The sequence below is a fragment of the Salinimicrobium sp. WS361 genome (genome assembly GCF_050750585.1).
Lineage (GTDB): Bacteria > Bacteroidota > Bacteroidia > Flavobacteriales > Flavobacteriaceae > Salinimicrobium.
The window spans coordinates 228726-285308 of the sequence record NZ_JBOJLM010000002.1; the positions used below are offsets into that span (position 1 = coordinate 228726).

A 56583-nucleotide genomic window follows, 5' to 3' on the forward strand; every position below is an offset into this window, starting at 1 on the left:
AATTTTTTACAGGGCTATCGAATTTTCTACCGGGGCGCAGGCAGGTAATGCCATTATTGGTCTCACCGGAAAATATAAGTGGAGCAGCAGTTTTCTTACCTATGGGCAGTGGCTTATTGATGAGTTTTCTTCTACTGATGTTTTTGGAGGCGAGGGCAGTTGGAAAAATAAACACGGCTTTCAGGTAGGGGCAAAATATTTTAATGCATTCAATATTCAGGATCTTCACTTGCAGCTTGAATACAATCAGGTGCGGCCTTATACCTATTCGCACAATACCATCACGCTTAATTATGGCCATGCAAATCAATCTATGGCGCATTTGTGGGGGGCGAATTTCAGGGAATTGGTGGCTATAGCCCGCTACAAAACCGGGAGGTACTATGGTCATGTAAAAGCCATCTATGGGGAACGCGGCTTTGATTTTCTTGAGAATGGCGCTTATTATGGCGGAAATATCTATCGAACCGAGGAAGACCGGCCTTTTGAAACAGGTGTGGAAATAGGGCAGGGCAATACCACCCAATCATTTTTTTCGCAAGCTGAAGTAGGATATATTGTTAATCCGGTGACTAACCTGAAGTTCTTCGGAAGTTTTATTTACCGGAACTTTGATCCTGAAGTAAACACCGTAAATAATTTTAAAAATACCACCTACTGGTTCAATATTGGGTTGCGCACCGATATTTTTAACTGGTATTACGATATGTAGTACCTATAAGATATTGATTATCAATATTTATATTTTCTTCAGTTTTAAATTTAACGCTGTCAGGTTCTTGGTAAAAACCAATTAAGAAGTATCTTTGCGCCAAAATTGCCATTTTTGGAAAACACCCAAGTACATAGTCCGTCCGTATCCCTGGTAAGCGATCTTAAGGAAATTACCAAAATGAGGCTGGCTATAAGCGTAGTATTTTCTTCGGTTGCCGGATATTTCTTAGGAGCAGAATCTATTGATTTTCTTACAGTGATCATGCTGGCTATTGGAGGATACTGCCTGGTTGGAGCGTCAAACGCTTATAACCAGATCCTGGAAAAGGATCTTGATCTTTTAATGAAGAGAACTCGCAACAGGCCTGTTCCTTCGGGGAGAATGTCAATAAACACTGCGTTTGTTATTGCCAGTACCCTTACGGTGCTGGGTCTCATCATACTTTACCTCATTAATCCGCGTACGGCCATGTTTGGGGCAATAAGTATACTTCTGTATGTTAGTGTTTATACGCCTTTAAAAACCAAGACCCCACTTTCTGTTTTTGTAGGAGCTTTTCCTGGTGCTATCCCGTTTATGTTGGGGTGGGTGGCAGCTACGGGAGATTTTGGTATTGAGCCGGGAACCTTGTTCATGATTCAGTTCTTCTGGCAATTTCCGCATTTTTGGGCCCTGGGCTGGTGGTTGTATGACGATTATGCAAAAGGCGGGTTCTTTATGTTACCTACCGGAAAAAGAGATAAAGGAACTGCAGTGCAAATTGTGCTTTATACGCTGTGGACTTTGATCGTTTCCTTGATTCCGGCCACAGGAATGACAGGAGCCCTCTATATTACGCCGCTTTCTGCTGTTCTTGTGTTTCTTATTGGGTTGGGGATGTTATATTATGCAGTGCAGCTCTACAGGAAAAGAGATGAAAAATCGGCAAAGAAACTTATGCTTGCAAGTGTGTCTTACATTACCTTGCTGCAAATAATATATGTATTAGATAAATTAATTCGAGTATGGATTTAACACAGGGAACCAGTCAGCACAAGCAGGGCAGGGCAAAAAAGATGATGCTTTGGTTCGGGATTATAAGTATGGCCATGATGTTTGCCGGTCTTACCAGTGCCTATGTTGTAAGTAAAAACCGGCCCGACTGGCTTGCTGATCTTCAGTTGCCGGCTACTTTTATCTGGAGCACGCTGGTTATATTTTTGAGCAGCGTCACTTTTCACATTGCTGAAAAAGCGGTAAAACAGAACAAACACGGTCTGGCAACCATGGGTCTTGTTGGTACACTGGTGCTTAGCTTAATTTTTATCGGCCTGCAATTCCAGAGCTTTAACGAGCTGCTGGAAACCGGATATTTCTTTACCGGAAGTGCCAGTAGTGTAACCACTTCTTTCCTTTATTTGATTGTTGGGTCGCATTTAGTGCACCTTTTAGGAGGAATAATTGTACTTTTAGTAATAATTTATAACCATTTTAAACAGAAGTACTATGCAGGGCAAACACTTGGCTTAGAACTTGGTGCTACCTTTTGGCACTTTGTTGATGCCCTTTGGATTTACCTGTTTTTATTTTTATATTTCTTTAGATAAATAAAAAACCTATTTTTGCCCATACTTTAAAAATCAAACTCTTTCTATGGAAGCGACTGTTACCAGAACAGGTACCGAAGGAAAAACATGGGGCGGTGGGAATCAACCTTTGAAAGTGAGCTATGGTAAAATGATGATGTGGTTCTTCATCTTATCAGATGCGCTTACTTTTTCCGGTTTTCTTGCCTCTTACGGTTTTGCGAGATACAAATTTTCTAACAGCTGGCCGATTGCCGATGAGGTTTTTAACCACTTTCCGTTTTTGCATGGCGTAGATGCGCCCATGTATTACGTGGCCTTAATGACCTTTATCCTTATCTTTTCTTCTGTAACTATGGTTTTGGCGGTAGATGCCGGCCATAACATGAAAAAAGGTAAGGTAACCATATACATGTTGTTGACCATTATTGGAGGTATCATCTTCCTTGGGTCACAGGCATGGGAGTGGAAGAATTTTATTCAGGGTACCTATGGTGCTATTGAAACCCGGGGTGGTAATGTGCTGCAGGTTATAGATAATGATGGGCATCGCGTTGCACTGGATGAATTTGTGGTTGCTGCACCAAAAGAAAGGATACAACATGAGCGAACAAATGGCCTTTGGTTTACAGATGAGCCAACTTTGGCACGTTTCACAATGGATGATGTGCTTGCAGGATTTGAAGCTAATCCAAACCTTCTTATAAGAACACAGGAGTTAACCGAGACAGGAGAGAAAGTGATCTTAACAAGACAGGCGTCACTGGCAAAACTTGAGAGCGAGGGAATAGGAGTTATTGAGGGAGCAAACCTTCAAAAAAATGAATATGGAAATCCCCTTTTTGGAGACTTCTTCTTTTTCATCACTGGTTTCCACGGTTTTCACGTATTGACCGGGGTTTTGATTAATATCATCATCTTCTTCAATGTGCTTATTGGTACTTATGAGAGAAGAGGGCATTATGAAATGGTAGAAAAAGTTGGATTGTACTGGCACTTTGTAGACCTTGTATGGGTATTTGTATTTACTTTCTTCTATTTGGTATAATCTGGAATAAGAATTAAAATGGCACACGATACTACACACGCACACGAATCGAACTCTAAAAGGATCTGGACGGTATTTATAATCCTTTCGATCATTACTCTTGTAGAAGTTATCTTAGGGATCATCAAACCAGATTTTCTGGTGCATACCTACTTCGTTAGCTTGAAGTTGATCAACTGGATCTTCATTGTTCTTACAATATGGAAGGCTTATTATATTACCTGGGCCTTTATGCATATGGAGGGCGAGACCAAAGGGCTAAGACGCTCTGTGGTCTGGACCGCAGGCTTTCTCATTGTTTACCTCGTTTTTATTCTTCTTACTGAAGGAGATTATGTTCACGAGGTACTGCAGCGGGGGCAGGTGGCCTGGGATTTCTAAAAGTTAAAACATAAAGGAAAGGCGGTTTTAAAACCGCCTTTTTTTATTTTTGTACACATCTTTCCGGAAAGATAATATGAAAAAATTCTTTGTCATTTTTGTGCTTTTTGCACTTCCCCTTGGGGCTTATCTGTTCTTCGCTTCAGGAGTCAATAACTTTGCCCGTCTGCCTGTCCTTACTCAGGAAATTTATCAGCTGGAATCTTTTAGAAGCCTTGAAGGTGGCGAAGAGGAAGTGAGCTTTGATAAAAAGATCACAATTCTTGGTTTTCCCGGGGTCGAACCCATAGATTATATGAATAACGCCTATCACCTGGCTGAAAAAATCTATGATCCTTATGCCGAATTTAATGACTTTCAGTTTGTTTCGGTAGTTCCTGAAGGAAGTGAGGCGCAGGTAGAAGAGCTGAAGCTAAAGATTTCAAAAGTTATAGATCTCAAAAAGTGGAAATTTGTGACAGCTTCTTCCGAAGAGATCAACGCGCTGTTTGATAGCCTTAATACCAACCTCGAGCTTAATGGCGACCTCTCTACGCCAAATGTCTTTATTATTGATAAAGAAGGAAAATTACGCGGTAGGGATAAAGATGATGATGGGAACGAGCTTTTTGGCTACGATACCGGCTCAATTTATGTTCTCAACAATAAAATGACCGACGATGTAAAGGTTATTTTAGCTGAATATCGCCTCGAGCTTAAAAAGTACAATAAAGAGAATACTGAAGATTAATGAAAAATTACTCATACATAGGGCTATTCCTGGTAATCGTTATTTTTGGGATCATTGTAGTACCCGAGATCATTGACAGGGTGAATGAAGAGGAAACAGTTTCTTCAAACAGGTCTGATGGCCGGGAAGAACGGGCTGCTGCCAATGTTGATCTTGATTATATTATGGTGAATGAAGAAAAGAAGAAAGTCCCGCCATTCGAATTCATAGATCAACATGGAGACACCATCACCAATAAAGATTATGAAGGTAAGGTTTATATCGCCGAATTCTTCTTCTCTACCTGCCCAACTATTTGTCCCATTATGAAAGACAATTTGGTAGAAGTACAGGATGTATTTGCTTCCAATGAAGATTTTGGGATTGCTTCTTTTAGTATAGACACCCGCCATGATACGCCCCAGGTTCTCAAAGAATATGCGGTAAATAATAATATAAACCATCCTAACTGGCATTTAATGACAGGAGAGCAGGAAGATATTTATGATCTTGCTAATTCCGGCTTTAATATTTATGCCGGCGAAGATGAAAATGCAGCGGGCGGCTTTGCCCATTCAGGATATTTTGCCCTTGTAGATCGTGAGGGTTATATCAGGTCCCGAAAAGACTCTTTTGGAAACCCCATTATTTATTACAGGGGTTCTGTGCCTCGCAATGCAGTTGTGGAGCCGGGAGAGGAAGAGCCTCAAATTGATATACTTATTGCCGACGCTAAAAGACTTGTTGATGATAAATAGAAGTACAGATAAAGTAATGGTGCCTACCATAGTGGTGGTTTCCATCTTAGTGCCGGTGGCGGTGCTTATCTTGATGTATTTGCCAGAGCGGTATGATGTTTTGGGCGGAAGCTTTAAGAACTTCCCTCTTTTTCACGCTGTTCTTAATTTTTCTACTGCCATCTTTCTTATTGCCGGTTACTATGCAATGAAGGTGAAGGAGTTGATATGGCACAGGAACCTTATGATCTCGGCTTTTTTCCTGTCGGCGGTATTTTTGGTGAGTTACGTCATATCTAAAATAAGTAATGAACCCGTGCCTTATGGTGGGGAAGGGGTACTTAAGTATATTTATTTCTTTATTCTTATCACGCACATCCTGCTTTCGGCAATTATTGTCCCTCTCGTTCTGTTCACAATGTACCGCGGCCTTACAGGAGAGGTAGAGAAGCATCGTAAGATTGCCCGTTACACCTATCCAACATGGTTGTATGTTGCGGTGACGGGAGTGCTGGTGTATTTATTCATGGCTCCTTATTACTAAAGGTATGAAAGCAAGAATTTTTATTACTGCTATTTTTATTCTTTTCCTTTCGGTTGACGTTGAGGCACAGTGTGCTATGTGCCGTGCCGTACTTGAAACCGAACAGGGTCAATCTACTGCTGAAGGGATTAACGACGGGATCGTATATCTTATGATCTTTCCTTACTTATTAATGGCTGGAGTGGCCTATTTCATTTGGAAGTCCAGGAGAAAGAAACGTGTAGAAGAATAATTTCTTTCCTCTTAAAAATGGCATTTTCTTAAATCTTTTTTCAGAAAATGTAACATTTCCTGTTTTTACCAGTCTAATGGGTGCGCCCTTCATAGTAATTTGAATTACACCCGGTATGATTGAAATCAAAGATTTGCACAAATCCTATAAAACAGGAAGCAATTCCCTGCACGTACTTAAGGGGATAAATTTTAGTGTTGCTGAAGGAGAGCTGGTGTCTATTATGGGCTCTTCTGGCTCGGGCAAATCTACCCTGCTCAACATCCTTGGAATGCTTGATGAAGCCGATAGCGGCACTTACACCCTTGATGGGGTTCCTATTAAAAATCTTAATGAAAAAATTGCAGCCCGCTACCGCAATAAATTTCTGGGCTTCATTTTTCAGTCTTTTAACCTTATCAATTATAAAACTGCGTTAGATAATGTGGCCCTGCCTCTATATTACCAGGGCATGAAACGTAAAGAACGAATAGAGAAGGCAATGGCCTATCTCGATAAAGTAGGGCTTACTCCCTGGGCACAACATCTTCCGAATGAATTATCGGGAGGCCAGAAGCAAAGGGTGGCAATAGCCAGGGCTCTTGCAAGTGATCCAAAAGTGTTACTGGCCGATGAACCTACCGGTGCTCTTGATACTAAAACCTCTTATGAAGTTATGGATCTTATTCAGAAGATCAATGAAGAGGGGCGTACTATTCTCATTGTTACCCACGAGCATGATATCGCCGAAATGACAAAACGAATCGTCAACCTTAAAGACGGTTTGATCATAGATGATAAAAAAATAGATCAGATAAAAGCACTGCAACATGTTTGATCTTGAGCGTTGGGAAGAAATCTTTGATACAATTCGCAAGAACAAACTGCGAACCTTTCTCACAGGCCTCTCGGTAGCCTCGGGAATTTTTATCCTCGTTATATTATTAGGTTTGGGAGAGGGAATGAAAAATGGTATTTCTTCTGAATTTGAACGGGATGCATCCAATATTTTGTATATATGGACGGGTACTACCTCTGTGGAGTACAAAGGGCTTAATCCCGGGCGCAATATTCGGCTGAAGAATACAGATTTTCAAACCACGGCTCAGAAATATGAGAATGAACTGGAATTCAAATCCTCTGTGTACAGGATTTGGAATGGGGTGGTGACCTACAAGAAAGAATCGGGTTCTTATAGAGTGGAAGGAGTGCTGCCCGACTACCAGTTTCTTGAGAAGAGCAGTATGACCAAAGGGCGTTACATCAATTATTCAGATCACGACAATTATGAAAAGGTAGTGGTGATTGGAAACAGGGTGAGTAATGACCTTTTTAAAGAGGTAGATCCAATTGGCAGATACCTTGAGATTTCAGGCATAAATTTTAAAGTAATTGGAGTGTTCACAGATCCAGGGGGAGAGCGTGAAGAGAGTCGGGTATATGTGCCGTTGTCTACCGGCCAACGGGTCTTCAACGGACAGAATCATATTAATAATATGGCTTTTACCCTCGAACAAGAGGATAATTTTGAAGCAGCTCTTGCCGCCTCAAATAAATTCACTTCAGAATTAGAACAATTCCTGAAAGAACAACACAGTATAGCTCCCGAAGATAACCGGGCCGTGAATATCAATAATTCACTTGAAAACATGAAACGGTTCTATGACCTCATTAACATGATCAAGTTTTTCTTCTGGGGCGTGGGGATTTGTACCATTATCGCAGGAATTGTGGGGGTAAGCAATATCATGCTCATAATTGTAAAGGAACGCACCCGAGAAATAGGTGTAAGAAAAGCTTTGGGGGCAGAACCACTTTCTATAGTTGGAATGATCTTGCATGAATCTATTTTTGTCACTGCCATTGCAGGGTTGGTAGGGCTTATTGGAAGTTTAGCCTTGCTCGAACTGGTTGGGCCGCTTATAGAGACAAACTTTATATCGAACCCTTCGGTAGATTTTGGAATCGCACTAACCACAGTGGTCATTCTTATAGTTGCCGGAGCATTGGCGGGCTTTTTCCCTGCTTACAGGGCAGCGAAAATCAAACCTATTGTAGCATTAAGAGATGAGTAAGCATGTTTAGTAGAGATAATTGGGATGAAATACTGGAAGCTCTAAGTGCTAACTGGTTTAGAACCGTACTTACCGCTTTTGGGGTGCTGTGGGGAATTTTTATTCTCGTTATACTGCTTGCTGCCGGTAAAGGTCTGGAGAATGGAGTGAAGCAGGGATTTGGTGGAATGGCAACCAATTCTATGTTCATGTGGACCCAGGTAACTTCAAAGCCTTATAAAGGTCTGCCTAAAGGAAGAAGATACAACTTCAAAGTAGATGATGTGGCTGCCATTAAACGGGAAGTGCCAAATATGAGATTTGTTTCCCCGCGTAACCAGCTCGGCGGGTTTGGTGGAGGAAACAACGTGACCAGGGGATTGAACACCGGAGCTTTTAATGTTTACGGGGATTATCCTGAAATTATTCAGCAGGAACCTATGGATATCACTTCGGGCAGGTTCATTAATTATTCCGATATCAATGATAAACGGAAAGTGGCTGTGATAGGAGAGGGAGTGCGTACAACCTTGTATGAGCCAGGAGAGGAAGTGCTGGGGACCTATATCAAGGTAAGTGGGGTGAACTTTATGGTGATTGGTACCTATAAGAAGAAAGGTAATAATGGTAATGCCGAAGAAAATCAAAAACAGATCTACGTTCCTTTTACTGCTTTTTCTCAGGCCTTCAACATGGGGAACAATGTAGGTTGGATGGCCATTACCGCACAAGACGGGTCATCTATTACCAATCTTAAAGGTGACGTGATAGAGGTGATCAAGACCAGGCACTCTATACATCCCGAAGATGAAAGGGCAGTAGGGAATTTTGACCTTTTTGAAGAGTTTAATAAGATCAACGGATTGTTTGTTGCTTTAAAAGGTGTTGCTTATTTCGTCGGAATTCTGGTGCTGCTTTCGGGGATTATTGGGATAAGCAATATCATGCTTATTGTAGTTAAAGAACGAACCAACGAAATTGGTGTAAGGCGGGCGCTGGGTGCAACACCCTGGGCAATAAGAGGGCAAATTCTCATGGAATCCATTTTTCTAACTATTATTTCAGGTATGGCAGGCATTGTATTGGCTACAGGGGTAATAGCACTTGTGAACAAAGCTTTAAGCGGTATGGATACTTCAGAAATGATGTTCCTCAATCCAAGTGTAAACCTTGGCGTGGTGATAACAGCTCTCGCTATATTAATAATTTCAGGTCTACTGGCCGGTTTGATCCCTGCGCAAAACGCTATCAAGATCAAACCCGTAGATGCTTTAAGAACAGAATAGATTAAAAATAAATAGAAACAGAATGAAAAGAATTGTAACGATCCTTATCCTGGTGGTAATCGCAGTAGCATTTACCGGAGCGCTATATTACCTGTATGCCAAAAATCAGGAAGACCCAACAGTTTATGAGACCGAACAGGCTTCAGAAAAAACTATTGTGAAAAAGACAGTGGCTACAGGGAATATTGTGCCAAAAGAAGAAGTTTTGATTAAACCCAATATTTCAGGGATCATTGAAGAAATCTTTATTGAAGCCGGTGATCGTATACAGGCCGGAGATCAAATTGCGAAGATACGTGTGATCCCTAATGTTTCATCTTTACAGAATGCTAAAGATGCAGTGCAAACGGCAAAGATCAACTTTGATAATGAAAAAAGGAATTTTGAGCGTCAGGAATCACTTTTTGAAAAGGGAGTAATTTCGGCTAATGAATTTGATGATGCCCAGGTGGCGTTTAGAAGGGCAGAGCAGAATTATAAATCTGCACAACAAAACTATGAGATTGTGCGTACGGGAACAACAAGCGGTTTGGGAACTGCTGCAAATACCTTGATTCGTTCTACAGTAGAAGGAATGGTGTTAGACGTTCCTGTGAAAGTGGGGAACCAGGTGATTGAAAGTAATAATTTCAATGACGGTACCACTATAGCTATTCTTGCCGATGTGAATAAAATGATCTTTGAAGGAAAGGTTGATGAGAGTGAAGTTGGGAAAATAAAAGAAGATTTGCCGCTTGAAGTAATGGTTGGCGCTATTGAAGATAAAACCTTTAAAGCAGTTCTCGATTACATAGCGCCAAAAGGAGTGGAGGAAAACGGGGCTATTCAGTTTGATATCGAAGGAACTCTTGACAAAGCCGATACTACTTTTATAAGAGCTGGCTTAAGTGCGAATGCTTCCATTATCCTGGCGAAAGCCGAAAATGTGCTGGCTCTAAGGGAAGCGTTGATACAATTTGATCCTAAAACACAAGAGCCTTTTGTTGAAGTAGCTACGGGAGACCAGCAATTTGAGCGCCGGGATGTGGAGTTGGGAGTGAGTGACGGCATCTTTGTAGAAATTAAAGACGGCATTACCGCAAATGACAAAATTAAAGTTTGGAACCAGCTAAAACCGGTTAATCCTACTGCACAAGTGCAATAGATTGTTTGCTGCTGTAACAAAAACGGTTCTTACAAGACTTACATTTTACAACTACAATTATGAAAAGATTTTTATTGACTGCAGTTTTCCTTTCTTCTTCCTTTTTTGGTTTTTCACAACAAAAGGAATGGACACTTCAGGAATGTATAGAATACGCACTTGAGAATAATATAAGCGTTAAACAGTCTCAGCTTGATGTCGATTTGGCCGATATTCAGATTTCTGATGCCTTCGGAAATTTTCTACCTTCCCTTAATGGGTCGGCTTCCAATTCCTGGAATACAGGTCTTACCCAAAACGTAACAACCGGAATTCTTCAGACGCAAACTACCCGGAACTTTTCCGCAGGAGTAACAGCGGGATTGACCTTGTTTGATGGTCTTAGGAATTTTAAGCAGTACCAGTACGCTAAAATGGCAAAACTGGCCAGTGAATATTCCCTGGAGCAAATGAAAGATGATATTGCTTTGTTTGTGGCCAATGCTTACTTACAGGTGCTTTTCAACAAAGAAAATCTTAAGGTGATCCAGTCTCAGCACCAAATTACCCTTGAGCAGCTTGAGAGAGCTGAAGCACTGGTAGAGGCAGGTTCTTTGCCACGGGGAGACTTACTTGAGATAAAAGCAACTTCTGCCAGTGAGGTACAGCGAATGATTGTTGCAGAAAACCAAATAGAGATCTCCTTGATCGCTCTCGCCCAAACCCTGCTTATAAAAGATTACGAGAATTTTAATATCGCCGAAAGAGATTACGATGTCTTTGGAAACGAGATACTGGATGTTCCGGTGTCTGAAGTCATTGAATCTGCCGAAGAAGAGCGTTATGAAGTTAAGGTAGCCGAGATGAACACCGAACTCGCAAAGAAAGAGGTTGAAATAGCTCGTGGCGCCTATTGGCCTACCCTAAACGCCTTTTTTAACTATAACACCCGGGAGTCCGGCGCCGGGAGGTTTGTTTCTGCAGGACTTGACCCTGATGAGCCTTATCGTCAAATAGGTTTTGTAGAGAATACTGAAGAAATTGTTGTGGCTCCAAACATGGTGAGTGAATTAGGAAACCCGCTTCCCTTTTTTGAACAGCTACAGCTAAACGATGGAATCTCTTATGGGGTGCAGCTTAATGTGCCGGTATTTAATGGATTTTCTACACGTAACCAGGTCAAAAGAAGTGAAGTGAACGTGCTAAGAGCCGAGTACCAGATGGAGCAGACAAAGCTTGATCTTGAAGCCAACGTTTACCAGGCCTATACCGATGCCCGTGGTGCTTTAAAAGCTTACGAAGCTGCATTGGTGGCCCGGGAGGCACAGCAGCTGGCTTACGAGTATGCCACAGAGCGCTATAATGTTGGGATGACCAACGCTTTTGACTTTAGTCAGGCAAAATTCAATCTTGAAAATGCCGAAAGCGAAGTAGTAAGGACCAAATACGATTATATTTTTAAATTAAAAGTGCTGGAACTATATTTTGGAGTGCCCATCACAGACCTTAAATTCTAGATAATGAAGAAGAAGACTATTTATATTATTGTTGGAATTGCCGTAGTTGTAATTGTTCTGCTCGTTGTAGGTAAAAAAGCAGGGTGGTTTGGCAAATCGGGAAATTTCAAAGAAGTTGAGGTTACAGAGGTGCAGAGGTTTGATGTTATTGAAAAAGTTTCGGCCACAGGTAAGATCCAGCCCGAGGTTGAGGTCAAACTTTCTTCGGAAGTTTCAGGAGAGATCATTGAACTTCCGGTAATTGAAGGGCAGCAGGTAGAAAAAGGAGATTTGCTGGTGCGGGTGAATCCTGAAATATACCAGTCTAATCTTGAACGGGTACGCGCCGGACTTCAAAATGTAAGATCGAGTCTGTCACAGGCAGAAGCTTCCTTAAAAGAAGCGGAATCTAATTACCAGCGAAATCAAAGTTTGTTTGAGAAAGGAATAATCTCCAAAGCAGAATGGGACAGGATTGTTTCGGCTTATGAAGGTGCGCAGGCCAACAGGCAGGCTGCTTTTTACAGTGTGCGTAGTGCTGAAGCCAGCGTGAACGAGGCTGTTGAAAACCTGGGGCGAACCAATATTTATGCCCCTATGAGCGGAACTATTTCTTCTCTTGATGCTGAGTTGGGGGAAAGAGTTGTAGGTACTCAGCAAATGGCTGGGACCGAAATATTGAGAGTGGCCGATCTTAGCGACATGGAAGTGGAAGTAGATGTGAATGAGAACGACATTGTAAAAGTCTCTATTGGTGACTCTACTATAGTTGAGGTAGATGCATATCTCAAACAGGAATTTAAAGGCGTGGTGACTGAAATTTCAAATTCGGCCAATGCTACAGCAACTGCCGACCAGGTAACGAACTTTAAGGTAAAGGTGCGGATTGTAAAAGAATCCTATGACCACCTGCTTGAAGGAAAACCCGGGAATTTCTCCCCTTTTAGACCCGGAATGACCGCCACGGTAGATATTATAACCAATAGACGTGATGATGTTATTGCAGTGCCAATAAGTGCAGTAGTTGTAAAAGCCGATACCAGTGCAGGCAGCCGCAACAACAGTGAAGAAAAGGCTTTAGAAGAGCTTTTTGAAACAGTGTATGTTAAAGAAGGTGATGAGGCAAAGGTGCGTGTTGTAGAAACAGGGATACAGGATGATTCCAGGATCGAGATCAAAGAAGGTCTTGAAACCGGGGAAATGGTTATTACAGGACCTTATAACACCGTGACCAAAATTCTTAAACCTGGAGATAAGGTAGAAGTGAAGGGAGAAAAAGAATAATTTCTTACCTTTCGGCCGTGATTCTATGTATTGAAACAGCTACCACAAATTGTTCGGTAGCGCTGGAAAATAAAGGGAAATTGCTGGCTTTGAAAGAAGACTACAGCAATAATTATTCGCACGCCGAAAGGTTACACCTTTTTATCGAAGAGATCCTTCGGGAAAATGAGGTAGAAGCGCGCGATCTGGATGCCATTGCCGTAAGTAAAGGTCCGGGTTCCTATACGGGCCTTAGAATTGGAGTTTCGGCCGCTAAAGGGCTCTGCTTTGCCCTGGAGCTGCCGTTGATTTCTATTCCTACACTCAGGTCTCTGGCTTTGCAGGTGAAACAGGAAAAAGACGGCTTCATTATTCCCCTTTTAGACGCCCGAAGAATGGAAGTCTATACCGCCGGATTTACCGCTGATTACCGAAAAGTTTTTGACACTCGTGCCCAAATACTTGCTCCTGATTCTTTTTCGAAGTACCTGGAGAATGCTGCTGTGACTTTTATAGGAAGTGGAGTGGAAAAATTCAGCAAGATTTGTGAACATCCCAATGCCACTTTTATCGAAGGGAAGTTACCATCAGCTTCACAGATGGTTTCACTGGCTTCAGAAAAATTTCAGAAACAAAAGTTTGAAGATGTAGCTTACTTTGAGCCGTACTATCTCAAAGACTTTATGGCTGGATAGGTTCCTTGTTTAACGTTTTTAGTTTGTAGAAAAAATATTTTAAACTACAAACCAAAAACTTCCGGGACATAAGCCTCGACTACAAACTACTCTTTTCTTCTTTACTGTGGTTGAAAAAATGCACATCGCGCTGTGGGAATGGTATGGAGATTCCCGCCGCTTCAAGTCGTGTTTTTGCCTCTTCAATTGTATACCAGTGACGGTCCCAAAAAACGTCATTTTTGGCCCAGAATCTCACCGAAAGATTTACAGCACTGTCGGCAAGCTCGGTCACTACTACTGCCGGGGCAGGATCTTCAAGAATGTCTTCCTGTTCTTTAAGTAAGTCCATGAGAACATCTTTTGCCAGTTTTATGTTGCTGTCGTAGGAGATGCCTATAGTAATAGCGTCCCTTCTTTTATCTTCGGCCGAATAATTAATAATATTTTCATTAGAAAGTTCCCCATTCGGAATAATAGCCAGTTGATTGCCAAAGGTGTTAAGCTTTGTGTAGAACATGGAAATATCTTTTACACTTCCCGAAATGCCGTTGACTTCAATCCAGTCTCCCAACCTGAAGGGCTTTAACAACAGTATCAGAACTCCGCCTGCGAAATTTGAAAGTGATCCCTGCAGTGCAAGACCTATGGCCAAACCTGCGGCTCCTAAAATGGCAATAAATGAGGTGGTTTCTATGCCCAGCATACCTACCACACTTATAATGAGAAGTACCAGCAGTATGCCGTTGGCAAGGTTAAGCAGGAATTTTACAAGTGCAGGATCGTGATTGCTTTTTTGAAAAAATCTTTTAAGATAGCCTATAACTATTTTTATAAGCCACCACCCAATAACGAGCCAGAGTAAGGCACCGAGTAGATCGGGTAAAAAAGCTATGAAATTTTCCAGGTATTCTTTAGATATGCTCTTGAGATTGGTAATTTCTTCCATTTAAAAACTGTTTGCTGCAAAGGTGAAAGAATCAGCTTTTTTAATGCGTTTAGAGAATGTTAAAATACTGTAAAGAAAATCGCTTCAGGTCATCTTAAACAAAGAAGCTGCCTTAAAAGCCTTTTTTGTCTACCTATTGATTTAGGTTCTATGACTTCTGAAAATAATCAGAGGTATAAGATTCTGAAATAACTTCAGAATGACAATTTTAGCTTTTAAGACAGCTTCAGTTAACTAATTAAACCAGCCCTTTCTTAGGCCTCTACTTCAAAAGTGATCTTAACGATCACCCGGTAGTCTGTAATACTATCACCTTTAACATTGGCGTTTTGTTCTTTTACGTAAACAGATTTTATATTCTTTACAGATTTTGATGCAGTTTTAACTGCGTTTTTTACAGCTTCTTCCCAACTCTTTTCAGAGTTTGCCATAATCTCAATTACTTTCATCACCGCCATAATTCTTTTTTTTATTGGTTAATATTTTATTTAAACTGTTGATTATTAATATACAAAAACTTTAGGGGGCTTTTAGTAAGGAATTGTTAAACCTTGCAGCGTTTGGTATTAAGCTAAAGCGAGTAAGGCCTTTATTTAAATTATCCTTATTTTGCAGTAGCTAAACCTGCTTTTCTTAGAATGGAAGATATTTATATCGTAATGCTGGTCGCCTTGTTTGCCCTTGCAGTGACCGATCTGGTTGTTGGAGTGAGTAACGATGCAATTAACTTCTTAAGTTCGGCTATTGGGTCACGGGCTTTCCCCATGAAAACCATTCTTATCGTAGCAAGTGTTGGTGTAGGAGTGGGGGCTATTTTTTCAAGCGGGATAATGGAAGTAGCGCGTAAGGGTATCTTCATGCCCGGGCAGTTCTATTTCGAAGAGATCATGATCATTTTTATGGCGGTAATGATCACCGATGTGCTGCTGCTCGATTTCTTTAATTCCCTTGGGTTACCTACCTCCACAACGGTATCTATAGTGTTCGAACTTTTAGGTGCCGCCGTAAGTGTGGCAGTGATCAAGATCTACAATGGTTCCGGAAATTACGGGGAGATTTTTAGCTACATAAATACATCCAAAGCAACCGAGATTATTATGGGCATCCTTATGGCAGTGGTCATAGCCTTTCTCATAGGGGCTATAGTACAATATTTTTCGCGCCTAATTTTTTCCTTTCAATTCGAAAAGAAAATTAAGTACGCAGGTGCCATTTTTGGAGGGGTATCACTTACTGCAATCCTCTACTTCATTTTACTGAAGGGTTTAAAATCTGTTACCTTTATTTCACAGGATTTTTTGAACTATCTTGATAATAATACGCTGGTTATTCTGGGAGCAGGGCTGGTGATCTTCACTTTGATATCACAGCTTTTAATGAGTTTGTTCAAAACTCATATTTTAAAGTTTATCATCCTTATTGGAACCTTTTCTCTTGCCCTGGCTTTTGCCGGGAATGATCTGGTGAATTTTATTGGGGTACCCATTGCAGCCTGGCAGTCTTTTGAATTGTGGCAGGCAGCGTATGCTGCCTCAGGTACTTTGCCGTCTCAGTTTTTAATGAGTGATTTACAGGGGGAGGTCTCAACCCCTGCTTTTCTGTTGCTCGGGGCAGGAGGTGTGATGGTAATTACTCTATGGTTTTCCCGCAAAGCCCGTAATGTTGTTGAAACAGGAGTTAACCTCTCCCGACAGGGCGAAGTAACCGAAAGATTTGATCCTAATTTTCTTTCCCGCGGAATTGTTCGGTATTCAGTCTTTCTCGGCAATGCGATTGGTGCTATTACCCCAAAAGTAGTAAGTAAAAAAATTGATGAAAAATTTCAGAAACCCGGCGCCTTTACACGTGATTCTGAAGAAACACCGGCATTCGACCTGGTACGTGCTTCGGTAAATCTTGTGGTGGCCAGTATTTTGATCTCCATAGGAACGAGCCTTAAACTGCCACTTTCCACTACCTATGTGACCTTCATGGTAGCTATGGGGACTTCTCTGGCCGACCGGGCCTGGGATAGGGAAAGTGCTGTATATCGTGTAGCCGGAGTAGTAAATGTTGTTGGTGGCTGGTTTGTAACCGCACTTGTAGCTTTCTCGGCTGCCGCTATCTTTGCCGCTATTATTTACTTCGGAGGGATTATAGCCATTACCATTCTTATTATTCTGGCCATTTTCAGTATTGCCCGCAGCTTTGTGCTTCACGCCCGAAAGGAGAAGGAGAAAAAGCGAAAAAAGCCTTTCAGAAGAAATGATATCAGCACCATTAATGATATCGTAGTAGAGAGCTCTAAAAACATTTCCAGTATTGTGTGTGGTGTAAATCAAATGTTCTCAAAGACGGTCAAGAACCTTGGTTACTACGATAAGAGCAAGCTTAAAAAGAATAAAAAGTCTATTAAAAAACTGGAATCTGAAATTGACGAACTCAAACGGAATGTTTTTTATTTCATCAAAAGTATTGAGGAAACTTCCCTTGATTCAAACCGCTTTTATATCCTTATTCTCGATTATCTTCAGGATATCGTGCAGTCTATCGGCTACATCACCAGGAACAGTTACAACCATGTGAATAACAACCACAAGAATCTCAAGTTCAATCAAATTCGGGATCTCAAAAGGGTAGACGATAAGATGCAGGCTTTATTTGACGAGATTGAAGACATTTTTGCACATCGTGATTTTGCGCGCATTGATGTAGTTTTGGCTGGTAAACAGGTTTTGCTAAACGATGTTGGAGAGCTTATCGAGAAACAGATTAAAAGAATCAGGACTACCGAAAGCAGTCCGAGAAATTCTGAACTTTACTTCGGGTTATTGCTTGAAACACGAGACCTCATTACTTCAACAATGAACTTGCTGGAGCTTTACCGCGAATTTAATATTGCTGTGGAAGCGACCATGTTCTCCACCGGTTTTCCACAAAAAGAACAGGACTAAAAAACACCATTTTTGAGTGTCCTTTAGTCCTGTTTATATAATGCAGGAAGTTGTGCTTACTAATTTTCTAATTATCCATTAATGGCTTCCACACGATCTACTCTGCCTTGCAGCATGTCTTTGAGCATTGTCTCAATTCCGTTCTTAAGAGTCATTGTAGAAGAGGGGCAACCGCTACAGGCTCCCTGCAGGATCACTTTTACAAGTTTCTGCTGTTCGTCGTAACTATCAAATAGAATATTGCCACCGTCACTGGCTACCGCCGGCTTGATGTACTCATCCAGAATGGCAACAATTTCTTTTGAAGTATCATCGAGTTCAACCTTTCTTATCGGTGCTTTTCCTTCAGATTTAACTGCAGAAGGTTGCTCGCTGTCCTCAATCAATACTTCTTTTCCCTGTTCCAGGTACTCTCTCATGTATTCCCTGAGTTCCTGTGTGATCTCTTCCCATTCAGCAATATCATATTTCATGATGGAGAGGTAGTTCTCATCAATAAAAACTTCTTTAACGAAAGGAAAGTGGAATAAAGCCTTTGCTAAAGGAGCATTTTTGGCCTCGTCTATGTTTTTGAACTCCACACTCTGAAGCACCAGTTTCTTATTTGAAACAAACTTCATAACCGTAGGGTTAGGCGTACTTTCGGCGTATATAGTGACAGGTACTTTTTTGATTTCCTCTTGTGGAGGGGTTACTGCAGTTCCGCCATTGTTGAGGTAGGTCTCAATTTGTTCCGCGATTTCCTGCTGCACGTCTTTCCAGTGCACAATGTTGTATTTTTCTACAGCCACAAAATTTTGAGCTATGTATACCTTTTTTACGAAAGGAAGATGGAATAGCTGCTGGGCTAGAGGAGAACGCGCGGCCTCTTCAATATTATTGAATTCAAAGCTCTCATGTTTGGTCAAAAATACATTTGCCTCAAACTTGACGATTGTTGGCCTGGTGGTAGGCTGAATATCTATGGTGATGTTTTTCATGTCGAAATTTTTGCAAAATTACAATTTTCTGCCCGTTTTACATCGCTTATTTAGAACGATTCAATGTGCTTTTAAAAATCAAGGTAGTTGACTTTGAAAGAGTTTAAAGGCGCGGGAATAATGTCAGCAAGAATTTCTGGGTCTCCATTGGTGAAAAATTCTGGGATTTGCTGTTGTTCACTAGTCAGCAAGTCAAGACTTTGAAGTACAACGCGGGTTTGTTTGGCAACGGCCATCCCCGAGTCTATGATCTGCACGTGTGGAGGGAGTATTTTTTTTAGGGTGGGTATTAAATAAGGGTAATGGCTACAGCCCAACACCAAATAATCTATGCCGGCTTGTATCATGGGTTCGAGGAGCTCTGTAAGCATATCATGAACCACACGGGCATCTTTTTGTCCCTGTTCTATTTTTTCTACCAGGCCTTTTCCCACTACTTCAACGATCTTGTTATCTTTTGAATAAAGGTCTGATGCCTTGGCAAAAAGATTGCTGGAGAGGGTCCCTTTTGTAGCGAGGATACCAATGCACTTGGCGCGGGTTTGCAAGGCAGCTGGCTTTATTGCGGGTTCAATCCCAATGAACGGAATGCTATATGAGGTCCTTAAATGAGTGATGGCATTCGTGGTAGCCGTGTTACAGGCCACTACAATTATTTTCGCCCCCATTTCGAGCAGCTTTTCGGTATTCTTAATGCTTAGCCTTACAATTTCTTCAGGAGATTTTTCTCCGTAAGGAGCGTTAAAACTGTCGGCTAAATAAATGGTATGTTCCAGGGGGAGCAGGTGATGGATTTCTTTCCAGATGGAGGTGCCACCCACACCCGAATCAAATATACCTATAGGTTTGTCTTTGCTCATTCCTGTAAAAATAAAAACTGCGCATCAATGATGCGCAGTTTTTACAAAATATTTTAGCGGAAATTAAATTCCAAGTTCTTTCTTAACATCAGGCATTAGATCATAACCATCGGCCATAAGAAGTCCTGTTCCGGTAGTAGAGTCTAGTACATAGTCATATCCTTTTGCGCGGGCTACTTTTTGAATTGTAGTACGTGCTTTTTCAAATACAGGCTTAAGAAGCTCTACTTCTTTTTGACGAAGATCCTGCTCAGCAGTTTGACGGTACTCACCAATAGATCTTTGTGTTTGTTGAAGTTCTAAAGCTCTTTTTTGGTTTTCTTCATCTGTCTTTGTTTGAGCTTCAGATTCATATCTTTTCATTGTGCCTTGGGCTTCAGTAACCATCTCTTTAATTTGAGTATCGTAAGTTTTCTGAAGTTTTTCCAATTGGTTCATTGCAGCTTTATATCCTGGCATCTGTTCAATCAATTCTTGTGAAGCGATGTGCGCCACTTTTGATTGTGCGTTTGCAAAAGAAGTTGCTCCAAAGATTAAAGCTACAGCTATTAGAAGGGTCTTGAATTGTTTCATGTTTAAAATTGATTATTTAATTGTTGAATTATTTGTTGTACTATTATTTGTTGTACTATTATTGGCTTACTAGTTGTTCCTGATTTCTTCTCTCGCCTTTGCTACAGAATCTTTCTTCCTTTGACGTTCTTTGAGAATGGCCTCTCTGCGTCTTTCGGCTTCTTCCTTTTTTGCATTGCGAATAGAATCTCTTTCTTGTCGTCTCTTTTCAAGAAGGGCTTCTCTTTCCTGCTTTCTCTCCTGTTGCAATTGCTCTCTTTCTGAAAGCACTGCGTCTTCTTCAACAGTCTTTGCCTCCTCTCTTATCAGTTCTCTTTTCTCCTGTCGCGTTTCCAGCTCTTTCCTGTTAGAGGCCCTGGTAATACTTCTTAGTACCTGGTCACTCACATCAAGCCGATCTGCAGCAAAAAGAGTAACTACATCTGCCGATTTATCAAAGATAAGATCATAATTACGGTTCTTGGCAATTTCCTGTACTGCTACAAAAACCTGGTCCTGTACCGGCTTTACCAGTTGGAGTTTTTGAGTAATAAAATCTCCATTAGGGCCAAATCTCTTTTGTTGATAATCCAGAATTTTTTTCTCTTCAAACTTTATCTCGTCTTCACGGTCTTTGATCAATTCATTGGTCAAAAGTGGCCTTTCATTAGCGAGATCCTGTTTCATCTTGTCAACCCTTTGCAACTCGGTCTCGATCTCCGTCTTCCACTGCTGTACTTTCTTTTCAAGTTGGGCAGAGGCTTCCTGGTATTCGGGAACGTTTTGAAGGATGTATTCCATATCTACATAACCAATTCTCACTGTTTGCTGTGCCTGCACAACAAAACCCGAAACGAGTAAAAAAGTTAGTGTTATAAGAATGGATTTTTTCATAATCAAGGGGTATATAGAAAATACCGTGCCAAATTAAAACTGCTGTCCAATTATAAAGTGGGTCTCCCAACCGTTAGCCTGGGTCTCTCCCGGAAGTGGGTCAAAACCATATCCAAAATCTATTCCTAACAATCCGAAGGCCGGCATGAATATCCTGATCCCTGCACCTGCAGAACGATTGATCTGGAAAGGGTTGTAATCTTTGAAATCATCAAAAGATGCTCCGGCTTCCAGGAAGGTAAGCCCATAAATGGAGGCTGTTGGTTTTAATGTGATTGGGTATCTTAATTCCAGGGAATATTTGTTGTAAATAGTTGCCCCGTCATTATCTGTAGCGCTACTCATTACGCCGCGGTCAACCGGGATGAGAGACTGGTTAGGATATCCTCTAAGTGCAATGGCTTCACGGCCATCCATACTATAGGTGCCCATTCCATCTCCACCAAGGTAGAACCTTTCAAAAGGTGGAATACCACGGTCATTGTTGTAAGCTCCAAGGAAACCGTATTCTGCGTGGGTTCTTAAAACTAATTTTTCATAGATGTTGGTATACCATGTACCGTTGAATTTGATTTTGTAAAATTCTAACCATTTATATTTCTCCTGGTCTATTTTTCCCTGATCTGGTACAGGATCTTCTCCGTCTCTTAATGGTCTTCCCTGCCTGTTTATAAGGACTCCGTTTTCATTTTGAAGCTGATATTCTTTTTGATCTCCAAGATTTGCATAATCAATGTCGTTAAACAAAGAATAAGGAGGAGTAAGCTTGGCTATAATTTCAAATTTTGAGCCTCCCATAGGGAAAATAGGGTTGCTGAAGGTGTTGTCTCTTGTAAGGCCAAGGGTGAGGGAGAAGTTATTGGAATAACCATCTCCAAAAGTAAAGAGCCCTGTGTTGTAGTTGCTCAGGTTGTAGTGTTGAAAAGCAACTGCAGTAGAAAGTACAAAAAAGTCATCGGGTACAGTTAGCCTTCTTGCAAGACCTAAAGTGATCCCTGAAATAGAGAACTTTCTGTCTTTATCGGCTTCACGGTTTCTGTAGTCGTAGAAATACTGTTCAGTGTGCTGCAGGGAAGTAGAAAGCCTTACAGGTTTCTTTCCGCCCCACCATGGTTCAGAGAAAGAAAGGCTGTAGGTTTGATAATATGTACTGGCCTGTGCACGTAGAGAAAGTGTTTGTCCATCTCCCATAGGTAATGGTTTGTAGGCATCTTTATCAAAAAGTCCGCTTAGGGAAAAGTTGTTGAAAGAAAGCCCAAGGGTTCCTACGAAGCCTCCGCCACCATATCCTCCCTGTAGTTCTATCTGGCTGGCTCCTGCTTCCACAACAGAATACTCAAGGTCTACAGTTCCGCTGTTCTGGTCTACCTCTTTAAAATCGGGGGTAAGATTTTCAGCATCAAAGAATCCTAGCTGTCCAAGTTCCCGCACCGTTCTTACAACAGCTTCTTTGCTGTACTTGTGGCCGGGTTTGGTTCGCATCTCTCTATAGATTACGTGATCTTTTGTCTTATCATTTCCAATTACGGTAATTTCATCAAAGTAGGCGACTTTACCTTCTCTTATTCTTATCTCAAAATCTATAGTGTCGTTGTAAACTCTAACTTCTACCGGGTTAATATTCGAGAACAGGTACCCGTTATTTTGATACAGGTTGGTAAGGTCGTTTGCGTCAGGTTTTGTGTTGTCGGCAATCTGCTTTTCAAGAAGAACACCGTTGTATACATCTCCCTTGCTTATTCCAAGCCTTCTTCGCAGTTCCTGATCACTGTAAACTGAATTTCCAACAAATTCGATATCACCAAAATAGTAACGGTTTCCTTCTTCAAGGTTAATGTTTAGTGCCACGTCGTTCTCATCTACATGAACTAAACTATCAGAAACGATTCGCGCATCTCGGTAACCTCTTTCTTTATAGATGCTCAATATTTTCTGCTTGTCGGCTTCATACTCCTCCGGAATAAATTTTGAGCGTTTCCAGAACCTAAGGAATTTTTGCTCCTTCGTTTTCTTCATAGCACGTTTAAGGCGGGCATCAGAAAAAGCTTCATTTCCGGAAATTTCTATGCCTTCAATTTTTACTCTTTCTCCCTTGTCAACATTAACCACCAGGTTTACAGTATTGCGGTTAAGAGTGTCTTCTACGGGAACGGTGTTCATCACTACTTTTGTATTGAGGAAACCTTCCTCTTTAAAAGTATTCTGAATATAGTTTTTGGTGGTAGTCAACAGGTTTTCTGTAACCTTTGTGCCAACATTCAGCTTGTTCTCTTTGATGAACTCTTCCTGTTTCTTTTTCTTGATGCCCTGAATTCTCACATTGGCAAGTGCAGGTACTTCCTGGATTTCAAGTTCAAGATCGGCAACGTTACCGTCTATATTGGTTACATAGATATTAACATCGCTGAAGGATCCAACATCCCATAATTTTTTAAGGACTTTACTAATACGGTCTCCGGGAATAAATATCTTTTCACCTTTTTTGAGTCCGGTATATGCAATAATGGTCTGTTCGTTAAAGGATACATTCCCTGTAACCTCTATCTCACCTATTGTGTACTCCTGGCCGTTTGCAAGTGGCAGATCCTGTGCTGCTGAAGTAAAATTAAATAAGAGGCCAAGGGCCAAAAGTGCTAATGTAGATTTTGTTTTTAAGGCACTAACTAAGTTGCTCACTTGTTTTTCCAAATCTTCGTTCTCTATTTTGATAATTATAAATGGCTTCATACAGGTCATCTCTCCTGTAATCTGGCCAAAGTATTTCTGAAAAATATAATTCGGCATAAGCGATTTGCCACAAAAGGAAATTGCTTATGCGTTGTTCTCCGCTTGTCCTTATTACCAGATCAACATCTGGAAGGTTGCGGGTGTAAAGATGCTTATTTATAACCGATTCATCAATATCTTTAGAGAAAATCTCGCCTGCAGATACTTTTTCGGAAATTTCTTTTACCATAGAGGTAAGCTCTTCCCGGGAACCATAACTAAGGGCCAGGGTGAGGATCATTTTCTTGTTGCCAGATGTTTTTTCAATGACCTCCTGTAGCTCTCTGTGGGCTTTTGTGGGTAAATTGTCAAGGCAGCCTATGGCGTTGAGGGAGATGTCATTGTCCTGAAGTGTCTTGATCTCTTTCTTAAGAGAGGAGACCAACAGCTTCATAAGTGTATCTACTTCAATTTTTGGCCTGTTCCAGTTTTCAGTAGAAAAAGCATACAGGGTGAGGTTTTTTATACCAATTTCGGCACAACCTTCCACTACTTCCCTAACGGCCTTGGTACCTTTTTCATGACCCTTAACACGCATTAACCCCTGCTTTTTTGCCCACCTGCCGTTGCCATCCATAATAATGGCAATGTGTTGGGGTAATTTTGAAGGATCAATATTTTCTTTAAAGTTCATATTAATATTTGTTGAAGCAACCCGACCCTCTTCCGAAATTAAACGTGAAGTAGATGCCCGTAAACACATACCAGTCGGTGGTATTTCGGTTTCCAAAATCGTACAGCCGATAATCGCTTTCTACTTCAGATGGTTGGCTGCCGTCCAGGTTATCGGTGAATGTGTAGCGGGCGCCTATTTCTATTCCGGCAGAAAGAAAATTGGTAAGCGTTTGTTTATACCCCATCACAATAGGCAGGGAGAACTCCCAGTTATTTCCTGCTTCCTGCAGCTCATTTGCTGCCGGGTTGGTATATGCCCTGTTCTTTAGCATGTAATGTTTGGCAAAATAGTAACTAATGCCGGTGTAAAGATAAGGAGTTGATTGGTATGTATTAGAATGCAGGTCCCAATTCCAGAAAGTAAATTCAATTCCCAAAGAGGCTTCGGCAATATTGTTGGAAAAAGAATAGCCCCTGTCATTCCGGCGACCTTCATTAGACAGGGCGTCATCGGCTTCGAGCTGGGCATAAAGTAAAGAAAACCTGAATGCATGGCGGTCGCTGCGGTTCCATTTAACAAGCCCTCCAAATACGGGGGCGTTAGGATTGATGTAGGTAGTGTTACCCACGTCCCCAATATAATTTGCGCCTCCTATAAAAGGGCCCACTTCAAAATTTTGGGAATATGTTTGGATGCCGAAAAGCCCAATCAAAACCATAACAATAAGATACCTCATAGGTCTTCAAAAGTCTGCAAATATAACAATAATGTTTGCCCCACAAATAACAGGTATGGGTTTGTGCCTTAGCAATAACAGTTTAAAGTAGGTTTTATTGTTTTTAATTGCGCTTATCTTCTCCCCAAAGTAGTTTTTTCCGAAGGGTTTTTAAGAAGGTGTCACTGGTAAATTCGACTATCTTGGTCTTAAAAGGCGCTTTTTTTATGGTGACTGTAGTGTTGTTTTTTAAAGTAGCTAACCTTGAATCCATAGAGACAAGGTAATCATCGGCCCGTCCCGAAACTCTCAGGGTTATTCTGGTATTGTCTTTAATCACAAGCGGGCGGGCATTGAGGTTATGTGGGGCAATAGGGGTAATAACCAGTGCTTTTGTGGCTGGGGTAATCACCGGGCCGCCACAACTCAGGGAATAGCCGGTAGAGCCGGTGGGCGTAGAAACTATCAATCCGTCAGCCCAGTAAGCAGTAAGGGGTTCATCGTCGAGCCAGGTATCTATCGTGATCATAGAGGTACTATTCTTCCGGCTAACGGCTATTTCGTTGAGCGCAAAATTATTACCACGCAGTTCTTCTACTTCAGGATCGGTGATGATACACAGCAGGGAGCGTTGCGAAATTTTATATTCCTCTTTAATTAGTCTTGAGATGGTTGTACGAATTTCTTCTTTGTGAACAGTAGCCAAAAATCCAAGCCTTCCGGTGTTGATGCCCATAATGGGAATATCAAGATCCCGTACAAAATTGATAGATTGAAGTATCGTGCCGTCACCGCCCACACTTATAAAAATATCGTACGAATTGTCCAGCGCTTTAAAGGTTTTAAAATGCTGAAAATTCTTCTTTATCTCATTGTTTTCATCAATAAGCCTCAGGAAGTTTTCTTCTATTGCAACTTCAATATTTTCAGAATCAAGTACATTGAGAAGTTCTTCAATGTAAATGCCTGAATTATCGTGATAGAATTGTCCATATATTGCAGCCTTCATCTCTAGATATTTAGATATTTATCCAGATAACGCGAACGATCCTGCAGGTTTGAAGAAAAAGAATCTTCGGGGTGTTGAGAAATTACCTCATAGCCATATCTTCTAAAGGTTTGAAAAATGGCATTTAAAGGGATGCTTCCGGTTTTAAGTGTAATTTGAGTGCGGTCATTTTCTGTACCCGATACAAATGCTCCTAAAACATGGGTGCCATTTGATTCTACAATTTGACATATTTCACTGAAAGAATAGTCTTTAATACCTTTTTCAACCACTATAATGCTACCGGGATTGTTCAGAAAAGGAGATTCTGTGAATAAATTCATGACGTCCTGAAGTTCGAGATATCCCAAAAACTGGTTGTTTTCATTTAAAACAGGCATTAAGTTGGCGTCATTTTTTGAAAAATTGTGCAACACATCTATCCAGTTGTCTGTATCTCTAACAAAAAATCCTTCCAGGGCATATTGAAAATCTTCGACTGGTTGGTGTGGTTCAAAGATCCTGGCGTCGGCTACGGGAATGCTGCCCATATAGATATCTCCCTGCAATACGGGTAAATGAGAGTAGGAGGATACATCAAAAATTTTCAGCACCTCAGATATTGGGGTGTGAAACTGCGGAATTTTAATTTCATTAAGAATATATGGCTGAATGTTCATTACCCGGGGCTTTTTCTGCAAATTAATCAAAATAAAGTATTTCTTTGCTTATTCAACTTTGTATTTTTGTTGAAAACAGGTGCCAAAAATGACAAAATTAAGCGTTAATATAAATAAGATTGCAACTCTTCGAAACAGTCGGGGAGGAGATGTTCCTAACCTTGTGCAGGTGGCAAAAGATGTCCAGCGGTTTGGAGGGCAGGGAATCACCGTACATCCACGGCCCGATGAGCGCCATATAAGATACCAGGACGTGTTTGATCTTAAGCCGGTGGTTTCTACGGAATTTAATATTGAAGGAAATCCCGTTCAGAAGTTTATGGATCTTGTGCTAAAAGTGAAGCCCGAGCAGGTTACACTTGTTCCCGATGCCGAAGAAGCCATAACTTCAAATGCAGGTTGGGATACGATAAAACATCGTGATTATTTAAAGGAGATCATTTCAGAATTTAAAAGTAAAGGCATTCGCACGTCCATTTTTGTAGACCCCGACCCAGAGATGGTGAAAGGTGCTGTAGAAACCGGAACCGATCGCATTGAACTTTACACTGAAGAATATGCACGGCAGTTCGCCAAAGGCAATAAAGACGGGGTGAAGCCCTATAGATTGTGTGCCGAAACTGCCATAGATCTCGGCCTGGGAATAAATGCAGGGCATGATCTTTCTCTGAGTAATATTGAATATTTTCAGAAGAATGTTCCGGGGCTGCTGGAGGTGTCTATAGGCCACGCTTTAATAGCCGAGTCTCTGTACCAGGGAATGGAGTATGTTATTAATCAATATTTAAGTTTGTTAAGAAGCTAATGAAACTACATTCTACAATTCTGGGAGAGGGGCAGCCCATATTAATCCTTCACGGATTTTTGGGCATGAGCGATAACTGGAAGACCCTTGGGAATGAATTTTCGGAGGCAGGTTTCCAGGTTCATCTTATTGATCAAAGAAACCACGGTCGTAGCCCACACAGTGAGGTTTTTAATTATACCGAATTGGCTAAAGATGTCAAAGAATACATTGAGAACTACAGCCTCAAAAATGTCATTTTAATAGGACATTCTATGGGGGGGAAATCGGCCATGACTGCTGCGGCGCTTTTTCCGCACCTCATTGGTAAACTGATAGTGGTAGATATAGCTCCAAAATATTATGCTCCTCACCATCAGCAGATCCTGGAGGGATTAAAAGCTGTAGACGATGCCACACTCAACTCCAGGGGAGATGCAGATGAGGTACTTGCCAAACACGTTTCCGAAAAAGCCGTAAGAATGTTTTTGCTTAAAAACCTTTACTGGAAGCAAAAAGAAAGACTTGGCTTAAGGCTTAATCTGGAAGTTCTTACAAAAGAGATCGAAGAACTGGGGCAAAGCCTGCCCAACGATTATACTTTTACAAAACCCACCTTGTTTATTAAAGGGGAGAGATCAAATTATATAACTTCAGAAGACGAGAGGCTCATAAAAAAGCATTTTCCCAATGCTGCGCTCTCGGTAATTTCTCGCGCAGGCCACTGGGTGCACGCTGAGAATAAGAAAGAATTTTATGAGCAGGTCATGAAATTTCTCTCAAAATAGCAGGTAATTTATTATGCACGCGTAATAAATTGAGGTTTTTCTTGCCTTATATGCAATTTATGCTATTTTTGAGCATTGATCCTTTATTAATCTACACACATTATTATGAGAAAAGTATTATTGTCAATGGTATTTGCGCTTGCAGGTGCTATAACTTATGCCGGAGGTTACCGTGTTGGGGTGCAGGGGCAGCGAGCGCTGGCCATGGGACACACGGGAGTTGCCGTTGTTAACAGTGCCGAGTTGGGATTTTTTAATCCTGCGGGACTGGTTTATCTTGAAAACCGACTAACTGTTTCTGCAGGGGTAAGTGCGGTTTTTTCTGAAGTTGCATGGCAAAACGAAGAATGGGGAGAGAGTGCCCGTACAGATAACCCTGCCGGAACACCGTTTTACTTCAATGCTTCTTATAAACTGAATGAAAACCTCGCGGTAGGCCTAAGTATCTATACTCCTTATGGAAGTACCGTGAAATGGGAAGAAGATTGGGCAGGCTCTCACCTTGTAAACGATATTGAGCTGCAGGCAATTTACATCCAGCCGCTTATTTCTTATAAAGTTGCTGATTTCTTAAGCGTTGGGGGAGGTCCAATTTTTGTTACCGGTTCAGTAAACTTTAACCGAAATCTTAGTAGAACTCTTACCGATATTGATGGTAACAGGGCAAACGTTACTGTTGATGCTTCGGGAGTTAACGAATGGGGATGGTCTGCAGGAGCGCTTTTTACAGCTACCGAAGACTTCAGAATAGGAATCAACTACCGTTCAGAGATCATCATGAATGCTGAAGATGGGGATGCCGATTTTGAAAATATTCCCAATACGCCTTTAGCACCTTTCAGCGATACTACTTTTGATGCACAATTGCCATTGCCAGCAGAGCTTACAGTGGGATTGTCTTATCAACTGAACGAGAAATGGTTGCTTGCTTTCGATTATAACAGGACTTTCTGGGGTGTTTATGAAGCTCTGGATATCGAATTTGCAAATGGTGTGGTTTCTGAAAACGCCCGTAATTATGAAGATGCCAACACATGGAGGTTTGGTGCTCAATATGAAGCGACAGATAAGTTGACCCTGCGTGCAGGTTACTACCTTGATGAATCTCCCGTGCAGGAAGGTTATTTTGCTCCCGAAACTCCGCGTAATGATTCCATGGGTTTCACAGCAGGTCTTTCACTTGATGTTACTTCAAGACTGGCTATAGATGCTTCTTTCGCCTATGTGAGATTTGATGAGGTTGATGCTTCGTATGATTATTATGTTGATGAAAACAACCAAACAGTACCTTTTGGAGGCACATATAAATCTGTGGCTTTTATTCCAGGTATTGGTGTAACCTATAAATTGTAAAAAAGAAACTGAATATGAGAAATTATATAAAATACATCGGAATCCTGGCACTGGGAATGGTTGCATGTGAACCTGAATTTGACAATCCCGTAGACGAGCAGGATGCGTACAGTAATGGAGAAGCCGATTTCTCCAACTACGTGGCTTTAGGAAATTCCCTTACTGCCGGATATGCAGATAACGCACTCTATATCACCGGACAGGAAAATTCTTATCCAAACATCCTGGCACAGCAGTTCGCAAAGGTGCAGGAAACCCAGGAATTCAGAATTCCTTACATGGCCGATAATGCAGGTGGTTTACTGGCAGGAGACCAGCAAATTACCAGTAACAGGCTTGTGCTTGAGACTCTTTTTAATGAAAATGGGGAGCCTGTACAAACACCTAAAGTTTATACCGGAATGGCTCCAACAACAAATGTTTTAAACAAGTTAACAGGGCCTTTTAATAATATGGGAGTTCCCGGAGCCAGAAGTTACCATTTACTGGCACCTGGTTATGGAAATCCTGAAGGGCTAATGGCCGATCCTGCAACTGCAAATCCATACTTTGTGCGTTTTGCTTCTTCTCCTGAAGCTTCTGTTCTTGAAGATGCTGTGGCTCAACAGCCTAGTTTCTTCAGCTTATGGATTGGGAACAATGATGTTTTGGGATACGCAACCACAGGTGGGTTAAATGAAGCGAGTATCACAGACCCGGCGATGTTCACCGGGGTATATACGCAACTTGTAAGCGGTTTAGTTCAATCTGGAGCAGAAGAAGGGGTTTTAATCAATATTCCCGATGTAACCGATGTTCCGTTTTTCACTACTATTCCTAATAATGCTTTAGTGCTTAGTGCTGAACAAGCTGCTAATCTAACCGGATTTTTCAAGGCGGTGGCCGGAATTTTCACTCAGGTTCTAATGCAACAGCAAGTACCTCAGGAGCAGGCAGCGCAAATTGCATCTCAATATGCGCTTACTTTTAGTGAGGGGCCAAATAGATTTGTTATTGATGTTCCCGAAACTCAAACTAATCCTCTTGGGTTTAGACAAATGACCGAAGAAGAATTATTACTTTTCACTATAGATCGTACTGCTATTCCAACACAGGGATATGGTTCTGCTGCAGTTAGTCCTCAGGTAATGCAGGTTCTTGGTATCCTTCAGCAGGGAGGTCAACCTACACCAGAACAAGCTCAGTTGGTTTTAGAGGCTGTAAACGGTATTGATGATAAAGATGCTCTTGATACTCAGGAAATCCAGAATATTAGAAATGCTACAGCTAAGTACAACGAAACTATTCTTAATCTTGCCCAGGCTAATGGATTGGCGCATGTTGATGCTGCCGCTTTACTTAACAAGGTAGCAACTACCGGAATTTCTTTTGATGCAGGTACTGTAACGTCAACCTTTGGTAGTGGTGGTGCTTTTTCTCTTGATGGGATCCACCTTACGCCACGCGGATACGCTTTAGTAGCTAACAAAATTATCGAAGAGATCAACAAAACCTATAATTCTGAAGTTCCAACAGTGAACGTTGGAAATTACGGAACGGTAACTCCGAGTAATGAGGTGAATTAATTTCACTTTCTTTAAAATTTATTAAAACGTCGGGCTGGTCCCGGCGTTTTTCGTTCAAAGTAGTATCTTAGTGTTAAATTCAAATACTATGACCTTTCTTTTAAGAATCCTCCTCACCGCTGTAGTAGTGGTTTTTCTTGCAAATTTTCTTCCAGGAGTAACTGTAACGGGATATGTTACCGCCATAGTTGTTGCGCTGGTATTGGCCTTACTCAATCTTATTGTAAAACCAGTCCTGGTGTTGTTGACGCTCCCCGTGACCATTCTCACCCTGGGTCTTTTTCTCATAGTGATCAACGCTATTATTATTCTATTAGTAGATGCTTTTGTGAGTGGATTCCAGGTGAGTGGTTTCTGGATTGCAGTGCTGTTTAGTATCCTGCTGTCAATAATTCAATCCATCTTTTTCTCAATTGCCGAAAGGAAATAAAGCCTTCTGAATTTCAGCTTTTTGAAACTTTGCTTGCTCTTAAAAAAGTTGTACTTTTGCAAACCAATTTTTATAAGCGCTTATAATGAATATAACGAGAGAGAACATTGACGAACTTAATGCAGTCCTCAAGGTTGATATAGCCAAAGAAGACTATAGCGGCAAAGTTGAAAAAGTCCTGAAAGATTACCGTAAAAATGCGAATATTCCTGGCTTCCGTAAAGGACATGTGCCTATGGGAATGGTGAAGAAGCAATACGGGAAGGCAGTTTTGGTAGATGAGGTAAACAAGCTGCTTCAGGATGCCCTTAACAAATATCTCACTGAAGAAAAACTGGATGTTCTTGGAAATCCGCTTCCAAAGGAGCAGGAAAATTTCGACTGGGATAGCGATAACTATACCTTCGAATTTGAACTTGGCCTTTCTCCACAGTTTGAGGTGAGCCTTGACAACGAGAAGCCAATTACTCATTATAACATTGTTGCCGGTGACGAGATGATCGACAACCAGGTAAAAACCCTTCAGAAGCAATATGGAAAACTTGTTTCTAAAGAATCTGCCGAAGAAGGAGATCAGCTTTCCGGTACCTTTAAAAATGAGGCTGAAGGAATAGAGAACAAAACTACCTTACCGCTTGAAAAGGTCAAAAATAAGGAGCCTTTCCTTGGTGCAAAAGCAGGTGATACTGTAAAAGTGAGCACTAAAGGCCTTTTTGAAGATGACCATCAATTGATGGATTTCCTTGAGGTTGAGCATGACAAAGCGCATGGGCTTGATGTTGAGGTGGGATTCCACGTAGAGGAAGTAAACACTCAGGAGCTTGCAGATTTAGATCAGGAGTTGTTTGATAAGCTCTTTGGTGAAGGGGAAGTAACTTCGGTAACCGGGCTTAAAGAAAAGATCAAAGAAGATGCGGCCAAGCAATTTGAGCAGCAGGGCGATCAACAATTGCTGAATGATGTTACTGAAATGCTGATTGAAAACACTCAGTTTGATCTTCCGAAGGAATTTCTTCAGAAGTGGATCCAGACTGCAGGAGAAAAAGAACTTTCAGCTGAAGAGGCTCGTGAAGAGTACGAAAAAAGCGAAAAAGGATTAAGATTCCAGTTGATTGAAGGTAAATTGATCCAGGATAATAATCTTGAAGTTAAGTTTGAAGACCTTAAAGCTTTCGCTAAAGAAAGGATCAAAGAACAAATGGCGCAGTTTGGCCAGATGAACCCTGAAGAAAAGGAGCTTGACGATATCGCCGCCCGAATCCTTTCCCGTCAGGATGAAGTAAAACGTCTTTCTGAGCAGTTAATGAACCAAAAACTACTTGCCCTTTACAAGGAAAAAGTGAACCTTGAAGAGAAAGAAGTGACATACGAAGAATTTGTTAAAGAAGTTTACGAATAGAACTTTTCTTAATTAATACTTATATCTTTAAGGGCGTTAGACCAAGTGCGGTATAACGCCTTTTTTGGCAACTAAGAGAGAGGTGTTAACCTCTTTGTTTAACCCCAACAAAACGACATAAATTCAATGGATTACGGAAAAGAATTTGAGAAATACGCCACCCAGCATCACGGGATTAACAGTAACTATTACAATAAAATAATAAGCAGTATGTACCCGCAGGGTATGACGCCAAACATTATTGAAGAGAGACAGATGAACATTGCTATTTTTGATGTGTTCTCCCGTTTAATGATGGATCGTATTATTTTTCTTGGCACAGGTATTAGCGACCAGGTTGCCAATATTATTCAGGCACAATTGCTGTTCCTGGAGAGTACAGACTCTTCAAAAGACATTCAGATCTATATCAATTCCCCGGGAGGTAGTGTTTATGCCGGCCTTGGAATTTATGATACCATGCAATTCATTAAGCCCGATGTAGCTACAATTTGTACAGGTATGGCGGCCTCTATGGGAGCTGTGCTTTTATGTGCAGGTGAAAAAGGAAAAAGAAGTGGTTTACCGCATTCTCGCGTTATGATTCACCAGCCTCTTGGTGGAGCGCAGGGGCAGGCCAGTGATATCGAGATCACTGCACGTGAGATTTTAATCCTTAAAAAGGAGCTTTACGATATCATTGCCAAGCATTCCGGTCAAACCTATGAGAAGATCCATGAAGATAGTGATCGCGATTACTGGATGAAAGCAGATAAGGCTTTAGAATATGGAATGATTGATGAGATTCTAACAAGGGATAAATAATCTCATAAAAGAATACTGAAGACCTTTAATGGTTAGAAGAAAAAATTTATGGCAAAAGAAGAACTAGAATGTTCCTTCTGCGGAAGGAAAAAACCTGAAACCAACCTGCTTATCGCCGGGCTTGACGCTCATATTTGCGACCGGTGTATTGAGCAGGCCCATGGGATCGTTATAGAAGAATCAAAGCAAGACAGCTCGGGTGAGCTTTCATCTGAACTAAAACTAAGAAAACCCAAGGCGATAAAGGGTTTTTTGGATCAATACGTAATTGGGCAGGAACACACTAAAAAAGTGCTTTCTGTGGCCGTTTACAACCACTACAAAAGGTTGTTGCAGCCGGCCAATAATGACGATATCGAGATCCAGAAGAGTAATATCATCATGGTAGGGGAAACCGGTACAGGTAAAACCCTTATGGCAAAGACCATTGCCAAGATGCTTAACGTGCCGCTGGCCATTGTAGATGCAACCGTATTGACCGAGGCCGGTTACGTGGGAGAAGATGTAGAAAGCATCCTTACCCGTTTACTGCAGGCAGCCGATTATAATCTTGAAAAAGCACAGCACGGTATCGTGTTTATTGATGAGATAGACAAGATTGCCCGTAAAAGTGACAACCCTTCAATTACCCGCGATGTTTCGGGAGAAGGAGTGCAGCAGGCTTTGCTAAAGCTTTTGGAAGGAACTACAGTGAACGTACCGCCAAAAGGTGGCCGTAAACACCCCGATCAAAAGTTTATCGAGGTAGATACCGAAAATATCCTCTTCGTTACAGGAGGAGCTTTTGATGGTATTGAGAAGAACATCAGCAAGCGCCTTAACATGCAGGCAGTCGGTTTTAGTGCATCAAAGAATGATGAGGCTATAGAGCGTGAGAACCTGTTAAAGTACATTATCCCTAAAGATCTTAAAGATTTTGGTTTGATCCCAGAGATCATTGGGCGTCTTCCGGTGCTTACGCACATGAATCCGTTAGATCGGGAAACCCTTAGATCGATACTTACGCAGCCTAAAAATGCCATTATCAAGCAGTATCAAAAACTGTTTGAGATGGATGATATCGAGTTTAGTATTACCGATGAGGCCCTCGATTTTGTAGTCGAAAAAGCCATCGAATACAAACTTGGTGCCCGTGGATTGCGTTCCCTATGTGAAGCCATTCTTACCGATGCCATGTTTGAAATGCCCGAAGGTAATTCGAACCAACTGGTGGTTGATAAAGAATATGCCGAAGAGAAACTCGACAAATCGGGTATTAAAAGGCTTAAAGCTGTTTCATAGCAAAAAAAAATGGACATAAAGTTAGAAGCCACGCGTACTGCGTGGCTTTTTTTGTTTAGATGATTTCTTGGTGCTCCTAATTTTGGAAAATTTTAATATAACAATTGAAATATTCCAGTAAATTAGTTAGAACGTAATGTTTTGTAAATCAGCTAAAATGGAAAAATTAAACCCCTACTTAACTTTTCCGGGTAATTGCGAAGAGGCCTTTAACTTCTATAAATCAGTGTTTGGAGGTGAATTCTCTTACATAGGAAGGTTTCGCGACATCCCTTCAGAAGAAGGTTTGTCTATCCCCGAAGATAGAATGAATAAAATTATGCACATCGTCCTGCCCCTGGGCGAAAAATGTACGCTTATGGGCAGCGACTGTGATGATGGCTGGTGCCCCGAAGTAGAAGTGGGCAACAACGTATCACTCTCCATTAACACCGAAAGCAGGGAAAAAGCCGATCAGCTTTTTGAAAACCTTTGTAGAGAAGGCAAAATCACCATGCAAATCGGTGATGTTTTCTGGGGAAGTTACTACGGAATGTGTACAGATAAATTCGGCGTAACCTGGATCATTAATTATTCCAAGCCTGAAGGCAATACGTAAAATGGAAGCTCTCGAAATTAAGACCAGCATTCAGATCGCCCGATCTCAACGCTGGGTTTTTGATGCGATCGTGGAGCCCGAAAAAATGTCTTCTTACTTTACTTCTCACGCCTCCGGAAGGATGGAAGAGGGGCAGACTGTGCTCTGGACTTTCAGCGAGGCGCCAGATAGTTTTCCTGTCAGGGTAATCAAGGTAAAGCCTCCCGAAAATGTCATTTTTGAGTGGGATGGAGCCGAAGGTTGTAAAACTATGGTAGAAATTGTGCTTGAGAAAATCTCTGATAAACAAACCCTGGTGAAGATCACTGAAGGAAAGATGGAAGCCAATGAATTTGGTATTAAATGGTATGGTGAGAATTCGGGAGGTTGGATGAATTTCCTGGATTGCCTGAAGGCTTATACCGAATACGGGATCAACCTTCGCAAAGGTGCTTTTGATTATATGAAAAAGTGAGATCAGGTTCTTTAATTCTAAAGGAATGAAAACAACATCTTCCTATTTAATAAGTGATCTCATGCAGCGTACAGAAGCAAATTTAAGATTGGTTCTGGAGCTACAAAAGTTTTCTGAAAATGATCTTAAACACAGGCCTTCTGCGGGAGCCTGGAGTGCCCTGGAATGTATTGAACATCTCAATTTCTACGGAAATTATTATGTTCCTGAAATCGAGAAACAGATTGATGCTTCTCTATATCCTGCAACCGAATTCTTTAAAAGTGGACTTTTAGGAAACTATTTCGCAAAGAGTATGTTACCGACAGAAGGGTCAAAGAAAATGAAAACCCTTAAAAGCTCCAATCCTTTGGGGAAGCAGCTTGACAAGAAAGAGGTGATGGATAAATTCATAGAACATCAGCAAAAATTACTTCAGCTTCTCAAGAAGGCTAAAAAAGTGAACCTTTCCCGCACCAAAACTGGAATAAGTATCTCAAACCTCATAAAATTACGTTTGGGAGATACTTTTAGAGTGGTTATCTACCATAATCAAAGGCATCTGCTTCAGGCGCAGAAGGCGTTAGATACTATTGATAGAACTTCAGTAAATATTTAAAATAATAGGTATCCAAAATGCCATTTTTGACACCTCTCTTTCAGGAATTATGGTCTTAAAGATGTGAATTGTCAGGCAAACAGTCTTCTTCAGAAGAGTTTGTTTCAGTAGAAATTAATGGAGGTGTTTATTGGAGGTTATTTCAGGAGAAACTTCAAAAAGATGTTCTGAAAATGCCATTTTTGACACCTGACCTTCAGAAGTTTTGTGCTCAAAGAAGGAGAGTTAACAGTCGTTTATTCTTCTTCAGAAGAAAACTATTTCCGAAGAAAGTAATCTTTCCGAAGTAAAAAAAAGAGCTTTCAAAATGTCATTTTTGAAAGTCTATGTCACCTAAGGTTGAAAATAAAAAACCCGCTTCAGCAATGAAGCGGGTTTTCCTATAGTCGAGTGAGTCTAACTTCTCACTTCTAAAATCTAAGTTCCAGATTACATCATTCCTGGCATACCGCCGCCCATTCCTTGTGGCATTCCGCCTCCGGCGTTGTCCTCTTTGATATCAACCAAAGAACACTCGGTAGTAAGGATCATTCCGGCAACCGAAGCAGCGTTTTCAAGAGCTACTCTTGTTACTTTCTTAGGATCGATAATTCCGGCTTTCATCATGTCAACATAAGTGTCAGATTTTGCATCGTAACCGTAGTTGTCTTTTCCTTCAAGTACTTTGTTGATCACTACAGAGCCTTCGCCACCTGCGTTTTCAACAATTGTTCTAAGAGGAGCTTCGATAGCACGACTTACAATTTGAATTCCTGTAGCTTCATCGGCATTGTAAGACTCAAGGTTTGCAAGTACAGCTTTAGCGCGTACAAGGGCCACACCACCACCGGCAACAATACCTTCTTCTACAGCCGCACGGGTTGCGTGAAGGGCATCGTCTACACGATCTTTCTTCTCTTTCATTTCAACTTCTGAAGCTGCACCTACGTAAAGTACGGCAACACCTCCGGCTAGTTTAGCCAAACGCTCCTGAAGTTTTTCTTTGTCATAATCTGAAGTAGTGGTTTCCATCTGAGCCTTGATCTGGTTCACACGGTCTTTGATAGCCTGGTTGTCACCGGCACCGTTCACTACAGTTGTGTTATCTTTATCGATAGCTACTTTTTCAGCAGTACCAAGCATATCAAGTGTTGCGTTCTCAAGAGTGAATCCTCTTTCTTCAGAGATCACGGTACCACCTGTAAGAATTGCGATATCTTCAAGCATTGCTTTTCTTCGGTCTCCGAATCCTGGAGCTTTAACAGCAGCAATTTTTAAAGAACCTCTTAGTTTGTTCACTACAAGAGTTGCAAGGGCTTCGCCGTCTACGTCTTCAGCAATGATCAAAAGGGGCTTCCCAGATTGAGCAACTGGCTCAAGTACAGGAAGCAGGTCTTTCATTGAAGAGATCTTCTTGTCATATATAAGGATGTATGGATCTTCAAGATCGGCAGTCATTTTCTCGCTGTTGGTAACGAAGTAAGGAGAAAGGTATCCGCGGTCAAACTGCATTCCTTCAACAACGTCAACATAAGTTTCGGTTCCTTTTGCTTCTTCAACAGTGATCACACCTTCTTTTCCAACTTTTCCGAAGGCCTGGGCGATAAGTTCACCAATCTGGTCATCGTTGTTGGCAGAGATTGAAGCTACCTGCTTGATCTTTTCTGAAGAATCACCTACCTGCTGGGTTTGCTCTTTAAGGTTGGCAGTCAAAGCTTCAACAGCCTTGTCAATTCCGCGTTTAAGATCCATTGGGTTTGCACCGGCTGCAACGTTCTTAAGACCTTCTTTTACGATAGCCTGTGCAAGTACAGTTGCTGTGGTAGTACCGTCACCGGCGATATCATTGGTTTTGGAAGCTACTTCCTTAACCATTTGAGCTCCCATGTTCTCCAGAGCATCTTCAAGTTCAATTTCTTTTGCCACGGTCACCCCGTCTTTTGTCACTACAGGAGCTCCAAAAGATTTGTTGATGATCACGTTACGGCCTTTAGGCCCTAAAGTTACTTTTACAGCATTTGCCAATGCATCCACTCCGCGCTTAATACCGTCGCGGGCTTCAATATCAAATTTTATTTCTTTTGCCATTTTATTTAATTTTTTTCTTCCCCTGATCGGGAATTAGTTAGTTGATTCTAAAAAATAGTTGAGGTGAAGAACCGCCAGAAAATAATGCGGTTATTACTTCAGGTTTTATACTATAGCAAGAATATCATCCTCTCTCATGATAAGGTAATCTTTACCTTCCAGTTTGAGTTCGGTACCTGCGTATTTACCATAAAGTACACTGTCACCAACCTTCACGGTCATGTCGTGGTCTTTTTTACCGCCACCTACGGCTACTACGGTACCTTTTTGTGGTTTCTCCTTTGCGGTTTCGGGAATGTAAATACCTGATGCAGTCTGAGTTTCGGCTGCGGCAGGCTCAACAAGTACTCTGTCTGAAAGAGGTTTAATGTTTAGTGCCATTTTTCAAATGTATTTTAGTTAATGAATTCTTTAATTGAATTGCCTTAAGGACGAAAATTGTGCCACTTGAAAAATGCTGACAAAAGCCAAAAAAAAATGCCAGCTTGTCATAAGCTGGCATTTTTATATATGTCTTAAGTTTTCTAGTTCTGCTCTGCAGGGGTAGTCACGGGAGCTTCAACAGGTGCAGGAATGTTAGTCTCTACTTCAGGTTCTCCACCCATGATCTTAGATTCTCCTACTCCGTTGCCATCCATGATAGTTACATTAGAAAGCAGGATAAGCACAAGAAGAAGGGTTGCAAGTGTCCAGGTACTTTTATCCAAAAAATCTGATGTTTTTTGAACTCCACCAATCTGGTTTGCGCCACCGCCAAAAGCCGAAGATAACCCGCCGCCTTTAGGGTTTTGAACCATGATTACTACTACCAGCAAGAACGCTACTATAATGATTAGCGTTAAAAAGATTGTAAATGTGCTCATTATGCTTAACTATTATTTTCCTGTAATTTTTCGATTGCCCGAATTTGGTCTGCAAAGAAACCACTTTTTTCCGGATTTTTCAAAATTAAAATTTTATAAGCCTGGATGGCTTTTTTATAGTTTTTCTGTTCGAGGTAAACCCGCGCTAAAGTCTCTGTCATAAGGGCTTCGGGCGCTGTAAGACTGTCTTCGGCGAGGTTGGCTTTTTTTGCCGTTTTTGAAGGGGTAATCCTCGGATTTTTGGAAATGAATTCCTCAATAAGTTCAAACTTCCGGGACTTTTCTTCCTGTTCTTCCGAAGATAATTCTTCTCTTTCTACAGGTTTTGCTGAAGCCAGTTTTAACCATTCTGAAAAGGAGTGGTTTTCACTGCGGTTAAAGGAAAGCGGTTTGCCTGTTTCCAGAGTATCTTCTTCTTGTTCTTCTGAAGGCTGAGCTGTTTCTTCTCTTTTTTGGAACAAACCCGGATCAAATACGCGGGCAGATTCCTGAGATTTCATTTTCAGAGCCTTGTCAAAAGTCAGGTTTTCATCCTCTTTTTCAACTTTTGTCGCTGCTTTGTCTTCAAGTTGCTTTTGTTGCTGCTCCTGCTTCTTGATAGATTCGGCAATTTCATTTTGATTGAATTCCCTTGAAGTAATGAAGTCAAACAGCATCCCTCTGTCTGTAGTGTGAGCGGCTGTCACCTTAAGCTCCTTGTTGTAGTGCAGGCTGTTCGCGTTTTTTAATCCTTTAAGACGCACGGCACGGGCCGCCTGGAAGTAAGGATATTTCCGCAAAATCTCGTGCAGCGCTTTTGTCTGCTCAAAGGAAATGGCAGCAGGGTCTTTAAGGATCGATATTACTTCATCCTGTTTCATTACCAGTTTGCCAAAGTAGCATTAAAAATATCCTGAGTGATGCGGGTAAAGATCTCTTCAAGGGCTGTAGCAAGCACCGGCCCAATAAGTTGTGCACTGGCAGGATAGTCATAATAGAACGAGAAACGCCTGTCTAAAATATCTTTTTCGGGGTCTAGGGTGTTGTAAAACCTAAGATTGACCACAATGGTGAGACGGTTTTGTGCGGCAGTACTTTGGGCTGTGGCACTCATGGGGGCGACATAATAATCTATGATCTCCCCTTCATAAACCAGGTCTCCATTCTCATTGGTAAGGCTCAAATTCGTCTGACTCTGAATAAGATCCTGAAGCTGAAGCGTGAATGTACGGTCAATACCCGGCTCCACAATTGCTGCGGCGTTCTGAAAGTAATTAACCTGAAAGGTTTGCGCATTCCCCACATCGGCTCCTGAAAATGAATAGATGCCACAGGATGACAGGCTGAAGGAAAGCATTAAAAGAAGCAACAACTGTATTTTTTTCATAAAATATGGGGTGTCAAAAATGGCATTTTTAGAGGTCGTATTGTTTGATCTTTCTGTACAGGGTGCGTTCACTTATTCCCAGTTCTTCGGCGGCTGCCTTTCGTTTTCCGTTGTGGCGCTCCAAAGATTTCTTGATGAGTTCCAGCTCCTTATCCTGAAGGGAAAGCGTCTCTTCTTCCTCAATTTCTTCAGCAAAGTAATATTTATCCTGTTTATCTGAAGGATTTTGCTGCGGAATTTGAAGTACTTCGAGTTCCTCGTCGGTTATTTCTTCGGGGATAACATCTTCTTCGTCATTATTTCCGTAGATCTTATTGATCAGGCTTTCGTTTTCCTCTTTCACATTCTTATGGCCGTCATTTTCCATAAGCTCTAACGTGAGCTTTTTGAGGTCATTAAGATCGCTTTTCATGTCAAAAAGCACTTTGTAGAGAATTTCCCGCTCATTGCTAAAGTCGCTTTCTTTCTTCTTTTCCTCGATCACAGCCGGTAGGTTGCTGCCGTATCCGGGAAGATATTCTTTTAATTTTTGGGAGTCTATACTTCTTTCCTGTTCTAAAACTGAAATTTGCTCGGCGAGGTTTCTTAGCTGCCTCACGTTTCCATTCCACGAATACTTTTGCAACAGGCTAATGGCATCGTCTTCAAGCCGAATGGTGGGCATTTTGTACTTCAAAGCAAAATCGGCTGCAAATTTTCTGAAGAGCAGGTGGATGTCTTCTTTGCGTTCGCGCAATGGTGGCAGGTAGATCTCAACGGTACTTAACCTGTAGTAAAGGTCTTCCCTGAATTTTTCTTTTTTAATAGCATCGGCCATGTTGAGGTTGGTGGCAGCGACAATACGTACATTGGTCTTTTGCACTTTTGAAGAACCTACCTTGATGAATTCGCCATTTTCTAAAACCCGTAATAAACGCACCTGAGTTGTGAGCGGAAGTTCTCCTACTTCATCCAGAAAAATAGTTCCGCCGTCGGCCACTTCAAAATATCCGCTTCGCGTTTGAGTGGCGCCTGTAAAAGCCCCTTTTTCGTGCCCAAAGAGTTCACTGTCAATAGTGCCTTCTGGGATGGCACCGCAGTTTACAGCAATATATTTACCGTGTTTGCGGTGGGAGAGTGCATGGATGATCTTGGGAATACTTTCTTTTCCCACTCCGCTTTCCCCGGTGACCAGTACAGAAATATCTGTTGGTGCCACCTGCATGGCTTTTTCTACTGCCCTGTTTAATTTCTGGTCGTTTCCTAAAATGCCGAAACGCTGTTTTATTGCCTGAATACTTTCCATGCCCCCTAGCCCCCAATGGGGGTATTTGTTTGTTTAATTGAACCTGATTCTGGTATGCTCTTCATTTCAATTAGTTTAAAAAAAGAAATCTTTAAGACCTCTCCTACACCCCCTTCGGGGGCAGGGGGCTTAATTATTCTCGCTATACCCAACCGCTTCTCCTATTAAAGTGGCGCTGGTACAGTCGTTGATCTTCACGTTTACAAAATCTCCAATCTTATATTGCTCTTTTGGAAAAACTGCTACAGTGTTTTGGGTAGTTCGGCCACTCCAGTGAGCATCAGATTTCTTGGATTCTTTTTCGATCAACACCTCTACCGTCTTGCCAACAAACTGTCGGGTTCTAAAGTGGCTGTGTTGTTGTTGCAGGTTTACAATTTCTGTAAGTCTTCTTTTCTTAACTTCTTCAGGAACATCGTCTTCTAACTTTCGGGCGGCCATGGTTCCGGGTCTTTCAGAATAAGCGAACATGAATCCGAAGTCATATTTCACATATTCCATAAGGGATAGTGTATCCTGGTGATCTTCTTCGGTTTCTGTAGGGAATCCTGTGATCATATCCTGTGAGATAGCACAATCGGGCATTAGTTTCCTGATGTTGTCAATCAACTCAAAATATTCTTCGCGGGTGTGCAGCCTGTTCATGGCTTTAAGGATCCTGTCGCTACCGCTTTGAACCGGCAGGTGAATATATTTACAAATATTCGGGTATTTTGCCATGGCTTCAATCACATCAAGCGTCATATCCTGCGGATTTGAAGTAGAGAACCTTACTCTCATTTTTGGATGTGCTTCGGCTACCATTCTCAAAAGGGCAGCGAAATTGGTAGCGGTGGCCTTTTGCATTTCCGAAGCATTTTTAAAGTCCTTTTTGAGTCCGCCGCCATACCATAAATAGCTGTCAACGTTCTGTCCCAAAAGTGTGATTTCTTTAAAGCCTTTTTGTGCCAGTTCATTCACCTCTTCCATTATACTCTGTGGGTCACGGCTACGCTCTCTTCCGCGGGTAAAAGGTACCACACAAAACGTACACATATTATCACAGCCACGGGTAATGGAAACAAAGGCCGAAACGCCGTTGCTTTGCAAACGCACGGGAGAAATATCTCCGTAAGTTTCGTCTTTTGAGAGGATCACATTTACGGCGTTGCGACCTTCTTCCACTTCGTTAATGAGGTTTGGCAGGTCTTTGTAGGCATCGGGCCCCACCACAAGATCAACAATCTTTTCTTCTTCCAGGAACTGGGCTTTTAAGCGTTCGGCCATACAGCCAAGTACGCCCACCTTCATCCCCGGGTTGATTTTTTTTACAGCATTATATTTTTCCAGTCGCTTTCGTACTGTTTGTTCTGCTTTATCTCTAATTGAGCAGGTGTTGATAAGAACCAGATCGGCTTCCTCGAGACTTTGAGTGGTATCAAAGCCTTCTTTAGCAAGAATTGATGCTACGATCTCACTGTCGCTAAAGTTCATTTGGCAGCCGTAGCTCTCAATCATCAGCTTTTTCCCGTTACCCGTTTTGGGCTCCATTACCAATGTATTTCCCTGCTGCTTTTCGTCTATAATCTTCTCCATAATTCAAAAAAATGCCATGAGGCAATTGAACGGGCAAAGATACAGTTTTAGTTGGTATGTGACAAAGTGACAGGAGGAAAATCTGGAAGGCTTCTTCGGAAGAAGTAGAGGCAAAAGATACAGTTAAATACTGAAGCTTCAAAAATGGCATTTTTGAAAGGTATTTTTCCGCGTTCCTATGATCTCTATATAATATGACTGAAGTTTAAATTTCTTCTTGGTAATATTCAGAATAAATTCCAGCGGAAGGTGGGTTGTGCATTTTAAGTTAATTGCCAAATTGTTATTTTAGGGTAGGTTTGAACGATAAAAATTTCCGGTTTGCAGTCATATTTAAAAATTCCCATACTTTTGCAAAACAAAAAAAGATACTATGGCAAAGAATTTAGTGATTGTAGAGTCCCCCGCAAAGGCTAAAACCATCGAGAAATTTCTTGGAAAAGATTACACTGTTGCCTCGAGTTTTGGTCATATTGCCGACTTGCCTTCCAAAGAGTTGGGTGTGGATACCGAGGGTGATTTTACTCCTAAATATATAGTATCTAAAGACAAGAAGGATGTTGTTAAGAAACTAAAGAGCTTAGCAAAGAGTGCAGAAATGGTATGGCTGGCGAGTGATGAGGACCGGGAGGGAGAAGCTATTGCATGGCACCTGGCCGAAGAGCTGGATCTTGATAAGGCCAAAACCAAAAGGATCGTTTTTCACGAGATCACAAAATCGGCTATTCTAAAAGCGATTGAAAACCCAAGAGGCATCAATTATAACCTTGTAAATGCCCAGCAGGCGCGCAGGGTTCTTGACAGGCTTGTGGGTTACGAGCTTTCGCCGGTGCTTTGGAGAAAAGTAAAAGGAGGTCTTTCAGCAGGAAGGGTGCAAAGTGTTTCGGTGAGGTTGATTGTAGAGAGAGAGCGGGAAATTCAGGGGTTTATTCCTGAAGCTTCTTTTAGAATAGATGCCGAATTCACCAACGAAGATGGCAAATCTTTTAAAGCCAAGCTTCCCAAGAACTTTGACACCAAGGCTGAAGCCGAGCAGTTTCTTTCAGACAACCTGGGAGCTAATTTTAAGGTAGCAGATCTTACTACCAAACCTGCTAAAAAATCACCTGCACCACCATTTACAACGTCAACACTTCAGCAGGAAGCTGCCCGTAAATTATATTTTTCCGTAAGTAAGACCATGACCATGGCGCAGCGTCTCTATGAGGCGGGGCATATTACTTATATGAGAACCGATAGCGTGAATCTTTCGGATGATGCAAGAAAAGGTGCTAAAAAAGAGATTTTAGACGCCTATGGTGAAAAGTACAGTAAAACACGCCAGTTTAAAGGAAAGACCAAAGGGGCGCAGGAAGCTCACGAAGCAATAAGGCCTACAAATTTTGCAGCACATAGCGTACAGGCCGATCGCGATGAACAGCGCCTGTATGAATTGATCTGGAAACGTGCCATAGCATCCCAAATGAGTGAAGCCGAACTGGAGAGAACCAATGTGAAAATTGAAGCCGATAAGCACGATAAGCAGTTCACTGCCAATGGAGAGGTTTTAAAATTTGATGGGTTCCTGAAAGTTTATCTTGAAGGTCGCGACGAAGAGGATGAAGAATTGCAAGAACAGGAAGGAATGCTGCCTGCGCTAAGGGTAAACGAAAATTTAAAAAACAACTATATCACAGCCACCGAAAGGTTTACACGGCCGCCTTACCGCTATACTGAAGCTTCATTGGTGAAGAAACTGGAAGAGTTAGGGATTGGAAGACCGTCTACGTATGCACCTACAATTTCTACCATTCAAAATCGGAATTATATCGAAAAAGGATCGGTTGACGGGGTAGAGCGTGATTATGTGCAATTTACTTTAAAGGCTGAAAAAATAAACGAAAAGAAGCTTACAGAAACTGTAGGTAGTGATAAAGGAAAACTGGTGCCAACCGATGTTGGAATGGTAGTGAACGATTTTCTTGTCACTCATTTTTCAAGCATCCTGGATTACAATTTCACCGCCAAGGTAGAGCAGGATTTTGATGATATTGCTGAAGGAAATGAGGAGTGGACCAAGATGATGAAAGACTTCTACAGTGATTTTCATCCTAATGTGCTTGACGTTGCCCAAAATGCCGAAAGGGAAGTGGGCGAAAGAATATTAGGGGAAGATCCTGTTACAGGAAAGCCGGTAAGCGTGCGACTCGGTAAATTTGGGCCTATGGTACAAATGGGTTCTGTTGAAGATGAGGAGAAACCAAAATTTGCCAGTCTTTCACCAGATCAAACCCTTGATTCTGTCACTTTTGAAGAGGCGATGGAATTGTTTAAACTTCCGAAGGAACTTGGAGAATATGAAGGAGAAAAAGTGGAGGTAAATAACGGTCGCTTTGGACCTTATGTGCGATATGGGAAAAAATTCGTCTCTCTTGAAAAAGGTGAAGATCCTATTGAGGTAACCATGGAGCGGGCGCTGGAATTGATCAAGGAAAAAGAAAAGGCCGATGCGCCTATCTATGAATATAAAGACCTGCCTGTGCAAAAAGGGGTGGGGCGTTTTGGACCTTTCCTTAAGTGGAACGATATGTTCATCAACGTGAATAAAAAGTACGATTTTGATAATCTTTCCGCAGAAGATATAGAGGAACTTATTGAAGATAAGATCAGAAAAGAGCGTGAGAAGGTGATTCACAATTGGGAAGATGAAGGAATAAAGGTAGAAAAGGCAAGATGGGGTCGTTCTAATATTGTGAAAGGAAAGACTAAAATTGAGCTGCCCAAGACTGTAGATGCAACAAAATTAACGCTGGAAGAGGTAAAGGGTATACTGGAGAAAAAAGCTCCTAAAAAGAAAACTGCTAAAAAGTCTACCGGCACTAAAAAGACTGCAGCTAAGAAAACCACCAGTAAAAAAACTGTCTCCAAAAAGAAGTAATTTATGGAATTCGATTTTCTTACGCCGGTGAAGGAGGAGCTCGTAACTGCGGGTAACAGTTTGGGGGCATCTATGCGGATTCATCTTGAAAACAAAGCTTTTCCTGATCTTGATGGCATTAAAATTGCCTTTTTTGGAGTCTTGGAAGATCGTTTGGATGAAGATCCCACCGGAGAGCCGTTTGATTTTGATAATGTTAGAAGAGAGTTTTACAATCTATACGCGGGCAACTGGAATCTGCCAATGGCCGATTTAGGGGATGTTCAAAAAGGGGATTCTGAAGAAGATACTTTTTTTGCAGTCCAATCTGTGGTGAACTACTGTCTTAAAAATGGCATTATTCCGGTGTTTCTTGGAGGAAGCGAAGATCTCCTGTATGCCCAGTACCGGGCTTATGACGGGGTGGAGCAGATGGTGAACCTGGTGAACATCGATTCCAGGTTTGACCTTGGAGATGCCGATAAACCAATAAGTAACCATTCTTATGTAGGGAAGATGGTAGTGACTAAACCTTACAATCTCTTCAATTATTCTAATCTGGGTTATCAAACTTATCTCAATTCGCAGGACGAGATTGAGTTGATGGAGCGGTTGTTCTTTGATGCAATAAGATTGGGAGAAGTGTCGGCTGATATCACTGCAATTGAGCCAGTGATGCGAGACGCCAATTTGGTGGGGCTTGATCTGGGTGCGATTAGTGCAGGTGCGCTTGGCAACTACAGACTTAGATCTTCTAACGGTTTTGACGGGAAAGAAATTTGTGCTTTGGCGCGATATGCAGGTATTAGTGATAAAGTGTCTTCATTTGGAATATTTGAATATACCTCCCAGCTTAATTTTCCTGCTTCAAACATGTTAGTGGCTCAAATACTGTGGTATTTTATTGAGGGGGTGAATTTTAGAAAAAATGAAAATACTATTTCCTCTAAAAAGGAGTTTATAAGATACCAGGTTCCAATTGACGATGAAATTCTGGTTTTTTATAAGAGTCCGGTAAGCGGTCGCTGGTGGATAGAAATTCCATTTATTTCACCTGCAAATAATAAACTTAAGAGGCATACGTTATTACCTTGCACGCAAGGAGATTACCTCGACGCCTGTAATCAAGTCATCCCCGAGAGGTGGTATAAGACAAAAAGAAAAAACGAAATTTAATATGATATAGACATTTATGACTTCTGCATTTTAACTAAATAAATTGTTTATTAGAAAATAAATAAATAGGTTTACTGCCTTGGAGCTATTATGTCCTAACTTTGAGAGATATTATGAGGAAATTTTTTTCGCTTATTGCTGTAATTTCTGTTTTGGCCTCGTGTGGTCGCAGTGATCAAGGGCAATTGGTTGGTGCACAGGGAAAGAAATGGCATCCCGAAAAACCGTTGGGGATGACTTTAATTCCTGGTGGTGCCTTCATCATGGGTAAAAGTGATGATGATATTGCCGGATTGAACAATGCTCCGCCAAAAACTGTTACAGTTCGTTCTTTTTATATGGATGAAACCGAAATTACCAATGCGGAATACCGCCAGTTTGTGAACTGGGTAAAAGATTCGGTAACCAGAATGAAACTTGCCATTTTTGCCGAAGAGATTGGTGAAACCCCCGGGACAGGAGGAATTGGTGAATTTGCCTTTGCGGATAGCGATGAGGCCGATATGACTCCCTATGAACAGTACATGTACAATAACTACTACAGTCTTGGGGACTATGAAGGCAGAAAGATCAATAAGGATGTAGATATTATTTGGGATACCAGAGACTACCCCGATGAGTACTATGCTGAGGTGATGGATACCCTTTATATTCCTATTGAAGAAGCATACAATGGCCAGCGTTCTTTTGATGTGAACCATCTTAAGTTTCGCTACACCTGGATGGACGTAAGTTCGGCGGCAAGAGCAGAACCGGGTAAGCGTGCCGATTTTATTGAAACTGAAGAAATTCAGATCTATCCAGATACTACTGTTTGGATCAAAGATTTTAACTATTCCTATAATGAGCCCATGCACAACGACTATTTTTGGCATGATGCTTATAGCGATTATCCAGTGGTGGGGGTTTCCTGGAAACAGGCACGTGCTTTTGCACAATGGAGAACCCTGTATCACAACACATACAGGAAATCAAAAGGAGAGCACAATGTAAACTCTTATCGTTTACCTACAGAAGCTGAATGGGAATATGCAGCCCGGGGTGGCCTTGAGTCTGCTACTTATCCATGGGGTGGACCATATACCAAGAACGACCGCGGTTGTTTTATGGCTAACTTTAAACCATTAAGAGGAGATTACGCAGCCGATCAGGCTTTGTACACCGTAGAGGCTAAATCTTATGAGCCTAACGATTACGGATTGTATAATATGGCTGGTAATGTCGCCGAGTGGGTTTTCTCATCGTATGATCCTGCATCTTATGAATATTCTTCATCTATGAACCCGTCAGTTAATGATGAGTCTAACATGAAGAAAGTGGTCCGTGGAGGATCATGGAAAGATGTAGCTTATTTTCTTCAGGTAAGTTCACGCGATTATGAATATGCAGATTCTGCCCGTAGTTACATCGGCTTTAGAACGGTACAGGACTATTTGGGGACAGATCTTACCCTGAATCAAACAAGATAAAAATCCCTATTTCACAAATAACCTATTAAAAAAGAACTAAATTTTTATTTATCATGGCACAATCAAAGTCGAGTAAGAAATTAATGAATATGGTGTATGGTCTGGGTGCTTCTGTAGTTATCCTGGGGGCACTATTTAAAATCATGCACTGGCCTTTTGGTAACTTAATGCTTATCATTGGTCTTATTGTAGAAGCAATTGTTTTTGCTGTGTCTGCATTTGAACCGGTAGATGACGAAGTAGACTGGTCTCTTGTTTATCCCGAACTCGCTGGTGGTACACCGGCAACCCGCGGTAACCAGGCGCTGGTGAGCAATGAAGAAACTGAAGGGATGTTATCTAAAAAACTTGACAATATTTTACGTGAGGCTAAGATCGATGCCAATTTGATGAGCAGCCTTGGGGACAGTATTAGAAACTTTGAAGGTGCCGCAAAAAATATTACTCCTACAGTAGATGCTATGGCTTCTCAAAAGAAGTACAGCGAGGAAATGAGCCTGGCTGCAAATCAACTGGAGTCATTGAACAGTATTTATAAAGTACAGGTAGAGTCTGCTTCACGCCAGGCAGAAGTGAATGATGCAGTAGCCGAGAACGCTGATAGGTTAAATAAGCAAATGGAGTCTTTGGCTACCAACCTTTCTTCTCTAAACAATGTTTACGGAGGAATGCTTTCTGCTATGCACGTTAAGGCTTAATAGGAAGCTTTTTGCCCTAAAAAAATTTAAAAGAACAAACTAAAATTAGAGAATGGCGTCTGGAAAACAAACCCCAAGACAGAAGATGATTAACCTGATGTATCTGGTTTTCATCGCAATGATGGCTCTAAATATGTCCAAAGAAGTACTTACTGCCTTTGGAATGATTAACGAAAGTTTAGCCGAATCAAATGCCTCTGTTACTGAAAGAAATGCCGCTGCAATTGCAGGATTGGCAACAAAAGCTCAAGAGCAGCCGGCAAAGTATGTTCCGTTGCAGGAAAAGGCGGAGCAAATTCATACCTTAACTACTAACTTTACTACTTACATTGATAATCTAAAGGAAAAAGCGCTTGCAGATATTGAAGGTGATGAGCGTGAAGATTACGAGGCAATGGATCAGTCTGCACAACTTGATGAATATCTTTTCTCAAGCGGGCAGCCAAGTGAAGCAGGAAAGGAATTTCTTGCCGAAATCGAAAAATACCGTGAAGGTGTTGCGAATGTATTAGGAGAAGATTTTTCTCAAATAGCATCTGAGGTTAGAAGAGAATTTAGCACAGAACCTGTTGTAGATGGTGAAGGTGTGAAACGCCCATGGTTATCTTATAACTTTGAAGGGTTTCCGCTAATAGCATCTATTACGAAGCTTACACAAATGCAGGGAGATGCGAAGTCGGCAGAGAACGATGCGCTTTCAGCTATGCTTTCGGGCCAGCTTCAAAGCGATGTTTCTTTGACCAACTATGAAGCAATTGTAATTCCCGACAAGACTGCCTTCTTTAGTGGGGAGCAATTCTCCGGGAAAGTGGTTTTAGGAAGAGTAGATCCTTCTTTGCGTTTTGAGAATGTTGTAATCAACGGTAACAAAGTGGCTTCTACACAGGCCGGGCAGGTGCAGCTTAAATTCCCAGCCGGGAATGTGGGTGAGCAAAAAATTACCGGGCAACTTCAGTTTAAAGAAGGAGATTCTATTGTAGAAATCCCTGTGACCAGCTCATATAGCGTTATTCCAAAACCTAATTCCGCAGTAATTTCTGCCGATAAGATGAACGTGGTTTATCGTGGGGTTGCAAACCCAATGACCATCTCTATACCAGGAGTGGGTAACGTATCGGCAAATGCACCGGGACTAAGATCTGCAGGTGGAGCCGGAAATTACATTATGGATGTTACTACGCTCCAGGCTCGTGAAGTGACCATCAATGTAAGTGGTGAACTTCCGGGAGGAGAAAAAGTAAGCGACAGCAAAACATTTAGAGTACGCGATATACCAAGACCTGTTGGAACTGTAAGAGGGGAAGATGGAACGGTAAGAATGCAGCGTCAAAACCTTGAAATTTCAACCATTGGAGCAGCTCTGCCCGATTTTGAATTTGATGTTGATCTAAGAGTAACCGGATTCAAATTCCGTGTACCGGGTCAGCCAACTATTCAGGTGAGAGGACAAAAGCTTGACCAGAGTGCTATTGGAGCGCTAAGAAGAGCAGGCAGAGGCGAGACTATCCAGATCTTTGATGTGGAAGCTCAACTAGCCGGAAGCTCAGGTTATAAGCTAAAGCAGGTATCTCCGGTACTGGTTGAATTAACAAATTAAATCATTAGAACATGAACTGGAACCGATTATTGTTAGGATTATGTGGATTGCTCGTTTCGGTGACCTCTTTTGGCCAAAGTAATCTTCTTAATGCCAAAAGTCCCGACGAAATAGGAGGCCCTACCAAGGCAGAGCTTACCTATGGAAAGAACGATCCTTTGGAGTATGGATATGTTGATGACAGGGATGTACTTTGGGCAAAGACCACCTGGGAGATCATAGATCTCGATGAAAGAGTGAATTTCCCTTTGTACTATCCTATAGATACTAACCAGATTGGGGGTTCAAGACGCTCTCTTTACGACGTGTTGGTAGCCGGTATTAAAAGTGGAAAGATTAAAAATATCTATGCCGACTCTTACTTTAATGATAAGCGTACCCTGAATGACATCCAGGCGGCGTTGTCTAAAGTAGACACGACCGATCTTGGTATCGAGCAATACAATGCCGGGGAAGAGATTGATCAACAATTTATAAGCCGAAGAGATATTTCTTCAGCCGACATTGCTGAATATCACATTCGCGGGTACTGGTATTTTGACAAGCGCCAGGCAGAGCTTAAGTACAGGCTTCTGGCCATTGCACCAGTTGCACCCGACGTGAACTTTATAGACCAGGGAGGGGCTTCTGCGTTAGTAGAGCTTTTCTGGGTGTGGTTTCCCGGGGCAAGAGAAGTGTTGAACGAAGCTTATGCTTATAACCCCGATAATACATCAAATCCCGTATCCTTTGATCACTTACTTAACGCGCGGAGATTCAACGCGGTTATTTATGCGGAAGATAACGTGCAGGGCAACCGCCAGGTTGATGATTACATAAGTAACAATGCCTTTATGCAATTGCTGGAGTCTGAAAGGATCAAAGAGCAAATAAGGAATTTTGAACAGGATATGTGGAATTACTAAACTGTTCGCATGAATGAATTTATAACGCCTTTTCTTCCCCGAAAAGGCGTTTTTTTATATCTAATTTTGTAACATGAAAGACTATATTATTGTTGGGGCGGGCCTTAGTGGAACCTGCCTTGCATACAGGCTCGAAAAAGCCGGAAAATCCTTTGTTGTTTTTGATGATGACAGCCAGGAAGCCTCAAAAGTGGCCGGCGGATTCATGAATCCTGTTATCCTGAAGCGCTTCACCCTGGCCTGGAAGTCCGATGAGCAACTGGAAAAGGCATACGCCTTCTATAAGGATATGGAAGAGCATCTCGAAAAGACATTTTTAGGCCCTCTGGAGGTATACAGGAGGTTTTCGTCAATAGAAGAGCAGAACAACTGGTTTGCAGCCGCCGATAAGCCTAAAATTGCCCCTTTCCTCGACACAAAGCTTGTTGCTTCGGTAAATAAACATATACCGGGGAAATTTTCTTTCGGAAAAGTGTTGAAAACCTCCCGAATTGATCCGCGTTACCTTCTGGAATCCTATTCTGAACACCTTCAGGAGAAGGGCTGGCTTGTAAAGGAAACTTTTGATCATGATGCACTGCAATTAACCGCTTCGGGTGTGCAGTACAAAAACATAGGTGCCAAAAATGTCATTTTTTGCGAAGGTTTTGGGATTCAGAAGAATTCCTATTTCAGCTATCTTCCGTTAAGAGGAAATAAAGGGGAGTATATCATCATTAAAGCACAGGGACTCGACCTGGAAGTAGGCGTAAAATCTTCGATCTTTATTTTTCCGGCAGGTGGAGATCATTATGCCGTAGGGGCAACCTACAGCAATACCGATAAAACTCCCGAACCCACCCAGGCAGCCAGGGAAGAGCTGGTTGAAAAACTGAAGGATCTTATTAAAACCGATTTTGAAGTGGTAGATCAGGTTGCGGGCTTGCGACCTTCTACGATAGACCGTAGACCAATGGTGGGGCAGCACCCGTACCACAAAAATCTCTATACATGCAATGGTTTTGGAAGCCGCGGAATCTTAATAGCTCCATCAATTTCTGAAGAACTTTTAGATTTTATTGATGAAGGTAAAGAACTGGATCCCGAAATTGACATCTCCAGGTTTACCCGAAAGTGGTATAAAAGAGCTTAACTTTTTGCCTTTTTTGGATCGTAACTAAAAAAGAAATTGACCCAGATATTTCTACTCCATCGCACTATGACCGGCAGGAATATGACCAGCGTAGCCACAATAATGATAAAGGTGGGCAGCAGGGGCAGGCTTAAAAAGAAGTAAGAGATCACAAAAGCTGCGGTGGCGAAGGCGATTCCCACCGCATAGCTCACGTACATTGCTCCAAAGAAAAAAGAAGGTTCCATTTTATACTTGGTGCCACAGTTTGAACAGCGATCGTGCATGGCAAACAGCTTTGAGATCTTGTAAGGGTTATCTTCCTTATACATACTCTCTTCCTGGCAAACGGGGCAGGTACCTGTGAAAATGCTGTACAGTTTATTTCCTTTTAATGAGTTCATAAGCTTCGGTAAGAGTTACAAATTTACGGATCTTTCGGCTAAAGAATAAGCCTTCTGAAAGGTTTTCCACAGAATGAAAATAGGGTGCGTGAAAGACTTTTTCCGAAGTAATAATGGCAACACTTTTGAGTCTAACTGGTTTTTAATTAGCTATATCAATCTGTAGCCTATTTTTTTACCCTGAAAAAATGAGCATCTTTGCAGAAATTTTGAAGAGGAATGTTGAATATACATAATTTATCGGTCTCCTTTGGCGGAGAATATTTGTTTGAAGAGATCACCTTTAGGCTTGGTGGCGGTGACAGAGTGGGGCTAATAGGTAAAAACGGGGCCGGAAAATCTACCATGCTCAAGATCCTCTCGGGCGAAATGGAACCCGATACGGGCCAAATTGCATCTGACAAGGATTTAAAAATTGGTTTTCTTAAGCAGGATATAGACTTTGTAGAAGGGCGTACGGTTCTTGAAGAGTCTTATGAAGCTTTTGAAGAGATCAAGAAGCAGGAGAAACAGCTTGAAGAGATCAACACCCAGCTTGCTGAGCGTACCGATTATGAAAGTGAAGAGTACCATCAACTAATGGTAGATCTCAATGATGTGCAGCATCAATACGAGATTCACGGGGGTTACAATTACCAGGGGGAGACAGAACGTATTCTCCAGGGGCTAGGTTTTAAACGTGATGATTTTAACAAACTTACCGATACCTTCTCTGGAGGATGGAGAATGCGGATTGAGCTGGCAAAACTGCTGCTTCAGCAAAACGATATCCTTCTATTGGATGAGCCTACCAACCACCTGGATATTGAATCTATTATCTGGCTGGAAGGGTTTCTTAACAACTATCCCGGAGCTGTGGTGATCGTGTCTCACGATAAGATGTTCCTCGACAATGTGACCAACAGAACCATTGAGATCTCCCTTGGAAGGATTTACGACTTTAATAAACCATATTCAAAATATCTTGTTCTTCGGAAGGAATTGAGGGAGCAGCAGCTGGCTTCTCAAAAGAACCAGGAGAAACAAATTCAGCAGACCGAAAAGCTTATTGAGAAATTCAGGGCCAAAGCTTCAAAAGCAAGTATGGCACAATCTCTCATTAAAAAGCTGGACAAAGTAGACCGTATTGAAGTAGATGAGGACGATAATTCGGTGATGAATTTGAAGTTTCCGGTTTCTGTGGTGCCGGGTAAGGTGGTTATTGAAGCTGATCATATCACTAAAAGTTACGGGCATAAAAATGTGCTGAAGGATATTGACCTCTTGATTGAACGTGATTCAAAAACTGCATTTGTAGGGCAAAACGGGCAGGGTAAATCTACGCTGGCAAAGATCATTGTGGGCGAGCTGGACTATAAAGGCGAGCTTAAACTGGGGCATAACGTACAAATAGGATATTTTGCTCAAAATCAGGCAGAGTATTTAGATGGTTCAAAGACTGTTCTGGATACTATGATAGATGCGGCCAACGAGAAGAACAGGTCAAAGGTGAGGGATATACTTGGGTCTTTTCTTTTTCGGGGCGATGAAGTCGATAAATATGTAAGAGTGCTTTCGGGAGGCGAGAGAAACCGTTTGGCTCTGGCCAAAATGTTGCTACAACCTTTTAATGTGCTGGTAATGGATGAGCCTACCAACCACCTTGATATTAAATCCAAGAACGTTTTAAAAGACGCTCTAAAGAGCTTTGAAGGTACATTGATCCTGGTGTCTCACGACAGGGATTTTCTTCAGGGGCTCACCAATAAAGTTTATGAATTTAAAGATCATAAAATAAAACAGTACCTGGGAGATATAGATTACTACCTGGAGCAGCGAAAGTTGGTAGATATGCGTGAGGTGGAGAAACGCGATGTACAAAAACAGGCACCAAAAGAAAGCAGCAATAAAGACTCTTACCAGAATCAAAAAAAGCTGAAATCCCTGAATAACAAGTTGAGCAATATAGAAGCTAAGATCACCAAACTTGAAAGGGAAATAAAGGAGAAGGACCTTGAACTGGCTAACAACTATGAGAAGGCCATGGCGCGTCCCGATTTTTTCAAGAATTACCAGTTTAAAAAGAAGGAGCTTGAAAAAGCCATGAAGGAGTGGGAGCAGGTACAGGAAGAGCTTGAAAAGGTAAGTTAGCCATGTATGAACATTTCTTTCAATGTCCCTACTGTTGGGAAGAGATCTCTATGTTGCTGGATACTTCTGTAAAGAGGCAGCGGTATATTGAAGATTGTGAGATTTGTTGCAATCCTATAGAGATATCTGTTAGATTCCAGTCAGGCGAGCTGCAGGAATTTGAAGTCAGTAGTATAGAGCAATAGATAATCAGGCTGTTATATATGATTTCCCTTTTTTCTTAGGAGATTTTCACTAAATTAGAGAAT

General features: G+C 41.6%; 56 protein-coding genes (1 of these 56 cut by a window edge). 37 read left to right on the plus strand and 19 right to left on the minus strand.

Annotation, left to right across the window (positions count from 1 at the left end):
* The 16 genes from ACQ93I_RS02920 to tsaB form a co-directional block, all read left to right on the plus strand.
* Positions 1-712, plus strand: partial view of a gliding motility protein RemB gene (locus tag ACQ93I_RS02920; RefSeq protein WP_431697061.1) — the 3' portion only. Its footprint begins 1400 nt before the window's first position; 712 of the gene's 2112 nt are visible here — the last part of the coding sequence; the start codon falls outside the window, past its left edge; its stop codon occupies positions 710-712.
* 114 nt (positions 713-826) lie between these two features.
* Entirely contained in the window at positions 827-1729 is a 903-nt protein-coding gene (gene cyoE, locus ACQ93I_RS02925) for a heme o synthase (protein ID WP_431697062.1), read from the plus strand.
* On the plus strand, positions 1720-2301 hold the full coding sequence (locus ACQ93I_RS02930; protein ID WP_431697063.1) for a cytochrome c oxidase subunit 3: 582 nt from the start codon (positions 1720-1722) through the stop codon (positions 2299-2301). The genes cyoE and ACQ93I_RS02930 overlap by 10 nt, the downstream gene beginning before the upstream one ends.
* A gap of 46 nt (positions 2302-2347) precedes the next feature.
* Complete coding sequence (locus ACQ93I_RS02935; protein ID WP_431697064.1) at positions 2348-3328, plus strand: cytochrome c oxidase subunit 3; 981 nt, start codon at positions 2348-2350, stop codon at positions 3326-3328.
* Positions 3329-3346: 18 nt separating this feature from the next.
* Entirely contained in the window at positions 3347-3709 is a 363-nt protein-coding gene (locus ACQ93I_RS02940; RefSeq protein WP_266068416.1) for a cytochrome C oxidase subunit IV family protein, read from the plus strand.
* A gap of 76 nt (positions 3710-3785) precedes the next feature.
* Positions 3786-4439: a hypothetical protein gene (locus ACQ93I_RS02945; protein WP_431697065.1), complete on the plus strand. Its 654-nt coding sequence runs from the start codon at positions 3786-3788 to the stop codon at positions 4437-4439.
* Entirely contained in the window at positions 4439-5176 is a 738-nt protein-coding gene (locus ACQ93I_RS02950; RefSeq protein WP_431697066.1) for an SCO family protein, read from the plus strand. The genes ACQ93I_RS02945 and ACQ93I_RS02950 overlap by 1 nt, the downstream gene beginning before the upstream one ends.
* Positions 5166-5699, plus strand: a complete 534-nt coding sequence (locus ACQ93I_RS02955; RefSeq protein ID WP_431697067.1) for a DUF420 domain-containing protein — start codon at positions 5166-5168, stop codon at positions 5697-5699. The genes ACQ93I_RS02950 and ACQ93I_RS02955 overlap by 11 nt, the downstream gene beginning before the upstream one ends.
* 4 nt (positions 5700-5703) lie before the next feature.
* Positions 5704-5931, plus strand: a complete 228-nt coding sequence (locus ACQ93I_RS02960) for a hypothetical protein (RefSeq protein WP_431697068.1) — start codon at positions 5704-5706, stop codon at positions 5929-5931.
* A 115-nt stretch (positions 5932-6046) separates the two neighbouring features.
* Entirely contained in the window at positions 6047-6748 is a 702-nt protein-coding gene (locus ACQ93I_RS02965) for an ABC transporter ATP-binding protein (RefSeq protein ID WP_431697069.1), read from the plus strand.
* Positions 6741-7985, plus strand: coding sequence for an ABC transporter permease (locus ACQ93I_RS02970; RefSeq protein ID WP_431697070.1), 1245 nt, complete (start codon positions 6741-6743; stop codon positions 7983-7985). The genes ACQ93I_RS02965 and ACQ93I_RS02970 overlap by 8 nt, the downstream gene beginning before the upstream one ends.
* Before the next feature lie 2 nt (positions 7986-7987).
* Positions 7988-9250, plus strand: a complete 1263-nt coding sequence (locus ACQ93I_RS02975) for an ABC transporter permease (protein WP_431697071.1) — start codon at positions 7988-7990, stop codon at positions 9248-9250.
* Between the two features lie 22 nt (positions 9251-9272).
* Entirely contained in the window at positions 9273-10394 is a 1122-nt protein-coding gene (locus tag ACQ93I_RS02980; RefSeq protein ID WP_431697072.1) for an efflux RND transporter periplasmic adaptor subunit, read from the plus strand.
* A gap of 59 nt (positions 10395-10453) precedes the next feature.
* Positions 10454-11890, plus strand: a complete 1437-nt coding sequence (locus tag ACQ93I_RS02985) for a TolC family protein (RefSeq protein WP_431697073.1) — start codon at positions 10454-10456, stop codon at positions 11888-11890.
* A 3-nt stretch (positions 11891-11893) separates the two neighbouring features.
* Complete coding sequence (locus tag ACQ93I_RS02990; RefSeq protein ID WP_431697074.1) at positions 11894-13153, plus strand: efflux RND transporter periplasmic adaptor subunit; 1260 nt, start codon at positions 11894-11896, stop codon at positions 13151-13153.
* 17 nt (positions 13154-13170) lie between these two features.
* On the plus strand, positions 13171-13827 hold the full coding sequence (gene tsaB / locus ACQ93I_RS02995; protein ID WP_431697075.1) for a tRNA (adenosine(37)-N6)-threonylcarbamoyltransferase complex dimerization subunit type 1 TsaB: 657 nt from the start codon (positions 13171-13173) through the stop codon (positions 13825-13827).
* A 79-nt stretch (positions 13828-13906) separates the two neighbouring features.
* On the opposite strand, the gene ACQ93I_RS03000 is transcribed toward tsaB, so the two are convergent.
* Both ACQ93I_RS03000 and ACQ93I_RS03005 read right to left on the minus strand, forming a co-directional pair.
* Positions 13907-14755, minus strand: a complete 849-nt coding sequence (locus ACQ93I_RS03000) for a mechanosensitive ion channel family protein (RefSeq protein WP_431697076.1) — start codon at positions 14753-14755, stop codon at positions 13907-13909.
* A 254-nt stretch (positions 14756-15009) separates the two neighbouring features.
* A complete protein-coding gene (locus ACQ93I_RS03005; protein WP_266068431.1) occupies positions 15010-15213 on the minus strand; it encodes a dodecin family protein in 204 nt (67 codons plus the stop codon).
* Between the two features lie 180 nt (positions 15214-15393).
* On the opposite strand from ACQ93I_RS03005, the gene ACQ93I_RS03010 reads away from it, so the two are divergent.
* Positions 15394-17688, plus strand: coding sequence for an inorganic phosphate transporter (locus ACQ93I_RS03010; RefSeq protein WP_431697077.1), 2295 nt, complete (start codon positions 15394-15396; stop codon positions 17686-17688).
* Between the two features lie 71 nt (positions 17689-17759).
* Here the strand turns inward: ACQ93I_RS03010 and ACQ93I_RS03015 are convergent, their stop codons facing one another.
* The 9 genes from ACQ93I_RS03015 to ACQ93I_RS03055 form a co-directional block, all read right to left on the minus strand.
* Positions 17760-18668 (minus strand): NifU family protein, encoded by a 909-nt coding sequence (locus tag ACQ93I_RS03015; RefSeq protein WP_431697078.1) that lies wholly within the window; start codon positions 18666-18668, stop codon positions 17760-17762.
* Positions 18669-18739: 71 nt separating this feature from the next.
* Positions 18740-19528, minus strand: a complete 789-nt coding sequence (murI, locus tag ACQ93I_RS03020) for a glutamate racemase (RefSeq protein WP_431697079.1) — start codon at positions 19526-19528, stop codon at positions 18740-18742.
* 63 nt (positions 19529-19591) lie between these two features.
* Positions 19592-20101: an OmpH family outer membrane protein gene (locus tag ACQ93I_RS03025; RefSeq protein WP_265164746.1), complete on the minus strand. Its 510-nt coding sequence runs from the start codon at positions 20099-20101 to the stop codon at positions 19592-19594.
* Between the two features lie 69 nt (positions 20102-20170).
* Positions 20171-20974, minus strand: a complete 804-nt coding sequence (locus ACQ93I_RS03030) for an OmpH family outer membrane protein (RefSeq protein WP_431697080.1) — start codon at positions 20972-20974, stop codon at positions 20171-20173.
* A gap of 33 nt (positions 20975-21007) precedes the next feature.
* Positions 21008-23701, minus strand: coding sequence for an outer membrane protein assembly factor BamA (gene bamA, locus ACQ93I_RS03035; RefSeq protein ID WP_431697081.1), 2694 nt, complete (start codon positions 23699-23701; stop codon positions 21008-21010).
* A complete protein-coding gene (locus tag ACQ93I_RS03040) occupies positions 23634-24374 on the minus strand; it encodes an isoprenyl transferase (protein ID WP_431697082.1) in 741 nt (246 codons plus the stop codon). The genes bamA and ACQ93I_RS03040 overlap by 68 nt, the downstream gene beginning before the upstream one ends.
* 1 nt (position 24375) lies before the next feature.
* Positions 24376-25092: a DUF6089 family protein gene (locus ACQ93I_RS03045; protein ID WP_431697083.1), complete on the minus strand. Its 717-nt coding sequence runs from the start codon at positions 25090-25092 to the stop codon at positions 24376-24378.
* A gap of 103 nt (positions 25093-25195) precedes the next feature.
* The gene (locus ACQ93I_RS03050) at positions 25196-26080 is read right to left on the minus strand and encodes an NAD kinase (protein ID WP_431697084.1); all 885 of its coding nucleotides are present in this window, start codon (positions 26078-26080) and stop codon (positions 25196-25198) included.
* Between the two features lie 2 nt (positions 26081-26082).
* A complete protein-coding gene (locus tag ACQ93I_RS03055) occupies positions 26083-26739 on the minus strand; it encodes a CBS domain-containing protein (protein WP_431697085.1) in 657 nt (218 codons plus the stop codon).
* 88 nt (positions 26740-26827) lie between these two features.
* On the opposite strand from ACQ93I_RS03055, the gene ACQ93I_RS03060 reads away from it, so the two are divergent.
* From ACQ93I_RS03060 to ACQ93I_RS03110, 11 genes are all read left to right on the plus strand, one after another.
* Positions 26828-27544: a pyridoxine 5'-phosphate synthase gene (locus ACQ93I_RS03060; RefSeq protein WP_431697086.1), complete on the plus strand. Its 717-nt coding sequence runs from the start codon at positions 26828-26830 to the stop codon at positions 27542-27544.
* Positions 27544-28311, plus strand: a complete 768-nt coding sequence (locus ACQ93I_RS03065; RefSeq protein WP_431697087.1) for an alpha/beta fold hydrolase — start codon at positions 27544-27546, stop codon at positions 28309-28311. Before ACQ93I_RS03060 ends, ACQ93I_RS03065 begins: the two co-directional genes overlap by 1 nt.
* A gap of 105 nt (positions 28312-28416) precedes the next feature.
* Positions 28417-29664 carry an OmpP1/FadL family transporter gene (locus ACQ93I_RS03070; RefSeq protein ID WP_431697088.1) on the plus strand — a complete coding sequence of 416 codons (1248 nt, stop codon included), beginning with the start codon at positions 28417-28419 and terminating at the stop codon, positions 29662-29664.
* Between the two features lie 14 nt (positions 29665-29678).
* Positions 29679-31229, plus strand: a complete 1551-nt coding sequence (locus tag ACQ93I_RS03075) for a G-D-S-L family lipolytic protein (RefSeq protein ID WP_431697089.1) — start codon at positions 29679-29681, stop codon at positions 31227-31229.
* A gap of 88 nt (positions 31230-31317) precedes the next feature.
* On the plus strand, positions 31318-31659 hold the full coding sequence (locus tag ACQ93I_RS03080; RefSeq protein ID WP_265164732.1) for a phage holin family protein: 342 nt from the start codon (positions 31318-31320) through the stop codon (positions 31657-31659).
* A gap of 85 nt (positions 31660-31744) precedes the next feature.
* A complete protein-coding gene (gene tig, locus ACQ93I_RS03085) occupies positions 31745-33058 on the plus strand; it encodes a trigger factor (protein ID WP_431697090.1) in 1314 nt (437 codons plus the stop codon).
* A gap of 126 nt (positions 33059-33184) precedes the next feature.
* Positions 33185-33862, plus strand: a complete 678-nt coding sequence (gene clpP, locus ACQ93I_RS03090) for an ATP-dependent Clp endopeptidase proteolytic subunit ClpP (protein ID WP_266068447.1) — start codon at positions 33185-33187, stop codon at positions 33860-33862.
* Positions 33863-33910: 48 nt separating this feature from the next.
* Positions 33911-35143 (plus strand): ATP-dependent Clp protease ATP-binding subunit ClpX, encoded by a 1233-nt coding sequence (gene clpX / locus ACQ93I_RS03095; RefSeq protein WP_431697091.1) that lies wholly within the window; start codon positions 33911-33913, stop codon positions 35141-35143.
* A gap of 157 nt (positions 35144-35300) precedes the next feature.
* Positions 35301-35741, plus strand: coding sequence for a VOC family protein (locus ACQ93I_RS03100; RefSeq protein WP_431697092.1), 441 nt, complete (start codon positions 35301-35303; stop codon positions 35739-35741).
* A gap of 1 nt (position 35742) precedes the next feature.
* Complete coding sequence (locus ACQ93I_RS03105; protein WP_431697093.1) at positions 35743-36195, plus strand: SRPBCC domain-containing protein; 453 nt, start codon at positions 35743-35745, stop codon at positions 36193-36195.
* Positions 36196-36220: 25 nt separating this feature from the next.
* A complete protein-coding gene (locus ACQ93I_RS03110) occupies positions 36221-36793 on the plus strand; it encodes a DinB family protein (protein WP_431697094.1) in 573 nt (190 codons plus the stop codon).
* A gap of 429 nt (positions 36794-37222) precedes the next feature.
* Here ACQ93I_RS03110 and groL read toward each other — a convergent pair whose 3' ends face one another.
* The 7 genes from groL to miaB all read right to left on the minus strand — a co-directional run bounded on the left by groL (position 37223) and on the right by miaB (position 43949).
* Entirely contained in the window at positions 37223-38860 is a 1638-nt protein-coding gene (gene groL, locus ACQ93I_RS03115) for a chaperonin GroEL (protein ID WP_431697095.1), read from the minus strand.
* 105 nt (positions 38861-38965) lie between these two features.
* On the minus strand, positions 38966-39241 hold the full coding sequence (locus tag ACQ93I_RS03120; RefSeq protein ID WP_029038864.1) for a co-chaperone GroES: 276 nt from the start codon (positions 39239-39241) through the stop codon (positions 38966-38968).
* A gap of 143 nt (positions 39242-39384) precedes the next feature.
* A complete protein-coding gene (gene secG / locus ACQ93I_RS03125) occupies positions 39385-39723 on the minus strand; it encodes a preprotein translocase subunit SecG (RefSeq protein WP_431697096.1) in 339 nt (112 codons plus the stop codon).
* 5 nt (positions 39724-39728) lie between these two features.
* Entirely contained in the window at positions 39729-40583 is an 855-nt protein-coding gene (locus ACQ93I_RS03130) for a hypothetical protein (RefSeq protein WP_431697097.1), read from the minus strand.
* Positions 40583-41089 (minus strand): LptE family protein, encoded by a 507-nt coding sequence (locus tag ACQ93I_RS03135; protein WP_266068456.1) that lies wholly within the window; start codon positions 41087-41089, stop codon positions 40583-40585. The genes ACQ93I_RS03130 and ACQ93I_RS03135 overlap by 1 nt, the downstream gene beginning before the upstream one ends.
* A gap of 28 nt (positions 41090-41117) precedes the next feature.
* Entirely contained in the window at positions 41118-42374 is a 1257-nt protein-coding gene (locus ACQ93I_RS03140) for a sigma-54 interaction domain-containing protein (RefSeq protein WP_431697098.1), read from the minus strand.
* Positions 42375-42503: 129 nt separating this feature from the next.
* Positions 42504-43949, minus strand: coding sequence for a tRNA (N6-isopentenyl adenosine(37)-C2)-methylthiotransferase MiaB (gene miaB, locus ACQ93I_RS03145; protein WP_431697099.1), 1446 nt, complete (start codon positions 43947-43949; stop codon positions 42504-42506).
* 373 nt (positions 43950-44322) lie between these two features.
* Here miaB and topA point away from each other — a divergent pair, with 373 nt between their 5' ends.
* The 7 genes from topA to ACQ93I_RS03180 all read left to right on the plus strand — a co-directional run bounded on the left by topA (position 44323) and on the right by ACQ93I_RS03180 (position 53822).
* Positions 44323-46866 (plus strand): type I DNA topoisomerase, encoded by a 2544-nt coding sequence (gene topA, locus ACQ93I_RS03150; RefSeq protein ID WP_431697100.1) that lies wholly within the window; start codon positions 44323-44325, stop codon positions 46864-46866.
* 3 nt (positions 46867-46869) lie between these two features.
* The gene (locus ACQ93I_RS03155; RefSeq protein ID WP_431697101.1) at positions 46870-48021 is read left to right on the plus strand and encodes a formimidoylglutamase; all 1152 of its coding nucleotides are present in this window, start codon (positions 46870-46872) and stop codon (positions 48019-48021) included.
* 113 nt (positions 48022-48134) lie between these two features.
* The gene (gldK, locus tag ACQ93I_RS03160; protein WP_431697102.1) at positions 48135-49490 is read left to right on the plus strand and encodes a gliding motility lipoprotein GldK; all 1356 of its coding nucleotides are present in this window, start codon (positions 48135-48137) and stop codon (positions 49488-49490) included.
* Positions 49491-49543: 53 nt separating this feature from the next.
* The gene (gene gldL / locus ACQ93I_RS03165; protein WP_431697103.1) at positions 49544-50188 is read left to right on the plus strand and encodes a gliding motility protein GldL; all 645 of its coding nucleotides are present in this window, start codon (positions 49544-49546) and stop codon (positions 50186-50188) included.
* Positions 50189-50240: 52 nt separating this feature from the next.
* On the plus strand, positions 50241-51785 hold the full coding sequence (gldM, locus tag ACQ93I_RS03170) for a gliding motility protein GldM (protein ID WP_431697104.1): 1545 nt from the start codon (positions 50241-50243) through the stop codon (positions 51783-51785).
* Positions 51786-51796: 11 nt separating this feature from the next.
* Positions 51797-52690 (plus strand): gliding motility protein GldN, encoded by an 894-nt coding sequence (gldN, locus tag ACQ93I_RS03175; RefSeq protein ID WP_431697105.1) that lies wholly within the window; start codon positions 51797-51799, stop codon positions 52688-52690.
* Positions 52691-52763: 73 nt separating this feature from the next.
* The gene (locus ACQ93I_RS03180) at positions 52764-53822 is read left to right on the plus strand and encodes an NAD(P)/FAD-dependent oxidoreductase (RefSeq protein ID WP_431697106.1); all 1059 of its coding nucleotides are present in this window, start codon (positions 52764-52766) and stop codon (positions 53820-53822) included.
* Here the strand turns inward: ACQ93I_RS03180 and ACQ93I_RS03185 are convergent.
* The gene (locus ACQ93I_RS03185; RefSeq protein ID WP_423819891.1) at positions 53819-54205 is read right to left on the minus strand and encodes a DUF983 domain-containing protein; all 387 of its coding nucleotides are present in this window, start codon (positions 54203-54205) and stop codon (positions 53819-53821) included. The genes ACQ93I_RS03180 and ACQ93I_RS03185 overlap by 4 nt on opposite strands.
* A gap of 219 nt (positions 54206-54424) precedes the next feature.
* On the opposite strand from ACQ93I_RS03185, the gene ACQ93I_RS03190 reads away from it, so the two are divergent.
* Together ACQ93I_RS03190 and ACQ93I_RS03195 are read left to right on the plus strand one after the other, a co-directional pair.
* Complete coding sequence (locus ACQ93I_RS03190) at positions 54425-56335, plus strand: ABC-F family ATP-binding cassette domain-containing protein (protein ID WP_266068468.1); 1911 nt, start codon at positions 54425-54427, stop codon at positions 56333-56335.
* A gap of 2 nt (positions 56336-56337) precedes the next feature.
* Positions 56338-56520, plus strand: a complete 183-nt coding sequence (locus ACQ93I_RS03195) for a CPXCG motif-containing cysteine-rich protein (RefSeq protein WP_266068469.1) — start codon at positions 56338-56340, stop codon at positions 56518-56520.
* Positions 56521-56583 lie beyond the last annotated feature (63 nt).

What these genes read in the sequence shown, in the direction of transcription:
- ACQ93I_RS02930 (WP_431697063.1), top strand. Translation starts at nt 1,720, where the DNA reads ATGGATTTAACACAGGGAACCAGTCAGCACAAGCAGGGCAGGGCAAAA.
- ACQ93I_RS02935 (WP_431697064.1), top strand. Translation starts at nt 2,348, where the DNA reads ATGGAAGCGACTGTTACCAGAACAGGTACCGAAGGAAAAACATGGGGC.
- ACQ93I_RS02940 (WP_266068416.1), top strand. Translation starts at nt 3,347, where the DNA reads ATGGCACACGATACTACACACGCACACGAATCGAACTCTAAAAGGATC.
- ACQ93I_RS02945 (WP_431697065.1), top strand. Translation starts at nt 3,786, where the DNA reads ATGAAAAAATTCTTTGTCATTTTTGTGCTTTTTGCACTTCCCCTTGGG.
- ACQ93I_RS02950 (WP_431697066.1), top strand. Translation starts at nt 4,439, where the DNA reads ATGAAAAATTACTCATACATAGGGCTATTCCTGGTAATCGTTATTTTT.
- ACQ93I_RS02955 (WP_431697067.1), top strand. Translation starts at nt 5,166, where the DNA reads ATGATAAATAGAAGTACAGATAAAGTAATGGTGCCTACCATAGTGGTG.
- ACQ93I_RS02960 (WP_431697068.1), top strand. Translation starts at nt 5,704, where the DNA reads ATGAAAGCAAGAATTTTTATTACTGCTATTTTTATTCTTTTCCTTTCG.
- ACQ93I_RS02965 (WP_431697069.1), top strand. Translation starts at nt 6,047, where the DNA reads ATGATTGAAATCAAAGATTTGCACAAATCCTATAAAACAGGAAGCAAT.
- ACQ93I_RS02970 (WP_431697070.1), top strand. Translation starts at nt 6,741, where the DNA reads ATGTTTGATCTTGAGCGTTGGGAAGAAATCTTTGATACAATTCGCAAG.
- ACQ93I_RS02975 (WP_431697071.1), top strand. Translation starts at nt 7,988, where the DNA reads ATGTTTAGTAGAGATAATTGGGATGAAATACTGGAAGCTCTAAGTGCT.
- ACQ93I_RS02980 (WP_431697072.1), top strand. Translation starts at nt 9,273, where the DNA reads ATGAAAAGAATTGTAACGATCCTTATCCTGGTGGTAATCGCAGTAGCA.
- ACQ93I_RS02985 (WP_431697073.1), top strand. Translation starts at nt 10,454, where the DNA reads ATGAAAAGATTTTTATTGACTGCAGTTTTCCTTTCTTCTTCCTTTTTT.
- ACQ93I_RS02990 (WP_431697074.1), top strand. Translation starts at nt 11,894, where the DNA reads ATGAAGAAGAAGACTATTTATATTATTGTTGGAATTGCCGTAGTTGTA.
- ACQ93I_RS03000 (WP_431697076.1), bottom strand. Translation starts at nt 14,755, where the DNA reads ATGGAAGAAATTACCAATCTCAAGAGCATATCTAAAGAATACCTGGAA.
- ACQ93I_RS03005 (WP_266068431.1), bottom strand. Translation starts at nt 15,213, where the DNA reads ATGGCGGTGATGAAAGTAATTGAGATTATGGCAAACTCTGAAAAGAGT.
- ACQ93I_RS03010 (WP_431697077.1), top strand. Translation starts at nt 15,394, where the DNA reads ATGGAAGATATTTATATCGTAATGCTGGTCGCCTTGTTTGCCCTTGCA.
- ACQ93I_RS03015 (WP_431697078.1), bottom strand. Translation starts at nt 18,668, where the DNA reads ATGAAAAACATCACCATAGATATTCAGCCTACCACCAGGCCAACAATC.
- murI (WP_431697079.1), bottom strand. Translation starts at nt 19,528, where the DNA reads ATGAGCAAAGACAAACCTATAGGTATATTTGATTCGGGTGTGGGTGGC.
- ACQ93I_RS03025 (WP_265164746.1), bottom strand. Translation starts at nt 20,101, where the DNA reads ATGAAACAATTCAAGACCCTTCTAATAGCTGTAGCTTTAATCTTTGGA.
- ACQ93I_RS03030 (WP_431697080.1), bottom strand. Translation starts at nt 20,974, where the DNA reads ATGAAAAAATCCATTCTTATAACACTAACTTTTTTACTCGTTTCGGGT.
- bamA (WP_431697081.1), bottom strand. Translation starts at nt 23,701, where the DNA reads ATGAAGCCATTTATAATTATCAAAATAGAGAACGAAGATTTGGAAAAA.
- ACQ93I_RS03040 (WP_431697082.1), bottom strand. Translation starts at nt 24,374, where the DNA reads ATGAACTTTAAAGAAAATATTGATCCTTCAAAATTACCCCAACACATT.
- ACQ93I_RS03045 (WP_431697083.1), bottom strand. Translation starts at nt 25,092, where the DNA reads ATGAGGTATCTTATTGTTATGGTTTTGATTGGGCTTTTCGGCATCCAA.
- ACQ93I_RS03050 (WP_431697084.1), bottom strand. Translation starts at nt 26,080, where the DNA reads ATGAAGGCTGCAATATATGGACAATTCTATCACGATAATTCAGGCATT.
- ACQ93I_RS03055 (WP_431697085.1), bottom strand. Translation starts at nt 26,739, where the DNA reads ATGAACATTCAGCCATATATTCTTAATGAAATTAAAATTCCGCAGTTT.
- ACQ93I_RS03060 (WP_431697086.1), top strand. Translation starts at nt 26,828, where the DNA reads ATGACAAAATTAAGCGTTAATATAAATAAGATTGCAACTCTTCGAAAC.
- ACQ93I_RS03065 (WP_431697087.1), top strand. Translation starts at nt 27,544, where the DNA reads ATGAAACTACATTCTACAATTCTGGGAGAGGGGCAGCCCATATTAATC.
- ACQ93I_RS03070 (WP_431697088.1), top strand. Translation starts at nt 28,417, where the DNA reads ATGAGAAAAGTATTATTGTCAATGGTATTTGCGCTTGCAGGTGCTATA.
- ACQ93I_RS03075 (WP_431697089.1), top strand. Translation starts at nt 29,679, where the DNA reads ATGAGAAATTATATAAAATACATCGGAATCCTGGCACTGGGAATGGTT.
- ACQ93I_RS03080 (WP_265164732.1), top strand. Translation starts at nt 31,318, where the DNA reads ATGACCTTTCTTTTAAGAATCCTCCTCACCGCTGTAGTAGTGGTTTTT.
- tig (WP_431697090.1), top strand. Translation starts at nt 31,745, where the DNA reads ATGAATATAACGAGAGAGAACATTGACGAACTTAATGCAGTCCTCAAG.
- clpP (WP_266068447.1), top strand. Translation starts at nt 33,185, where the DNA reads ATGGATTACGGAAAAGAATTTGAGAAATACGCCACCCAGCATCACGGG.
- clpX (WP_431697091.1), top strand. Translation starts at nt 33,911, where the DNA reads ATGGCAAAAGAAGAACTAGAATGTTCCTTCTGCGGAAGGAAAAAACCT.
- ACQ93I_RS03100 (WP_431697092.1), top strand. Translation starts at nt 35,301, where the DNA reads ATGGAAAAATTAAACCCCTACTTAACTTTTCCGGGTAATTGCGAAGAG.
- ACQ93I_RS03105 (WP_431697093.1), top strand. Translation starts at nt 35,743, where the DNA reads ATGGAAGCTCTCGAAATTAAGACCAGCATTCAGATCGCCCGATCTCAA.
- ACQ93I_RS03110 (WP_431697094.1), top strand. Translation starts at nt 36,221, where the DNA reads ATGAAAACAACATCTTCCTATTTAATAAGTGATCTCATGCAGCGTACA.
- groL (WP_431697095.1), bottom strand. Translation starts at nt 38,860, where the DNA reads ATGGCAAAAGAAATAAAATTTGATATTGAAGCCCGCGACGGTATTAAG.
- ACQ93I_RS03120 (WP_029038864.1), bottom strand. Translation starts at nt 39,241, where the DNA reads ATGGCACTAAACATTAAACCTCTTTCAGACAGAGTACTTGTTGAGCCT.
- secG (WP_431697096.1), bottom strand. Translation starts at nt 39,723, where the DNA reads ATGAGCACATTTACAATCTTTTTAACGCTAATCATTATAGTAGCGTTC.
- ACQ93I_RS03130 (WP_431697097.1), bottom strand. Translation starts at nt 40,583, where the DNA reads ATGAAACAGGATGAAGTAATATCGATCCTTAAAGACCCTGCTGCCATT.
- ACQ93I_RS03135 (WP_266068456.1), bottom strand. Translation starts at nt 41,089, where the DNA reads ATGAAAAAAATACAGTTGTTGCTTCTTTTAATGCTTTCCTTCAGCCTG.
- ACQ93I_RS03140 (WP_431697098.1), bottom strand. Translation starts at nt 42,374, where the DNA reads ATGGAAAGTATTCAGGCAATAAAACAGCGTTTCGGCATTTTAGGAAAC.
- miaB (WP_431697099.1), bottom strand. Translation starts at nt 43,949, where the DNA reads ATGGAGAAGATTATAGACGAAAAGCAGCAGGGAAATACATTGGTAATG.
- topA (WP_431697100.1), top strand. Translation starts at nt 44,323, where the DNA reads ATGGCAAAGAATTTAGTGATTGTAGAGTCCCCCGCAAAGGCTAAAACC.
- ACQ93I_RS03155 (WP_431697101.1), top strand. Translation starts at nt 46,870, where the DNA reads ATGGAATTCGATTTTCTTACGCCGGTGAAGGAGGAGCTCGTAACTGCG.
- gldK (WP_431697102.1), top strand. Translation starts at nt 48,135, where the DNA reads ATGAGGAAATTTTTTTCGCTTATTGCTGTAATTTCTGTTTTGGCCTCG.
- gldL (WP_431697103.1), top strand. Translation starts at nt 49,544, where the DNA reads ATGGCACAATCAAAGTCGAGTAAGAAATTAATGAATATGGTGTATGGT.
- gldM (WP_431697104.1), top strand. Translation starts at nt 50,241, where the DNA reads ATGGCGTCTGGAAAACAAACCCCAAGACAGAAGATGATTAACCTGATG.
- gldN (WP_431697105.1), top strand. Translation starts at nt 51,797, where the DNA reads ATGAACTGGAACCGATTATTGTTAGGATTATGTGGATTGCTCGTTTCG.
- ACQ93I_RS03180 (WP_431697106.1), top strand. Translation starts at nt 52,764, where the DNA reads ATGAAAGACTATATTATTGTTGGGGCGGGCCTTAGTGGAACCTGCCTT.
- ACQ93I_RS03185 (WP_423819891.1), bottom strand. Translation starts at nt 54,205, where the DNA reads ATGAACTCATTAAAAGGAAATAAACTGTACAGCATTTTCACAGGTACC.
- ACQ93I_RS03190 (WP_266068468.1), top strand. Translation starts at nt 54,425, where the DNA reads ATGTTGAATATACATAATTTATCGGTCTCCTTTGGCGGAGAATATTTG.
- ACQ93I_RS03195 (WP_266068469.1), top strand. Translation starts at nt 56,338, where the DNA reads ATGTATGAACATTTCTTTCAATGTCCCTACTGTTGGGAAGAGATCTCT.